This is a genomic window from Janthinobacterium leeuwenhoeki (genome assembly GCF_051380795.1).
In the GTDB taxonomy this organism is placed as follows: domain Bacteria; phylum Pseudomonadota; class Gammaproteobacteria; order Burkholderiales; family Burkholderiaceae_D; genus Janthinobacterium.
In genome coordinates, this window is record NZ_JBNYXT010000028.1 from 1 (window position 1) to 53,730 (window position 53,730).

Annotated in this window: 46 protein-coding genes, 1 other RNA gene and 1 pseudogene; 24 read left to right on the forward strand and 24 right to left on the reverse strand. The window is 63.2% G+C overall.

Annotated elements, in window-relative coordinates; translation table 11 throughout:
* Window positions 1–160: 160 nt before the first annotated feature.
* Complete coding sequence (locus ACQ4WS_RS19140; RefSeq protein ID WP_436478657.1) at window positions 161–1,030, reverse strand: phasin family protein; 870 nt, start codon at window positions 1,028–1,030, stop codon at window positions 161–163.
* A 383-nt stretch (window positions 1,031–1,413) separates the two neighbouring features.
* On the opposite strand from ACQ4WS_RS19140, the gene ACQ4WS_RS19145 reads away from it, so the two are divergent.
* From ACQ4WS_RS19145 to ACQ4WS_RS19200, 12 genes are all read left to right on the forward strand, one after another.
* Window positions 1,414–2,688 (forward strand): amidohydrolase family protein, encoded by a 1,275-nt coding sequence (locus tag ACQ4WS_RS19145; RefSeq protein ID WP_436478658.1) that lies wholly within the window; start codon window positions 1,414–1,416, stop codon window positions 2,686–2,688.
* 36 nt (window positions 2,689–2,724) lie between these two features.
* Entirely contained in the window at window positions 2,725–3,243 is a 519-nt protein-coding gene (locus ACQ4WS_RS19150; protein WP_436478659.1) for a GNAT family N-acetyltransferase, read from the forward strand.
* Window positions 3,240–3,776 (forward strand): GNAT family N-acetyltransferase, encoded by a 537-nt coding sequence (locus ACQ4WS_RS19155; protein ID WP_436478660.1) that lies wholly within the window; start codon window positions 3,240–3,242, stop codon window positions 3,774–3,776. Before ACQ4WS_RS19150 ends, ACQ4WS_RS19155 begins: the two co-directional genes overlap by 4 nt.
* A 118-nt stretch (window positions 3,777–3,894) precedes the next feature.
* Entirely contained in the window at window positions 3,895–5,157 is a 1,263-nt protein-coding gene (locus ACQ4WS_RS19160) for an ABC transporter substrate-binding protein (protein WP_436478661.1), read from the forward strand.
* Between the two features lie 120 nt (window positions 5,158–5,277).
* Window positions 5,278–6,168, forward strand: coding sequence for a carbohydrate ABC transporter permease (locus ACQ4WS_RS19165; RefSeq protein ID WP_436478662.1), 891 nt, complete (start codon window positions 5,278–5,280; stop codon window positions 6,166–6,168).
* On the forward strand, window positions 6,156–6,983 hold the full coding sequence (locus ACQ4WS_RS19170; RefSeq protein ID WP_436478663.1) for a carbohydrate ABC transporter permease: 828 nt from the start codon (window positions 6,156–6,158) through the stop codon (window positions 6,981–6,983). The genes ACQ4WS_RS19165 and ACQ4WS_RS19170 overlap by 13 nt, the downstream gene beginning before the upstream one ends.
* A gap of 13 nt (window positions 6,984–6,996) precedes the next feature.
* On the forward strand, window positions 6,997–8,037 hold the full coding sequence (locus tag ACQ4WS_RS19175; RefSeq protein ID WP_436478664.1) for an NAD(P)-dependent alcohol dehydrogenase: 1,041 nt from the start codon (window positions 6,997–6,999) through the stop codon (window positions 8,035–8,037).
* A 2-nt stretch (window positions 8,038–8,039) separates the two neighbouring features.
* Complete coding sequence (locus ACQ4WS_RS19180; RefSeq protein ID WP_436478665.1) at window positions 8,040–9,164, forward strand: ABC transporter ATP-binding protein; 1,125 nt, start codon at window positions 8,040–8,042, stop codon at window positions 9,162–9,164.
* A gap of 35 nt (window positions 9,165–9,199) precedes the next feature.
* Window positions 9,200–10,090, forward strand: a complete 891-nt coding sequence (locus ACQ4WS_RS19185; RefSeq protein WP_436478666.1) for an AraC family transcriptional regulator — start codon at window positions 9,200–9,202, stop codon at window positions 10,088–10,090.
* A 17-nt stretch (window positions 10,091–10,107) separates the two neighbouring features.
* Window positions 10,108–11,580 (forward strand): xylulokinase, encoded by a 1,473-nt coding sequence (gene xylB / locus ACQ4WS_RS19190; protein WP_436478667.1) that lies wholly within the window; start codon window positions 10,108–10,110, stop codon window positions 11,578–11,580.
* 227 nt (window positions 11,581–11,807) lie between these two features.
* Window positions 11,808–13,436 (forward strand): methyl-accepting chemotaxis protein, encoded by a 1,629-nt coding sequence (locus tag ACQ4WS_RS19195; RefSeq protein WP_436478668.1) that lies wholly within the window; start codon window positions 11,808–11,810, stop codon window positions 13,434–13,436.
* A 169-nt stretch (window positions 13,437–13,605) separates the two neighbouring features.
* Entirely contained in the window at window positions 13,606–15,408 is a 1,803-nt protein-coding gene (locus ACQ4WS_RS19200; RefSeq protein ID WP_436478669.1) for a putative bifunctional diguanylate cyclase/phosphodiesterase, read from the forward strand.
* Here ACQ4WS_RS19200 and ACQ4WS_RS19205 read toward each other — a convergent pair.
* From ACQ4WS_RS19205 to ACQ4WS_RS19250, 10 genes are all read right to left on the reverse strand, one after another.
* Window positions 15,399–17,855 carry a TonB-dependent siderophore receptor gene (locus tag ACQ4WS_RS19205; protein ID WP_436478670.1) on the reverse strand — a complete coding sequence of 819 codons (2,457 nt, stop codon included), beginning with the start codon at window positions 17,853–17,855 and terminating at the stop codon, window positions 15,399–15,401. The two genes, ACQ4WS_RS19200 and ACQ4WS_RS19205, sit on opposite strands and share 10 nt — an antisense overlap.
* A 77-nt stretch (window positions 17,856–17,932) precedes the next feature.
* Entirely contained in the window at window positions 17,933–18,886 is a 954-nt protein-coding gene (locus ACQ4WS_RS19210) for a FecR domain-containing protein (RefSeq protein WP_436478671.1), read from the reverse strand.
* Window positions 18,883–19,425 (reverse strand): sigma-70 family RNA polymerase sigma factor, encoded by a 543-nt coding sequence (locus ACQ4WS_RS19215; protein WP_436478672.1) that lies wholly within the window; start codon window positions 19,423–19,425, stop codon window positions 18,883–18,885. Before ACQ4WS_RS19215 ends, ACQ4WS_RS19210 begins: the two co-directional genes overlap by 4 nt.
* Before the next feature lie 11 nt (window positions 19,426–19,436).
* On the reverse strand, window positions 19,437–19,790 hold the full coding sequence (locus ACQ4WS_RS19220; protein ID WP_436478673.1) for a DUF3325 domain-containing protein: 354 nt from the start codon (window positions 19,788–19,790) through the stop codon (window positions 19,437–19,439).
* Window positions 19,790–21,415 (reverse strand): PepSY-associated TM helix domain-containing protein, encoded by a 1,626-nt coding sequence (locus ACQ4WS_RS19225; protein WP_436478674.1) that lies wholly within the window; start codon window positions 21,413–21,415, stop codon window positions 19,790–19,792. Before ACQ4WS_RS19225 ends, ACQ4WS_RS19220 begins: the two co-directional genes overlap by 1 nt.
* A complete protein-coding gene (locus ACQ4WS_RS19230) occupies window positions 21,412–21,747 on the reverse strand; it encodes a DUF3649 domain-containing protein (RefSeq protein WP_436478675.1) in 336 nt (111 codons plus the stop codon). Before ACQ4WS_RS19230 ends, ACQ4WS_RS19225 begins: the two co-directional genes overlap by 4 nt.
* 2 nt (window positions 21,748–21,749) lie before the next feature.
* On the reverse strand, window positions 21,750–22,496 hold the full coding sequence (locus ACQ4WS_RS19235; protein WP_436478676.1) for a DUF4198 domain-containing protein: 747 nt from the start codon (window positions 22,494–22,496) through the stop codon (window positions 21,750–21,752).
* Window positions 22,497–22,873: 377 nt separating this feature from the next.
* The gene (locus ACQ4WS_RS19240; RefSeq protein WP_436478677.1) at window positions 22,874–25,270 is read right to left on the reverse strand and encodes a TonB-dependent siderophore receptor; all 2,397 of its coding nucleotides are present in this window, start codon (window positions 25,268–25,270) and stop codon (window positions 22,874–22,876) included.
* Between the two features lie 91 nt (window positions 25,271–25,361).
* On the reverse strand, window positions 25,362–26,459 hold the full coding sequence (locus ACQ4WS_RS19245; RefSeq protein WP_436478678.1) for a FecR family protein: 1,098 nt from the start codon (window positions 26,457–26,459) through the stop codon (window positions 25,362–25,364).
* 8 nt (window positions 26,460–26,467) lie between these two features.
* On the reverse strand, window positions 26,468–26,953 hold the full coding sequence (locus ACQ4WS_RS19250) for a sigma-70 family RNA polymerase sigma factor (RefSeq protein WP_436478679.1): 486 nt from the start codon (window positions 26,951–26,953) through the stop codon (window positions 26,468–26,470).
* Window positions 26,954–27,122: 169 nt separating this feature from the next.
* Here ACQ4WS_RS19250 and ACQ4WS_RS19255 point away from each other — a divergent pair, with 169 nt between their 5' ends.
* Entirely contained in the window at window positions 27,123–28,754 is a 1,632-nt protein-coding gene (locus tag ACQ4WS_RS19255) for an alpha-D-glucose phosphate-specific phosphoglucomutase (RefSeq protein ID WP_436478680.1), read from the forward strand.
* A gap of 61 nt (window positions 28,755–28,815) precedes the next feature.
* Here ACQ4WS_RS19255 and ACQ4WS_RS19260 read toward each other — a convergent pair whose 3' ends face one another.
* The 5 genes from ACQ4WS_RS19260 to groES all read right to left on the reverse strand — a co-directional run bounded on the left by ACQ4WS_RS19260 (window position 28,816) and on the right by groES (window position 33,814).
* A complete protein-coding gene (locus ACQ4WS_RS19260) occupies window positions 28,816–30,390 on the reverse strand; it encodes a POT-type proton-dependent oligopeptide transporter (RefSeq protein ID WP_436478681.1) in 1,575 nt (524 codons plus the stop codon).
* A gap of 81 nt (window positions 30,391–30,471) precedes the next feature.
* On the reverse strand, window positions 30,472–31,047 hold the full coding sequence (locus ACQ4WS_RS19265) for a GNAT family N-acetyltransferase (RefSeq protein WP_436478682.1): 576 nt from the start codon (window positions 31,045–31,047) through the stop codon (window positions 30,472–30,474).
* A 60-nt stretch (window positions 31,048–31,107) separates the two neighbouring features.
* Window positions 31,108–31,575: a hypothetical protein gene (locus ACQ4WS_RS19270; protein WP_436478683.1), complete on the reverse strand. Its 468-nt coding sequence runs from the start codon at window positions 31,573–31,575 to the stop codon at window positions 31,108–31,110.
* A gap of 248 nt (window positions 31,576–31,823) precedes the next feature.
* The gene (gene groL / locus ACQ4WS_RS19275; protein WP_010400981.1) at window positions 31,824–33,473 is read right to left on the reverse strand and encodes a chaperonin GroEL; all 1,650 of its coding nucleotides are present in this window, start codon (window positions 33,471–33,473) and stop codon (window positions 31,824–31,826) included.
* 50 nt (window positions 33,474–33,523) lie between these two features.
* Window positions 33,524–33,814, reverse strand: a complete 291-nt coding sequence (gene groES, locus ACQ4WS_RS19280; RefSeq protein ID WP_010400979.1) for a co-chaperone GroES — start codon at window positions 33,812–33,814, stop codon at window positions 33,524–33,526.
* Between the two features lie 524 nt (window positions 33,815–34,338).
* Between groES and ACQ4WS_RS19285 the strand changes: the two genes are divergently transcribed.
* The 5 genes from ACQ4WS_RS19285 to ACQ4WS_RS19305 all read left to right on the forward strand — a co-directional run bounded on the left by ACQ4WS_RS19285 (window position 34,339) and on the right by ACQ4WS_RS19305 (window position 36,591).
* Window positions 34,339–35,085: a hypothetical protein gene (locus ACQ4WS_RS19285; protein WP_436478684.1), complete on the forward strand. Its 747-nt coding sequence runs from the start codon at window positions 34,339–34,341 to the stop codon at window positions 35,083–35,085.
* 156 nt (window positions 35,086–35,241) lie between these two features.
* On the forward strand, window positions 35,242–35,505 hold the full coding sequence (locus tag ACQ4WS_RS19290) for a DUF904 domain-containing protein (RefSeq protein ID WP_099378049.1): 264 nt from the start codon (window positions 35,242–35,244) through the stop codon (window positions 35,503–35,505).
* Window positions 35,505–35,816 (forward strand): cell division protein ZapA, encoded by a 312-nt coding sequence (locus ACQ4WS_RS19295; RefSeq protein ID WP_034747344.1) that lies wholly within the window; start codon window positions 35,505–35,507, stop codon window positions 35,814–35,816. The genes ACQ4WS_RS19290 and ACQ4WS_RS19295 overlap by 1 nt, the downstream gene beginning before the upstream one ends.
* Before the next feature lie 54 nt (window positions 35,817–35,870).
* Window positions 35,871–36,048: non-coding RNA, 6S RNA (gene ssrS / locus ACQ4WS_RS19300), on the forward strand.
* Between the two features lie 78 nt (window positions 36,049–36,126).
* Window positions 36,127–36,591: an EVE domain-containing protein gene (locus ACQ4WS_RS19305; RefSeq protein WP_436478685.1), complete on the forward strand. Its 465-nt coding sequence runs from the start codon at window positions 36,127–36,129 to the stop codon at window positions 36,589–36,591.
* Between the two features lie 9 nt (window positions 36,592–36,600).
* On the opposite strand, the gene lgt is transcribed toward ACQ4WS_RS19305, so the two are convergent.
* Together lgt and ACQ4WS_RS19315 are read right to left on the reverse strand one after the other, a co-directional pair.
* Window positions 36,601–37,431, reverse strand: coding sequence for a prolipoprotein diacylglyceryl transferase (lgt, locus tag ACQ4WS_RS19310; protein ID WP_436478686.1), 831 nt, complete (start codon window positions 37,429–37,431; stop codon window positions 36,601–36,603).
* A 79-nt stretch (window positions 37,432–37,510) separates the two neighbouring features.
* Entirely contained in the window at window positions 37,511–38,422 is a 912-nt protein-coding gene (locus tag ACQ4WS_RS19315; protein WP_436478687.1) for a LysR family transcriptional regulator, read from the reverse strand.
* Window positions 38,423–38,606: 184 nt separating this feature from the next.
* Between ACQ4WS_RS19315 and ilvD the strand changes: the two genes are divergently transcribed.
* A complete protein-coding gene (gene ilvD / locus ACQ4WS_RS19320) occupies window positions 38,607–40,472 on the forward strand; it encodes a dihydroxy-acid dehydratase (protein WP_436478688.1) in 1,866 nt (621 codons plus the stop codon).
* A 220-nt stretch (window positions 40,473–40,692) separates the two neighbouring features.
* Complete coding sequence (locus tag ACQ4WS_RS19325; protein WP_436478689.1) at window positions 40,693–41,004, forward strand: c-type cytochrome; 312 nt, start codon at window positions 40,693–40,695, stop codon at window positions 41,002–41,004.
* A gap of 21 nt (window positions 41,005–41,025) precedes the next feature.
* Here ACQ4WS_RS19325 and ACQ4WS_RS19330 read toward each other — a convergent pair whose 3' ends face one another.
* From ACQ4WS_RS19330 to folD, 6 genes are all read right to left on the reverse strand, one after another.
* Window positions 41,026–41,214, reverse strand: coding sequence for a hypothetical protein (locus tag ACQ4WS_RS19330; protein ID WP_436478690.1), 189 nt, complete (start codon window positions 41,212–41,214; stop codon window positions 41,026–41,028).
* 75 nt (window positions 41,215–41,289) lie between these two features.
* Window positions 41,290–42,432, reverse strand: coding sequence for a branched-chain amino acid ABC transporter substrate-binding protein (locus ACQ4WS_RS19335; protein WP_436478691.1), 1,143 nt, complete (start codon window positions 42,430–42,432; stop codon window positions 41,290–41,292).
* Between the two features lie 276 nt (window positions 42,433–42,708).
* Entirely contained in the window at window positions 42,709–43,083 is a 375-nt protein-coding gene (locus tag ACQ4WS_RS19340; protein ID WP_436478692.1) for a DUF2486 family protein, read from the reverse strand.
* Complete coding sequence (locus ACQ4WS_RS19345) at window positions 43,080–43,517, reverse strand: DNA polymerase III subunit chi (protein ID WP_436478693.1); 438 nt, start codon at window positions 43,515–43,517, stop codon at window positions 43,080–43,082. The genes ACQ4WS_RS19340 and ACQ4WS_RS19345 overlap by 4 nt, the downstream gene beginning before the upstream one ends.
* A 5-nt stretch (window positions 43,518–43,522) precedes the next feature.
* Window positions 43,523–45,592: a M3 family metallopeptidase gene (locus tag ACQ4WS_RS19350; protein ID WP_436478694.1), complete on the reverse strand. Its 2,070-nt coding sequence runs from the start codon at window positions 45,590–45,592 to the stop codon at window positions 43,523–43,525.
* A gap of 163 nt (window positions 45,593–45,755) precedes the next feature.
* On the reverse strand, window positions 45,756–46,601 hold the full coding sequence (folD, locus tag ACQ4WS_RS19355) for a bifunctional methylenetetrahydrofolate dehydrogenase/methenyltetrahydrofolate cyclohydrolase FolD (RefSeq protein WP_436478695.1): 846 nt from the start codon (window positions 46,599–46,601) through the stop codon (window positions 45,756–45,758).
* Window positions 46,602–47,166: 565 nt separating this feature from the next.
* Here folD and aceE point away from each other — a divergent pair.
* The 4 genes and pseudogenes from aceE to ACQ4WS_RS19375 all read left to right on the forward strand — a co-directional run.
* Complete coding sequence (aceE, locus tag ACQ4WS_RS19360; protein WP_436478696.1) at window positions 47,167–49,863, forward strand: pyruvate dehydrogenase (acetyl-transferring), homodimeric type; 2,697 nt, start codon at window positions 47,167–47,169, stop codon at window positions 49,861–49,863.
* A gap of 94 nt (window positions 49,864–49,957) precedes the next feature.
* On the forward strand, window positions 49,958–51,622 hold the full coding sequence (gene aceF / locus ACQ4WS_RS19365) for a dihydrolipoyllysine-residue acetyltransferase (protein ID WP_436478697.1): 1,665 nt from the start codon (window positions 49,958–49,960) through the stop codon (window positions 51,620–51,622).
* 10 nt (window positions 51,623–51,632) lie between these two features.
* Window positions 51,633–53,414 carry a dihydrolipoyl dehydrogenase gene (gene lpdA / locus ACQ4WS_RS19370; protein ID WP_436478698.1) on the forward strand — a complete coding sequence of 594 codons (1,782 nt, stop codon included), beginning with the start codon at window positions 51,633–51,635 and terminating at the stop codon, window positions 53,412–53,414.
* A 133-nt stretch (window positions 53,415–53,547) separates the two neighbouring features.
* Window positions 53,548–53,700 (forward strand): annotated as a pseudogene (locus ACQ4WS_RS19375) (oxidoreductase dimerization domain-containing protein); the annotation flags it as partial.
* Window positions 53,701–53,730 lie beyond the last annotated feature (30 nt).

The window sequence follows — 53,730 nt, forward strand, 5'->3', positions numbered from 1 at the left end:
GTGGTTGGCAAGAAAGTGGAGAGTATCGTCGAGCATAGCCAGGCAGGTTAACAGCAGACACTGACGTTTACAAGCCCCAAATAAAAATGCCGTTCAGTCTTAACTGAACGGCATTAGGCCGTAGCCCGTTGTTTTGCTGCGTCAGTGCGGTGCGCGAGACTTACTTGCGGCCGCTGCCTTTGCCGCCGCCCAGCATGTCGAGCTGTTTCGATGGCGCGCCCTTGGGCGCTGTCTTGGCTGTCGGTTTGGCGACGGGTGCTGGCGCGTGCTTCACGGCAACCTTGGCCACGGTCTTGCCGGCGGCGCTGGCCGGCTTGGCGACTTGTTTGCTCGAAGGAAATGGTTTCTCGGCCGGCTTGGCCGGTGCTGGCGCGGCCGCTTTCACTGGCGCGGCGGCGGCTGCCGGTGCGGGTTTGGCCGCTTTCACGACGGGCTTGTCGGTGGCCTTCTCGGCAACCTTCTCGGCAATCTTGGCCGGTGCTGCCACTGGCTTGGCTACGGGGGCGGCAACGGGAGCGGGCACTGCCTTGGCGACAGGCTTGGCCACTTCGGCAGGTTTGGCTGCAACGGGCGCAGGTGCCGCTGCTGACGCAGGTGCAGGTGCAGGTGCAGGTGCAGGCGCTGGGGCAGAAACGGGAGCGACGACTGCCAGCGCCGGCTTGCTTGCCGGCGGGGCGGGAACGGCTGCAGGCGCGGCCGCATCGAGGCGGGCCTTGGCCGAGGCCAGCAATTCAGCCTGGGTGCTCGAGGCGATACCGAACAGTTGGCGGCTATACGCCAGCAGGCTGGCGATATTCGGTTGCGCCTGGCTGGTGCTGTAGCTGAAGAAGTCGCGCGGGTCCTGCGTTTCCAGCAAATGCTGCGCCGTTTCCGCCGTGTGGGAGAGGGCGGCCTTGCCTGCGTTCAGGTTCAGGGCGATGATTTTCTCGGCACTTTCGAAGACTTTGCTGGTCACGGTGCTGAAGATTTGCAACTGGCTTTCCAGTTGCGATTTGGCGGCGCTGGAAATTTGTTCTGGAAGCGGAAACATATTTACTCCTTTGTACGGATTAAAATGCTGGCAAAACGCTCTGCAAAATCCCGAAAACCAGAGTTGGCCGCGTTTTGTAAAGTGGGTAGCGTGCTGAGTAACTGATCAGAGCCTGATTATGATGCAACGCAATATGAATATTCTAGCGGTGATTCAAGTTAGTTGAAAGCTATTTTATTCAGCCCCTGCACCGTGTGCTCGCCCTATTCATGCGCCTGGCAGCATTTGCGGGAAGTTTGCGCATGCGCAAGGTGTTGCCAGCGAATCTATGGCTATGCTTTTGCCAGTGGCTGCATTCGTGCACCGCAGCATCCCGCAGAGATGTATTAAATAGCAATTAATTTGAAGCGTCACGCACCGAAGTTTACCGAAGGAGTTTCCGCATGGACCTAGTTATCCGCAATGCCAGCCTGCCCGATGGGCGTCGCGCCATCGATATCGCCATCGAGGGCGGCCGCATCGCCGCCGTCGGCCCTGCCTTGCCCGTGACGGGCGCGCAAGAGATCGACGCCGGCGGCGACCTGGTCACGCCACCGTTTGTCGATGCGCACTTCCACATGGACGCCACGCTCAGCTATGGCTTGCCGCGCGTGAACGCCTCCGGCACGCTGCTCGAAGGCATCGCCTTGTGGGGCGAGCTGAAACCGCAACTGACGCAGGACGCCCTGGTGGAGCGCGCCCTGCAGTATTGCGACTGGGCCGTGGCGCGCGGCTTGCTGGCCATCCGCTCGCACGTGGATATCTGCGACCCGCGCCTGCTGGCCGTCGAAGCGCTGCTCGACGTCAAGCGGCAAGTAGCGCCGTATCTCGATTTGCAACTGGTGGCCTTCCCGCAGGACGGCATCCTGCGCAGTCCCGGCGCCTTCGACAATCTGAAGCGCGCGATTGCCATGGGCGTCGATGTGGTCGGCGGCATCCCCCATTTCGAGCGTACCATGGCCGACGGCGCGGAATCCGTGCGCCTGCTGTGCGAATTTGCCTGCGAACGTGGCCTGATGGTCGACATGCATTGCGACGAGTCGGACGACCCGCTGTCGCGCCATATCGAAACCCTGGCCTTCCACAGCCAGCGCCTTGGCATGCAGGGCAGGGTGACGGGCTCGCACCTGACGTCCATGCATTCGATGGACAATTATTATGTGAGCAAACTCTTGCCCCTGATCCGCGAGGCGGGCGTGGCGGCCATTGCCAACCCCCTCATCAACATCACCCTGCAGGCGCGCCACGATACGTATCCGAAGCGGCGCGGCATGACGCGCGTGCCCGAGATGCTGGCTGCCGGCATCCCCGTCGCCTTTGGTCACGACTGCGTGATGGACCCGTGGTACAGCCTCGGTTCGGGCGACATGCTGGAAGTGGCGCACATGGGCTTGCACGTGGCGCAGATGACGGGCCAGCAAGCCATGCACGACTGCTTCCTGGCGGTGACAGAAACGCCGGCGCGCATCCTGGGTCTGGATGGCTACGGCATTGCACCCGGCTGCCATGCGGACTTGCTGATCCTCGATTGCGGCTCCACGGTGGAAGCGCTGCGCTTGCGCGCGGCGCGGCGCCTGGTGCTGCGGCGCGGGAAAGTCGTCAGCGAGTCGCCGCGCACCGGCGCCCGCTTGCATCTGCCGGGCCGGCCCGAGACGGTCAATTTCCGCCTGGGGCGCTGATACAATCTGCCATCACTTGTTATCGGGAGCACCGCCTTGAAAGAAATTGATATCCGCCCGGCCAATGAAGCCGATTTCGACGCCATGTGGGCCATCTTCCAGGTCCTGGTGGCCGCTGGCGACACCTATACCTTCCCCGCCGATACCACGCGCGAAGCGTGCCACGCCTACTGGTTCGGGCCTGGCGTGCAAAGCTTTGTCGCCGTGATGGGCAGCGAGCGCCTGCTGGGCATGTACAAGCTGGTGGCGAACCAGCCGGGACATGGCTCGCATGTGGCCAATGCCTCGTTCATGGTCGATCCGGCCGCGCAGGGCGTGGGCGTAGGGCGCCTGCTGGGCGTGCACTGCATGGAAGAAGCGCGCCGCGCGGGCTATCTGGCGATGCAGTTCAACTTTGTCGTCAGCACCAACCTGGCCGCCGTCACCCTGTGGAAAAAGCTGGGTTTCAGCGTCGTCGCCACCCTGCCGCTGGCCTACCGCCACGCGCAGCTCGGCTATGTCGACGCCTACGTGATGTACCAGTTACTGAGCGATCCGATGCAGTGGCCGGCATGAGCGGCGCCGTCACTGTGATCGAGACGCCCCGTCTGCGTCTGCGCACCGCTACGCTGGACGATGCGGCCTTCTACATGGAACTGGTCAACGACCCGTCGTGGATCACCAATATCGGCCAGCGCAATATCCACACGCTGGAGGCTGCCCGCGCGGCACTGGAAACGGGACCGATGGCGCAGCAGCGTGAGCTGGGCTATTCCTTTTATATCATTGAACTGCGCAGCGAGGGCGTGGCCATCGGCATGTGCGGGTTGATCAAGCGCGCCACCATGCCCGGGCCTGACATCGGTTACGCCCTGCTTCCCGCACATTGCGGCCAGGGCCTGGCCTGGGAGGCGTCCGCCAGCGTGCTGCGTCACGCCCACGACGTGCTGCGCGTGCCCACCCTGTATGGCCTGACGTCACCCGGCAACCAGCCCTCGATCAATCTGCTCAACAAGCTTGGCTTGCGCTTCGAGCGCTTTTCGCGCCAGCCGCTGGGCGGCAAGGACTCGAATATCTATCGGCGTGATTTTTTGTGTACTGACGCGTGAAAAATAGTATTTGAAAACTGGCCGCTTTTGCAGTGGTGGCAGGCCGTCTTTGTTTTTATAGTGGATTCACCGGTGGAAGACCACCGGACTATAAAAATGGAGACGTGTTATGAAAATCATGACTGCTATTGCATGGGGCGCCCTCATGTCCGCCGCTTTTGCCGACGCTTCGGCGCAAAGCTGCTCGGTGCCCGTCCTCAAGGTGCTGGCGCAAAAAAGCCTGGGCCTGACGGTGATGGAAAAGACCCTCGCTGAGTATGAAAAGAAAAACGGCACCAAGGTACAAATCAGCTATTTCGGCGAAAACGACCGCCGCTCCAAGGCCAGGCTGGACGCTTCCACCAAGGCTGGCTCCTACCAGATCTATTACATCGACGAAGCCAACGTGGCCGAATTTGCCACGGCCGGCTGGGTCGTCCCCCTGCTCAAATACCTGCCCAAGGACGCCGATTACGATGACTTCCTGCCGGGCCGCCGCGCCGTCGCCGCGTACAAGGGCGTGGCATATTTCGCGCCCCTGATCGGCGGCAGCGACTTCCTGTTCTACCGCCGCGACTTGCTGGAAAAGGCCGGCATCGCCGTGCCGAAGACGCTCGACGAACTGGTCGCCGCCGTGAAAAAACTGAATAACCCGCCGCATGTCTACGGCTGGGCGGCGCGCGGCCAGCGCGGCTCGGGCATGAATGTGTGGCGCTGGGCGCCGTTCATGCTGGCCGCCGGCGGCAAGTGGGAAAACAATGGCGTGCCGACCTTCAATTCGCCGCAGGCAGTGAAAGCGACGACCCTGTACCGCGACCTGTTCAAGTATTCGCCGCCGGGCGGCGCCACTTACGACTGGAGCAACGCGCTCGAAGCGTTCAGGTCGGGCAAGGTGGCTTTCATGATCGAATCGACGCCATTCGCCGACTGGATGGAAGACCCGAAAAAATCCTCGGTGGTCGACAAAGTGGGCTATGTGCGCCCGCCCGTGCCGCTGGCATCTGCCGCCTACGGCCATGGCCTGGCCATTTCCGCCACGGGCGCCAGGGATGAATGCACGCGCCAGGCGGCCGGCAAGTTCATCGCCTGGGCCACGGGCAAGGAGCAGGAACAGGCGCGCCTGAAGGACAAGGTCTTCAGCGACTACAACCGCAGCAGCACCATCGCCAGCGACTACTTCCGCAAGCACGTCAAGCCGCAGATCCAGGCGGGCCTGACGGACACCACGCCCGTCTCGCGCGTCACCATCTGGCCCAGCCCCGAGTGGCCGGACATTGGCGACAACCTGGGCGTAGTGCTGGAAGAGGTGTTTACGGGCACGCGCGGCGACGTGCAAAGCGCGCTCGATGAGGCCAACGAGTACGCCACGGAAGTGATGCAACGGGCCAGCAAGCGTAAATAAGCCCATATCGCCAACGACTCCACCAGCTAAAACCAGGGGTCAGACCCGACGGGTCTGACCCCGGCTCTTGCTTTTGGGGTAACGCCAGCGCTTGTCCGTTCTCGTTTGAAAGCCATCACCATGCCGCATACCATTCGCAAGAAACGCCATACCTGGCTGCCGGCCGTCTTTCTGACGCTGCCGCTGCTGGTCCTGCTGGTACTGGGCCTGGTGCCCAGCATCGCCGCCATCAACCTGGCCCTGCAAAACCGCGTGCTGCGCTACAGCGACAGCGACTACGTCGGCTTTGCCAATTTTCTCCGCCTGTTCGGCGACCGCCGCTTCCTCAATGCCGTGCAGGTGTCGGCCATCTGGGAAGTCGTCACCGTGGCCGGCTCGCTGATCGTCGGCGTGCTGCTGGCCGTGTTCCTGTTCGAGAGAATCAAGGGACGCACGCGTGACGTCATCGCGCTGCTGCTGATCGTGCCGGTGCTGCTGCCGCGCGTGTCGGCCGCCTTCATCTGGAAGTTCATGTATTCGCCGCTGATGGACATTTTGAACTGGCTGCTGGAATGCGTGGGCCTGGGCGGCACGGCCCTGCTGTCCGATCCCGCCACGGCACTGTATGCGGTGGCGCTGGTCGATATCTGGCAATGGGGCCTGTTCTTCGGCGCCGTCATCCTGAAGCTGCTGGAAACGCTGCCCACCGAACCGCTGGAAGCGGCGCGCCTCGATTACGCCAGCACGCTCCAGGTGTATGCCTACATCGCGCTGCCGATGCTGAAGGTGCCCATCATGAGCCTCTTGTTTATCAAGATGGTCGAGTCGCTGCGCTCGTTCGATCTGATCTACGTGATGACCAAGGGCGGTCCCGGCATCTCCACCGAAACCCTGGACATGTACGCATATGCACAAGGGATCGGCCTGATGGGCAAGGTGTCATACGCGTCCAGCATGGCCGTGCTGATGATGCTGGCCACCACCGTAATATTCACCCTCCTCTGGAAGCGGGTCGCCAAATGGGAAAACTGACGCTCTCTCGCGGCGCAAGTGCCGTCACCACCACCGCCATCACCACGGTGATCGTCCTGGTGGCGCTGTTTCCCATCCTGTGGGCCGTGCTCAATTCCTTCAAGGAGCTGATGGATATCGTCACGCCCGTGCCGCGCTTTTTCTTCAGCCCGACCCTGGCCAACTACCAGCAGGTGCTGGCCAGCCCCGAAGTGCTGACGGGGCTGGGCAACAGCGTGGCCATCGTCGGCGTGGCCGTCTTGTTGGGCGCCGTGCTGGGCGTGCCGGCCGCATATGCGATCGCCCGCTATCCGATCCCGGCCAAGAAGGATATCCAGTTCTTCCTGCTGTCCCTGCGCTTTTTGCCGCCGGTGGCCGTGGCCATCCCGCTGATCTCGATCTGGATCGACCTGGGCCTGTACGACTCGCGCCTGTCGATGGTGGTGACGTATCTGCTGGTGACGCTGTCGACCATCATCTGGCTGTCGATTCCCGCGTTTGCCCGCATCCCGAAGGAGATCGAGGAAGCGGCGGCGCTGGACGGCTACGGCCCTTATCAGGTGTTCTGGCACGTGGCCCTGCCGGTGGCCTCTAAAACCCTGATGGGCGGCATCGTCTTCAGCTTCGTGCTGGTCTGGAATGAACTGATGATCGCGCTGGCGCTCACTTCCTCGAAAAGCATGACCCTGCCCGTGGTGGCGTCGGCGTTTACTTCGATGGGCCAGGAAGTGCCTTGGGGCGTGGTGAACGCCTCCACCGTGCTGCTGGCGCTGCCGCCGCTGCTGTTCGTCAGCATCCTGGGACGGCTGCTCAACTCCATGCTCAAACACAAATAAAAAGGAAATCATCATGCAAGCACTCGTTTTGGAACAGGCTGAAAAAATCACCTTGCGCGACATTGACATGCCGCTCATCGTCGGCCCGCGCGACGTCAAGATCAAGGTGCACACGGTGGGCATTTGCGGCAGCGATGTGCATTACTTCAAGCACGGCAAGATCGGTCCCTTCGCCGTCGAAGCGCCGATGGTGCTCGGGCACGAAGCGTCTGGCGTGGTGGCCGAAGTGGGCACGGAAGTGACGCACCTGAAGGTGGGCGACCGGGTCTGCATGGAGCCGGGCGTGCCGCAGTTCGATTCGCCGGCTACCATGCGCGGCCTGTACAACCTCGATCCGGCCGTGCGCTTTTGGGCCACGCCGCCCATCCACGGTTGCCTCACGCCGTATGTCGTGCATCCGGCCTCGTTCACCTTCAAGCTGCCCGACAACGTCAGCTTCGGCGAAGGCGCCATCGTCGAACCGCTGGCCATCGGCCTCCAGGCGGCCAAGAAAGCGGCCATCAAGCCGGGCGACGTGGCCATCGTGATCGGCGCCGGCACCATCGGCGCCATGAATGCGCTGGCGGCGCTGGCGGGCGGCTGCTCGCGCGTGATCCTGGCCGACCTGGTGCCGGAAAAGCTGGCCCTGTTCGCCGATAACCCCGCCGTGACCACGGTCAACGTGCGCCAGGCCAGCCTGGTCGAGACGGTGCGCGAACTGACGGGCGGCTGGGGCGCCGACATTGTTTTTGAAGCCAGCGGCAGCATGCGCGCCTACGACAACATCATCGATCTGCTCTGCCCGAACGGCTGCCTGGTGCTGGTCGGCATGCCGCCCGAGCACGTGCCCTTGGATATTGTCGCCATCCAGGCCAAGGAGGTGCGCATCGAGTCCGTGTTCCGCTACGCGAACATCTTCCCGCGCGCGATCGCCTTGCTGGCCTCGGGCAAGATCGACGTCAAACCCTTCATTTCGCGCACCTTCGCTTTTGCCGACGGCGTGCAGGCCTTCGAGGAAGCGGCCCAGGGCCATCCGCGCGACGTCAAGATACAAATTGAACTGGCAGGAGACTAACCATGGCAAACATCGCCTGCAGGCAGCTGCACAAGACCTATGACGAGAAGACGGCCGTGCTGCAGCCGTTCGACCTGGAAATCGATGACGGCGAATTCATCGTCCTGCTGGGGCCATCGGGCTGCGGCAAGTCGACCCTGCTGCGCATGATCGCGGGCCTGGAAGACATCAGTGGCGGCGAGCTGCTGATCGGCGGCGCCGTCGTCAACGACTTGCCGCCGCGCGCGCGCAACGTGGCGATGGTGTTCCAGAACTACGCGCTGTATCCGCACATGACGGTGTACGACAATATCGCCTTCGGCCTGCGCCGCCTGAAGGTTCCGAACGACGAGATCGAGCGCCGCGTGCGCGAGGTGGCGGCCATCCTCAGCCTGGACAGCCTGCTCGAGCGCAAGCCGCGCGCCATGTCGGGCGGCCAGCAGCAGCGCACGGCGATTGCGCGCGCCATGATCAAGACGCCGCAGGTGTTCCTGTTCGATGAGCCGCTGTCGAATCTGGACGCCAAGCTGCGCGCGCAGCTGCGCGCCGACATCAAGCGCTTGCACCGCCGCTTGCGCACCACCACCCTGTACGTGACGCACGACCAGCTTGAGGCGATGACTCTGGCCGACCGGGTGGTGCTGATGAAGGGCGGGCATATCGAGCAGATCGGCACGCCGGCGGAACTGTACAACTATCCGCGCACCCTGTTCGCGGCAGGGTTCATTGGCACGCCAGCCATGAATTTCATCGATGGCGTCGTTGAAAAAGAGGGCGGACAAACGGTGCTCGCGTGCGCCGGCTACCGCTGGCCATTGATATCGCTCCGCTTCGCGGCGCTGCAGGCGGGCACGCGCGTGGTCTTCGGCTTGCGCCCGAATCACTTGCGCGCGGCGCTGCCGCAGGAGCAGGCAGGCACGCATGGCATGGCGTGCGTGATCGACCTGGTTGAGCTGCTGGGCGCCGAAGCGCTGATCAGCTTTCAGTGCGGCGCCTTGACCTTGTCGGCCCTGCTGCCGGCGAACGCGGCCAACAGTGCGGCGCAGGTGGGCCAGACCCTGGCGCTGGCCTTCGATGAAGAGCACATGCATCTGTTCGACGCCGACAGCGGGCTGGCCGTGGCGCTCAGTGGTCAGGTAAGTGGTTAGAATAGCTAGTACCGAGACCGCGCAAGGGAACTGCCGTGACGCCTGACCTGGAACTGATCCATAAACCCATCCACGAATCGTTTCGCGCATGGGCGCACGGCTTTCCGCACACCGTGGCGAAATGGCATTTTCATCCCGAGTACGAACTGCACTTTATCATCACATCGAATGGCAAATTTTTTATCGGCGACCATATCGGCAGTTATGGGGCGGGCAATCTGATTTTGACAGGGCCGAACCTGCCGCACAACTGGGTCAGCGAACTGCCGGAAGGCGTGGTACTGCCCGAGCGCGACCTGGTGCTGCAGTTTTCCAGCGACTTCATCGAACGCTGCGCGCTGTTGTTCCCGGAAATGGCGCCTTTGAAAGCCTTGCTGGGCGAGGCAGGCCGGGGCTTGCAATTTCCCGATGCGCTGGGCCTGCGCCTGGTGCCGCTGATGAAGGAATTGACGACGGCGCAGGGCCTGCGCCGGGTCGAGCTGTTTACGCGCCTGTTCGCCGAGCTGTGCGACTGCCGCGAGCGGCGTCCGCTGGCCAGCGTCACCTATCTGGCGCAGGCGGGCCGCTACATGTCATCGACCATCAACCTGGTACTGGCCTATATCAAGCAGAACATCACGCTCGATTTTTGCGAGCAGGACGTGGCCGACGTGGCGGAGATGAATACGCTCAAATTCACGCGTTTCTTTCGCAAGCATACGGGCACCTCGTTCATTCAATACGTCAACCAGGAGCGCATCGCGCTGGCCTGCGAGCTGCTGATGAACACGGACATGAAGGTCACCGATATCTGCTACCGCACGGGCTTCAACAACCTCTCCAATTTCAACCGCCAGTTTTTGGCCCACAAGCAGATGTCGCCGTCGAAATTCCGCTCTTGCCTGCTGATGAACATGCCCGAGCCGTCCGGCGACGGCCATTCTTAACTCTCTTTTGGAATCAAATGACTTATCTCGGTATCGATATCGGCACTTCCGAAGTCAAGGCCATCCTCACCGATGACGCCCAAACCATCCTGGCCAGCGCTGGCGTGACCCTGCGCGTGTCCAGTCCCCATTCCGGCTGGTCGGAACAGAATCCCGAAGACTGGTGGCACGCCACCCTGGATGTCATCGCGGCCATCCGCACTGCGCAGCCGATGGCGTTTTCCGGCCTGCGCGGCATCGCCCTGTCGGGCCAGATGCATGGCGCGACCCTGCTCGACAAGCAGCAGCACGTGCTGCGCGCAGCCATCCTGTGGAACGACACGCGCGCCTTTGCCGAATGCGTGGAACTTGAGGCGCTGGTGCCGGAGTCGCGCGCCATCACGGGCAACCAGGCCATGCCGGGTTTTACGGCGCCCAAGCTGCTATGGCTGCAAAAGTACGAGCCGTCGCTGTTCCGCGCCACGGCCAAGGTCTTGCTGCCGAAGGATTACGTGGCGCTGCGCCTGACGGGCGAGTATGTGTCCGACATGTCCGACGCTTCCGGCACCCTGTGGCTGGATGTGGCCAAACGCGACTGGTCCGAACGCATGCTGGCGGCGACCGGTTTGACGCGCGAGCACATGCCGCGCCTGGTCGAGGGCAGCGCCGCCGCCGCGCAGGTGCGCCCGTCCCTGTGCCAGGAGTGGGGCATCGCGCATCCGGTTTTGCTGGCCGGCGGTGCGGGCGACAATGCGGCGGCTGCCGTGGGCCTGGGCGTAGTGGAGCCTGGCGCCGGCTTGCTGTCGCTGGGGACCTCGGGCGTGCTGTTCGCCGGCAGCGATGGCTTTGCGCCCAATCCGGGCCAGGGCGTGCATGCGTTCTGCCATTGCCTGCCCGAGCGCTGGCACCAGATGAGCGTGATCCTCAGCGCCGCGTCCAGCCTCAGTTGGGTGGCGCGGCTGACGCAGTCGAGCGACATCGGAGCATTGGTGAAACTGGCGGAAAACGTCGAGGCGCGCACGGCACCGGTCTTCCTGCCCTACCTGAGCGGCGAACGCACGCCGCATAACGACGCCTCCGCGCGCGGCGTGTTTTTTGGCTTGTCGACGGAGCACGGGCGCGCCGAGCTGGCCTACAGCGTGATGGAAGGCGTGGCCTTTGCCATGGCCGACGGCAATGCGGCCCTGCGCAGCGCTGGCACACATCTGGCAGAAGCGTCGTTCGTCGGCGGCGGTTCGCGCAGCCGCTTCTGGGCCCAGCTGTGTGCGAATGCCTCCGGCTTGAACGTGCTGCGCCACGACCACGGCGCGGCCGGCGGCACCATGGGCGCGGCGCGCCTGGCGCAGATGGCGGTGACGGGCTTGCCGCCCGCGCAGGTGTGCACCCGCCCGCCCGTGCAGGAAACGGTGGCGCCGCAAGCGTCCGCCGTGCTGGACGAGCGCCTGGCGCGCTACCGGCGTTTATATCCGCTGCTGCGCGAAGAGTTTGCGGCAGCTGCCGTGGCGCGCTAGCGTAACCGGCAAGATTGCCGGCACGGCCATGCTGCACGCCCTGCAATATGGCCAGACAGTCAACCTTCCAATGTAATTTGTTGTTTCTATGCTGAAAGTGTTTCTCTAGCGAAAGTGCTGCTTGGTTTTTCACGGGGCACGCGGCATGATTTCCCCATTTGGTGAGAATTGGATAGTTTTTGGCGGCGCCGTTGTTGCCATCCTGTTCTTGCCGCCGGGAGAAACACATGCAACTCGCGAATCTGAAAATCTCCGTCCGCCTGGGTCTGTTGGGCGCCTTCTTCTTTCTTGCGCTGGTGTTCGTTGGTGCGCGTGGCTGGAGCGCGCTTGACGCGGCCAGCGCGCGTGGCAACGAGGCCATGCAACGCGCGGTGGCCCTGACGGAAGCGGTTGACGCGGCGCGCAGCGCGCAGGTGGAATTCAAGATCCAGGTGCAGGAATGGAAAAACATCCTGCTGCGCGGCGGCGATGCTGCCGCCTTCCAGCGCTACCGCGAAGCGTTTGTCGCCAGTGGTGCGCAGACGCGCAAGGAATTGAAAAGCCTGCAGGCGATGATGGCGGCGCTGAAGCTCGATACGGCGCCCGTGCAGCATGCGCTGCAGGCGCACGATGCGCTGGGCGTGAGCTACCTGGCGGCGCTGCAAAAATTTGATGGCGCGCGCGCCGACAGCGCCCAGACCGTCGATGCGCTGGTCAAGGGCATGGACCGCGAACCGACGCGCCAGATCGACGCCATCGTTGCGGCCATCGGCAAGCAGTCGCACGCCCTGATGGTGCAGATGAAGGAGCAGGACGCCGCCGCGCACCGCAGCGCCAGCATCGCCATGCTGGCCACCGTGCTGGTGACCCTGGTCGTGGGGTCAATCACCGTGTGGTGGCTGATCCGCAGCATCACGGTGCCGCTGGGCGCGGCCGTCGGCATCGCCCAGCAGGTGGCGGCGGGCGACTTGCGCGCCGTGGTGGCCGATGGCAGCCGCGATGAAATCGGCGATCTGCTGCGCGCTCTAAAAGCGATGAGCGGCAACCTTGCCGCCATCGTGGGACGGGTGCGCGCCGGCACGGACGCCATCGCCACGGCGTCCGGCGAAATCGCCAGCGGCAACATGGATCTGTCCTCGCGCACGGAAGAGCAGGCCAGCTCGCTGGAAGAAACCGCCGCCTCGATGATCGAACTGACGTCCACCGTGCGGCAGAATAACGACAACGCCGACCAGGCGCGCCAGCTGGCTGGCGGCGCATCCGACGTGGCGCAGCGCGGTGGCGAGGCCGTGGCGCAGGTAGTGCAGACCATGAGCCATATCAATGCCTCGTCGAAGCGCATCGTCGACATCATCGCCGTCATCGACGGCATCGCCTTCCAGACGAATATCCTGGCCCTGAATGCGGCGGTGGAAGCGGCCAGGGCCGGTGAGCAGGGACGCGGTTTCGCCGTCGTGGCCACCGAGGTGCGCAGCCTGGCGCACCGCTCGGCAGAGGCTGCGCGCGAGATCAAGCAGCTGATCGGCGAATCCGTGCGCACGGTGGAAGAGGGCAGTGTGCTGGCCAGCCAGGCGGGGCGCACGATGGATGATGTGGTGAGCAGCGTGCAGCGCGTCAACGCCATCATCGGCGAGATCGCCGTGGCCAGCGTGGAGCAGCGCGACGGCATCGAGCAGATCAGCATCGCCATCAGCCAGATGGATGGCGTGACGCAGCAGAACGCGGCCCTGGTGGAGCAGGCCGCCGCCGCCGCGGATGCGCTGCAGCAGCAGGCGGCCAGCCTGGCCGACGCCGTCAGCATCTTCAAGCTGCACGGCACGCCCGGCGTGGACGCCCCGGTGGGCGCCGTCCCGTCCCGGAGGCTGTCGCTGGCCTGAAGCAGGCGTGCCTCCGTGCCGCTTGATGCCAGTCAAGCGGCGCCTCATCAGGCAAATATCGCGCCAAAATTCTTATATTATTTCCTTTCAGCATGTATTTGCGCCCGGCCGCATGGCGCGCGTTGCAAAGGAAAACCATGTTTCCCACTTTCCGCTTGCCGGGTGACGCATGACGGCGCTGTTGCTGGCGCTGTGCCTGACCCTGGCCGTGCTGCTGGCCTGCCAGTGGCAGGCGGCGCGCATGTGGCGCATGCGCCATGCGACCGGCGCGGTGCTGCAGGCGGCACAGGCGCAGCGCATGGCCGATGCGCTGGCGCTGCTGCACGCGCTGCCGGCGGCCGTCATCGGTACCGATCACGATGGCGTGGTGCGCTACCTGAATCCTCGCGCCAATGCCATGGGTGGGCTGCTGGGCGCCGCTGGCCTGGGCCAGCCCGTGACGCAACTGCTGCCGCTGTTCCATGACGGCACGCCCGTCGATGCGGCGCGCCAGGTGCGCGACTGCGTGGCGCAGCAGGAAGTGCTGGAAGTGGTGCGCGGCGCCGTGCTGCTGCGCCACCTCGATGGCAAGCGTATCGACGTGCAGTACAGCTGCGCGCCGCTGGCGCAGGGTGGCGCGGTGCTGCTGCTGCACGATGTGTCGGCGCGCCGGCGCGCCGAGCAGCAGCTGGAATTCATCGCCCATCACGACGGCTTGACGGGGCTGCCGAACCGCCTGCATTTCCAGATCCGCTTCGAGCACGGCATCGCCTACGCGCGCCGCCACCAGGCTTTGCTGGCCGTGCTGTTCGTCGATATCGACCGCTTCAAATCCATCAACGACAGCCTGGGGCACGACGTGGGCGACCAGGTGCTGACGGAGTTTGCGCGCCGGGTGCAGCAGTGCGTGCGCAAGGTCGATACGGTGGCGCGCCAGGGCGGCGACGAATTCATCATCTTGCTGACGGAATTGCGCACGGCGCACGATGCCGAGCGGGTGGCCGAGAAAATCGTCGGCGCCATCGCCGCACCCTTCGTCATCGGCGAATACAGCCTGTCGGTGGCGGCCAGCGTGGGCGTGGCCCTGTACCCGGACGACGACAGCGACGTCAATGCGCTGATCGAAAAGGCCGACCTGGCCATGTATGCGGCCAAGCGCCACGCGCCTGGCACCTGCCTGCGCTACGCGCCGCGCATGCAGACGCAGTCGTATTCGCGCACCATCCTTGAGACGGCCCTGCGCCACGCGCTCGAACGCAATGAGTTCGCCCTGTTCTACCAGCCGCGCATGGACTTAAAGACGCGCACGATCACGGGCGTGAAGGCGCTGCTGCGCTGGAAGCACCCGGAACTGGGCCTGATGATGCCGCTCGATTTTTTGCCGGTGCTGGAAGAAAGCGCCTTGATCCTGCCGGTGGGGGCCTGGGTGATGGCCACGGCGGTGGAACAGGCGCGCAGCTGGATAGCGCAGGGGCAGATGCTGACGGTTTCCGTCAGCCTGTCGGCGCGCCAGTTTTACCAGCGCGATATCGCGCGCAATTTCGCCGCCGCGCTGGAGGCGGCCGGTGTGCCGGGGCATTGCATCGAGCTGGAAATCGCCGCCGGCATCCTGATTGAGCGCAACCAGAACTGCGAACTGATACTGCGCCAGTTCCGCCAGCTGGGCATGGCGATCGCCATCAGCGATTTCGGCACGGGCGACGCGTCGCTCAATTACCTGAAACGCTTTCCCACGGATGCCGTGAAGATCGAAAAGTGCTTCATCGACGACCTTGGCAAACCGGGCGGCGACGGCGCCATGGTGCGCGCCATCGTGGCGATGGCGCGCACGCTAGGACTGCGCAGCATCGCCGGCGGCGTGGAAAGCGGCGAGCAGCTGGAGCTGCTGGCCGAGATGGGCTGCGACGAAGCGTTTGGCTATTTTCTCGGCCGCGCCATGGCGCCCGAAGGTATCGAAGCGCTGCTCAAAAGCAGTGAAGTCATTCAGAACTGATAGCGCAGCGACAGCAAGGCGTTGCGCGGATCGCCGTAGTAACCACCCATGCCCGTCGAGTAGTAGCGCTTGTCCAAGATATTGTTGACGTTCAGGGTCGCCACCAGCTGCGCACTGACCTGGTACTGCGCCATCAGGCCCGCCACGGCATACGCCTTCTGCGTGAAGCGTTCGCCATTCGGGCCGCGGTCATCCATGTAGATATCGCTCTGCCAGTTCACGCCGCCGCCCAGCACCAGGCCAGGCACGCCTTGCGCCAGGCGCCAGGTGGTCCACAGCCTGGCCATGTTCTGCGGCTGGTTGGTCTGGATGCGTGCGCCGGCGGCATTGCGGATGCGGCTATGGGCATAACTGGCCGTCAGCTGCCAGTCGGGACGCAGCTGGCCCGACACCTCCGCCTCGAAGCCACGCGTGGTGGCGCCCTTCACCGTGTGATAGGCGTAGGAACCGCCGCCCGTGCCGATGATCCAGACGTTGCCCGGATCGGCTTCGGCCAGGTTTTCCTGCTTCAGCTGGAAGAGGGCGGCGCTGGTGGTGAGCTTGCCGCCGAAGAATTCGCCCTTGGCGCCCACTTCGTAGTTCTTGCCTTGCAGCGGCGCCAGGAAGCGGCTGTTGACGTCGCGCTGGCTTTGCGGCGTGAAGATGCTGGTGTAGCTGGCGTAGGCCGACCAGTGCCGGCCCAGGTCATAAACGAGGCCCGCATACGGCGTGATCTTGCCGTTTTCGCGCATCGCGTCGTACAGGTCCGTGTCGTTGACATAATCGCTGCGGATGTCGCGCTTCCAGTACGACAGGCGGGCACCAAAAATCACCGACAGGGCGTCCGTCGGGCGCAGGCGCAGCGTCGAATACAGGCCGCTTTCCTGTTCCTTGTCGTACGAGCTGCCCAGGCGCGTGCCGCTGTAGTCGGGCACTGGCATGGCGCCATTCCAGGCGTGGATATCGGGCACCGTATGGTCATAGCCATCGAGGCGCCAGCCCGGATAGATGGGGCTATTCGTCTTCAGTTCCGAAGCGCTCACGCCCAGCACCAGTTCATGCTTGCGGCCGAAGGCCTGGAACGGGCCGCTGATGTACGCGTCGAGCGAGGTCTGTTGCGGCTTGCTGTGCCAGTTGGCCAGCCACAGCCGCATGCCGCCGCCCGTCACGCGGTCCGGGTAACCATTGCCGGAAAAGCCCTGCAAGGCATCGTACTGGTTGCTGCTGCGGCTGACGGCCACCTTGGCGATCCAGTCGTTGTCGAAATAATGGTCGAGCGTGGCGAACAGCATGCTCTGTTCGCGCTCATACGTGCTCCACGCGGCAGTGCCGTTCATCGAGCGGTGGAAGCGGGTCTGCGAGCCGTCGGCATAGAACATGGGGAAGTCGCGCCCTGCGCCCTTGAGCTTTTCCTGTTGATAGTTGATGCCGGCGCTGAGCACCGTCGAGGGCGACAGGTCCGCCTCGACGATGGCGTACAGCACGTCCTTTTTCTGGCGGTAGCGGTCGATGAACGAGCGCTGGTCTTCATGCGCGGCGACGATGCGCGCGCGCACCTTGCCGTCCGCCGTCAACGGCGTCGAGACATCGCCTTCGATGCGGTAGCGGTCCCATGATCCCAGCTGCGCGCCGGCCGTGGCGGCAAAGCTGCGGCCCGGGCGCTTGCGCACCAGGTTGACGGCGGCCGACGGGCTGCCCGTGCCGCTGATCAGGCCCGTCGCGCCGCGGATGATTTCGACGCGGTCGTAGATGGCCATGTCGTAGGTGCGCGCTTCCAGGTTCTTGCTGGTCGGGATGCCGTCGAACATGTATGACGTCACTTCGAAGCCGCGTGAAAACACCTGGTCGTATTCGCGCGTGCTCGAGGAATGGTCGACCGTGATGCCGGGCGCCTGCAGCAGCACATCTTGCAAGGTGCGCAAGCCCTGGTCGTCGATCTGCTGGCGCGTGATGACGCTGACGGCTTGCGGCGTTTCGCGCAGCGACAGGTTCAGGCGCGTGGCGCTGGTCAGGCCCGCGTAGCTCCGCTTGCCTTCCGTGGTGCCGTCGCGCAGTGCGCTGGAGTTGACGGCCACTTCGTCCAGGGTGGCGGCGATCGGCGCGGCGGGCGAGGCGGCGCCCACCTTGCGCAGCACGTAGCTGCGTTCCCCGCTGGGCAGCGCATCGAGGCCCGTGCCGGCCAGCAGGCGGGCCAGTGCCTGCGGTACCGTGTAGCTGCCGCTCAAGCCTGGCGTGCGCACGCCTTGCAGCAGTTCGGCCGCCGCGCCCACGCTCACTTTGGCCTCGATGGCAAAGTTGGCGATGGCGGCGGACAGCTCGCCCGGCGGCACGCTGAAACTGATTTGCGTGCTAGCTTGGGCGGAGGTGGCATCGGCCGCCATGGCCGGCGCCTGCGCCAGCGACAGCGACAGCAGGATCATGGCGCTGCCGATGGCGCGCGCGAGGGGAGTCAAACGAGGTGGGTGCATGGTCTGGCCTTTCCGGTGAGTGTCGTTGTGATACTCACAGGACAGGCCAGGGTGAAAAAAGGGCCAACTTTTCACGATTATTTTTTGCGGGCCGCGAGAGTGACCCAATACGGGGTGCGGTACAGCACGTCGACGGGCAGCATGCGCGCCAGGCTTTCCAGCACGGCGTCCGTGTCGTCAAGCTGGAAGGCGCCCGACAGGCGCAAGCCCGCCACCTGCGGTTCCACGCGCAGCAGGCCGGGGCGGTAGCGTGACAATTCGGCAGCGAAGGCATCGAGGCGCATGTCCTGCGCCGCCAGCATGCCGTGCGCCCACGCATCGGCTTGCAGTGGCGCTGGCATGGGCAGGCCGGCGTGGCTGGCGTCGAAGCGGCTTTGCTGGCCCTTTGCAACCGTGCGGACGGTGGCTGAAGGCGCGCGCGGCGTGATTTCCACCGCGTGTTCGAGCACCGTCACGCGACTACTGTCGTCGTCGACGCGCACGGTGAAGCGCGTGCCCAGCGCGCGGATGCGGCCATGGCAAGTGGCGACGATGAAAGGGCGGCTGCCCGCATGATCGGGGCGCGTCTGCACCAGCACTTCGCCGCGGCGCAGGGTCAGCCGGCGTTCGCCGGCGCCATATGCCACATCGACGGCGCTGTCCGTGTTGAGCACCAGGGTGCCGCCATCGGGCAGGGACACTACACGCCGTTCACCCACGCCGCTGCGGTAATCGGCCAGCATCTCGTGGCGCACCAGCAGCCACGCGGCGGGCGCCGCCATCAGCGCCAGCAATACCTGCACGGCCACGCGGCGCTGCGGCCGGCGCAGCACGGGCACGGCCAGATCCGGCGGCAGCAGATTCGCCGTCTGGCTCACCTGTTGCACCCTGTGCCAGGCGCGCGCGTGTTCCGGGTCGAGTGCGCGCCACTCGGCCGACGCCGCCAGCTCATCCGGCGTGGCCTGGCCCGACTGCTCCAGCAAATACCATTCGACGGCCTGGCGCGCCACCTTGCGCGACAGCAGAGGAGATGCTGGAGCGGCCGCGCTCATGCCGGCAGGTCCGGCGCCAGCAGCACGCATTCGGTCAGGGCCTCGGCCACGTAACGCTTCACGGAGCGCTCGCCGATGCCCAGCTGCGCGGCGATGTCCGCATACGCATGGCCTTCGATCTGCGCCATGATGAAGACGGCGCGCACCTTCGGCTTCAGGCCGTCGAGCATGGCATCGACCGCTTGCAGCGCTTGCAGGATTTCCGCGCGCTGCTCGGTCGATGGCACATGCTGTTCGGGCAGGGCGGCGAGCGCGTCCAACCACGCGCGTTCCAGCGACTGGCGGCGCAAATGGTTGATCAGCAGGTGTTTGGCGACGGTCGCCAGGTAGGCTTTCGGTGCGCGCAGGGCCGGCGTTTGCGGTTGCATAGGCGCGCTGGCCAGCAGGCGCGCGAAAGTATCCTGCATCAGGTCGGCTGCCTCGGCAGCATTGCCCAGGCGCCGCTGCAGCCAGTGCGCCAGCCAGCCGTGATGCGCGCGGTAGTGGATTTCCAGCTGCGTGGGCAGCAGGGGTGAGGGCGCGAACGGACTGCCTGGCATGGCCACGATATCTACAGAATCGCCAGCGCGATGGCAGCCAGCACGGCCGCGCCGCCGATGACGCGCGCCAGGCGCATGGCCTGGTGCGGCGCGTAGGGCAGCAGCCAGATCAGCAGCAAGCCGCAGCCCGTCAGGCTGCCGACCCAATAGACGAGGCCATAGCCGCCGCCGGCGATGTGCATGGCCCAGGCCAGGCCGGCCGCCAGCGCCAGCCAGCCGGCCCACTGCAGGCGGCGGCGCAGCGGTGCAGGCGGTTCGGCGCCGCGTCCGTGCAGGTCGGCGTAGTGGCGGTCCATCGCCAGGCACAGCGAGGACAGGCCCGCATAGCACAGGGCAAATACAAGGAAGTTTGACAGCAGCTCCATCACGCGGTCTCCATCGTCGTTGCCGGCTTGGCGGCGGGGACTGCCTTGGCCGCCTTCACGGGCAGCGGTTTCAATTTGAACGCCGCATACGCGAGGCCCAGACCCAGCACCAGCACCACCAGGTCGAAGGCGGCCACTGCCACGGGGCCGCGCCCCAGGAACAGGGTCACGCCCAGGTGCGAGCCGGTGGTGAAGAGGTTCAGCACGGGCAGCGATGCCAGCAGGAAGGCGCCGGCGGCCAGCTGCATGCGCCACATGGCGCGCGAGGGACGCAGCTGGGCGATGATGGCGGCCAGGGCCCAGGCGCCGAAGAAGCAGGCGATTTCCTCTTTCGGCCGGTCTTCCATCGTCACCGACAGCAGGCGGTTGGCCCAGAAGTAGGCGCCGAAGGCGATCGGGATGCCGGCGATGGCGCCGATGTTGAGCGCCTCGACCAGGCGCAGGCCAAAGCTGGCGCGCTGGCCGGCGGCCAGTGCCTTGGCCTGCTTCTGGCGCGTCTTGACGGCCCACAGCAGGGCGCCCGTGGCGACCATGGCGCAGCCGGCCAGGCCGGAGAGGAAGAACAGGGCGCGCAGCAGCGGTCCGCCGAAATGCGCGATGTGCAGGCCGACCATCACGCCGTGCGTGGCGGCCGCGCCGGGCAGCGCGGCGCCATCGGTGGACAGCAGTTTGCCGGACACGCCATCGAATTCCATCGACGGCTGCTTCGACGACAGGTCGCGTCCGCCGGCACGCGTCAGCGAAATGGTGGCGTTGGCGTCGCCCGGGTGGTTGACGGAGATGCGTTCGACCTTGCCGCCACCCCAGTGCTGTTCCGCCTGGCGCACGAGGGGCGCGAGTGGCGCCAGCGGCGCGGCCACGCCGGCCGGCTTGCTGTCGCCCGAGCGGCCGGGAAACGCTTCGGCAAAGAAGGCATCCTGGTCGCCCTTGTAGGCGGCCGTGGCGCCGGACGGCATGTACAGGAACATCAGGGTGACCAGTCCCGTGTAGGTGATCATGATGTGGTAGGGCAGGGCCAGCACGGCCGTCACGTTATGCGCGTCGAGCCACGAGCGCTGACCCTTTTTAGGCCGGAAGGTAAACAGGTCCTTGAAGATACGCTTGTGCGTGACGATGCCGCTGATGATGGAGACGAACATGAACATGGCGCAGAAACCCACGATCCAGCGGCCCCAGATGGCCGACATGTAGTGCAGGTCGAAGTGCAGGCGGTAGAGGAATTCGCCGCCCCGCGTCTCGCGCGGCTTCGACAGCACCTCGCCCGTGGCCGGGTCGGCTTTTTCGCTATGAAAATTGCCGCGCCGTCCGCGCTTCTTTTCGCCGGGCTTCGACGGTTTGCTCCAGCCCAGTTGCGTGGCGGGACTGCGCTCGCCGGGCAGGCTGATGAACCAGCGCGTGGCGCCCGTGGCCCGCTCTTCCATCGCTTTTTGCGCGACCTTGGCCGCTTCCTCGGTACTCACCTGACTGGCGGCGGCGCCGTGCAATTCGGGCTGCATCCACAGGGTGATTTCATTGCGGTAGTAGCTGGCCGTGCCGGCGCAAAACACCAGCAATAAAATCCAGCAGACCAGCAGGCCGGACCAGGTGTGCAGCCATGCCATCGACTGGCGGAAACCTTCTTTCATGCGAGACTCCAGGATAGTGCGTCCATCGACTGCAGGATGGCGGCGATGACGGCGGCCGGGATCAACAGCCCGAGCCAGGCGCGCAGGGCGCTGCGCGTGGCGAAGACCCACATCACGGCGCAGGTATAGATGGCAAACGACAGCAGGGTGGCTGTCATGACGGCTTCGGAACGGGCCATGGGCAGGCTCACCGACAGCAGCATGGTGACCAGCGCGGCCAGTACGTAGCCGCCAACGATGGCCGCCACGCTGCGCGACGCCACGCCGAGGCGGTACACGGTGCCGGCGGAGAGCCGCAGGCGCGGCATTTTAATGATGGCTGGCGCTTGCATGGTCAGTCGTGATCCTTGCTCGGTGGCAGGGCCGGGCCGGCCGGTAGCGGCGTCACGCCTTGCGGCTGCACCAGGCTCAGGGTGGTCACGAACATGGCCTTGTCATAGGTTTGCGCGCCGCGCTGGCCGGCCGTCTTGTCCGTGTGCTGCACTTCCAGTACATAGCTGCCCTTCCATGGCAGCGGGAAGCTGACCAAGCCTTGCGCATCGCTCCACGCTTCCTTGCCCCAGCCCGATTGCACCACGGCGTTGACCTTGGCTTGCGCCAGCGGCTTGCCCTGGTAGCTGACCTGGAACTGGCCTGGTTTGCCGGTCGGTACCAGGTCGAGCGTCAGTGCGGGCGCTTGCGCCTTGCCGTCGGCGATCAGGCGCGCGGCGGGAACCCACACGGTGCGCGTGCTCTTGCCATCCTTTTTTTCTTCCCACGATGGGTAGTTGTCTTCCTCGACGATGATGCTTTCGCCGGCGCCCACCTTGCCATTCAGGATGAACGCGCCGGCCGTCTTGTTCGCCTGCAGCGGCTGCGTGCCTTTGGCCGAGATCCACGTCACATTTTTGATGCTGAACTTGTCCAGCAAGCCGGGCGACGCTTCGCGCAGGTTGTCGCCGAATTCGCCGAAGTACACGCTGGCTGCCTTGCCATCCTGCTGCAGCCAGAGCTGGTGCGCGCTGGCCGTGCCAGAAGCGAGGGCTGCGCCCAGCAGGGCGGTGGCGAGGGCGCCGAGGCGCGCGATGGAAGTGATGTGCATGGTGTATGCCTTAGTTTGTGGTGAGAAACGTGGTTATCGCAGCGGTGCAAAGTACTGGAAAGTGGCGGCGGCAGCGCCGGCCAGCGAACGTGCTCGCGACATGAAACTACCTTTTTTCGTGATTGATATGCGAAGGCTTGCTTGGCGGGGATGCCTGGCTGGCGCAGCGTGTCATCCAGTTGCGCATCAGCCATGCCGTCCTGGCCGGTCGATGGCAGGGGGCACGCGGGATGCAGACTCCGAACGGGATCCAAATGTGAATGAGAACTATTCTTATTATAGTGTGGGGTTGCGAGACATGCAAGAGTGAGGTGTGGTAAACGAGCACGGCCGCCCCATTGCTGGCGGCGGCCGTGCGTGCGCAGGAACGCGGGCGTTTACAGCTGGCCGCGCAGGGTCAGCATGGCGTTGCGTGGCTCGCCATAGAAGTTGGAGCCATAGGCGGCCCACACGCGCGTGTAGTATTTCTTGTCGAACAGGTTGTTCACCGTCAGCGACAGCTCCAGTTTCGGACTGAGGCGGTAGCCTGCCTGCAAGCCCACCGTGGTGACGGGGCCCTGCTCGAATTTCACGGGCCCGTTCAGGCGGTACATGCTGCTGACGCTGCGCAAGCCGCCGCCCACGCTGACTTTATCGAGCGCGCCGGCCAGCCGGTAATTGGTCCACAGATTGACATTGTGGCGCGGCGCGATGAAGGAGTACAACTGCGCCTTCTGGTCGTCGCTGCCTTCCAGGGTGCGCGTGCTGGTGTAGGAATAGCCGCTCGTGATGTTCCAGCCCGGCAGGGGGCTGCCGCTCAGCTCTGCTTCCATGCCCTGGCTGCGCATCTTGCCGGCGCCGATGGAAAACAGCGGGTTGGCCGGGTCGGGCATGACGCGGTTCTCGTCCTCCATGCGGAACAGGGCCGCATGCGCGTTGACGTTCTTGTCGAACAGCTCCGCCTTCAGGCCCAGCTCGAATTGCTGGCCCGTGCGCGGCTTCAGGGTCTGGCCGGCAGCGTCCGTGGTGCTTTGGGGCGTGAAGATGCGCGTGTAGCTGGCGTAGGCCGACAACTGCTTGTCGAGCTCGTAGACCAGGCCCGCGTACGGCGTGAACTTGGCCTTGATGGTGTTGCTGACATCGATGAACTGATTGAAATACGCGTTGCGGTTGACGGTATGGTTGTCCCAGTGCGTCAGGCGCCCGCCCAGGTTGACGGCCAGGCGTTCCGTCGCCTGCAGGCGGGTGCGCGCGTACAGGCCGAACTGCTTGCTGCGGTTGTCATTGCCGTTGGAGAAGGTGTAGCTGGGCTGCGCGATATTGTTGTCAGGATGGAAGATATTGATGGGGGCGCCATCGCCGCCGCCATACTGGAAATTCTTGTGTACCTGGCGGTAGTCGGCGCCCACGATCAGGTCGTGACTGCGGCCAAACGCCTGGAACGGCGTGGTCAGCCAGGCGTCGAGGCCCTGCGTCTTCCAGTGGCTGCGGTAGTTCCAGCTGATCAGGCAGCTCTCGCCCGTGACGGGGTCGGCCGAGCAGTCGGACCAGCCGAAATTGCGCGACGGTTCGTCCTGTTCACGGTACAGGGCGGTCACCTTGAACTGGCCGCCATTGTCCAGTTTGTGGTCGAGCTCGGCAAAATACTCGGTGACCTTCTCCGTGATGTGGTTCCAGGCCGGGTCGAGGTAGGTGGAGCGGGGCACGTCGAGCAGGCGCCCGTCTTCATACGCGGGCAGGCCGAAGGCGGGACGGCCCTTGTATTGCTGGTGGGTGACGCCGCCTGTCAGCATGGTGCCCGGCGCCAGGTCGACGGCAACGGTGCCGTACAGCAAGGGCTTTTCCGCATACACATGGTCGACGAAGGAGCGCCGGTGTTCATAGGCGGCCACCAGGCGGCCGCGCACCTTGCCGTCCGCGCTCAGGGGGCCCGTGACATCCGCTTCTGCATAGTAGCGGTCCCAGGAACCGGCGCTGAGCACGCCGCTGGCGGCGAAGGTGTCGCGCGCGCGCTTGCGCACCAGGTTGATGGTGCCGCCCGGGTCGCCCGCGCCCTGGAACAGGCCGGCCGGCCCGCGCAGCACTTCCACACGGTCATAGATGGCCAGGCCGAAGCCGGCCGACAGGTCGTTGCCCGTGCTGGCCGGTGTCATCACGCCATCGACCTGCACCGCATCGAGCGCATAGCCGCGCGAATAAAAGTTGCCGTGGTTGCCGCCCGTGCTGCTGGCCTCGACGGTGATGCCCGTCACGCCGCGCATGGCGTCGTCCAGGCTCAGCAAATTCTGGTCGTTCAACTGCAGGCGCGTCAGCACGGAGACGGATTGGGGAATTTCGCGCAGGCTTTGCCGGCCCTTGCCGATGCTCACCGCCTGCGCCGCATATGACTTGGTCAGCTCGCTGTCTAGCGTCGCCTCCTGGCGCGCGCTGACGGTGATTTCCGCCAGGGTCGCCACTTTGCCCGTGGCGGCGGTCGCGGGGCGGATGATGACGCTGCTGCCGTCGATGGCAGCTACCAGGCCGCTGCCGGCCAGCAGGCGCTCCAGGCTGTCGGCCACGCTGAGGGTGCCGCTGACGGCGGGCGCCGTCTTGCCGGCCACGAGTTCCGGCGCGAACAGCAGTTGCAGATTGGCTTGCCGCGCCAGCTCATTCAGGGCTTGTCCGAGCGGCTGGGCGGCGATGGACAGTGTGACGGGTGACAAGGTTTGCGCTTGCGCCAGGGGGATGCTGCCCAGGGCCAGCATGGCGGCCAGGGCGAAGGGGGCGGGTGTCAGATTGAGGCGGGGGGACCACATGTTGCATTTCTCCAGGTTAATTTGTTGTCGATTAACTTGGTAGACGCGGCAATGAGTAAAACCCTCACCTGCGAATGCGAACTATTTGCATTTATTTTTCAGGCAGCCGCATCGCAGGGGCTTGCACGGGTATTTTTGCCGCCATGCGGATCTCGCTGGCGCCGCCGCTGCGCACGAGCTGCACGGGCAGCAGCTGCGGCAGGGCGGCGGCAAAGCGGCCGAGCTGGGTCAGGCTGAAGCTGCCGCCGATACGCAAGCTGGCCACGGCAGGATCGCGCGCGACCAGGCCTGTGTCGCCGTAGCGCTCGAACTCGGCCAGCGCCGCGCCCAGCTGCACATTGTCGAAGGTGACCCGGCCCGTGCGCCATGGCGCCACGCTGTCTGGGGCCAGGCTGGCGACGCCGGACAGGCGGCCGCCGGCATCGCTGCTGACGCCCTGGCCGGCCCGCAGGTCGACCAAGTCTTGTCCTGTGCCCGCCACGCGCACGTGACCATGTTGCACGGCCACGCGCAGCTGGCCGTCGTGTTCGAGCGTGTTACGCACGGAAAATTGCGTGCCCACCACCGTTACCGTCAAAGGGCCGCTGACCACATCGAAAGGCTGGCCCTGCTTCGATTGCACCTGGAACAGCGCTTCACCGTGCGCCAGACGCACTTCGCGGCGCTGGCGGTACAGGGTGACGTGCAGCTGCGTGGCCGTATCGAGCTCTACCTTGCTGCCGTCGGGCAGGGCGACGGCCAGGCGCTGGCCGCGCATGGTGGCATACGACTGGCTGAACACGGCTTGCTGTTGCCACCACTGGTAGCCGCCCGCGCCCACGCTCAGCAGCAGCATGGCGGCGGCCGCATACGGCAGCGCGCGCAGGGAGCGCAGAAGCGGGCGGCGGGGGCGGGAGGCTGGCGCAGCCTTGGGCAGTGCCCAGCGGGCGGCGACCTGCGCGGGAATCTGGCGCGCTGCGCGGTGCGTCTGCTGCAGCTGCGCATACGCTTGCGCGTGCAGCGCGTCGGCCGCCAGCCAGGCGGCAAACTCGGACTGTTGCTGCGCATCAAGGTTGCCGCGCCGGCTGAACCAGGTGGCGGCCGCCAGGGCTACGCCATCTTGCGTGGCGGCAAAGTCGGCGTACTCGCGCAAGTCTGCCTCGTCCTGCGCGGACGGGCCGAAATCGTAGCGAGGCGGGTGGACGTTCATGGACGGCATTATGCGCATTCCCGCAGAGAACGCAACTGCGCCTGGCAACTGAGCATGCCCCGCGCGATATGTTTTTCCACCATGCTCACGGAAATACCCATGCGCGCGGCGATCTGCGCGTGCGGCAATTCCTCGAAGACGTGCAGCACGAAGGCGTCGCGACAGCGGGGCGGCAGGGCGTCGATGGCGGCCACGCAGGCTTGCCAGTCCTGGCTGCTTTCCAGCGCCTGTTCCGGCTGCAAATGGCGCGGCGCGGCCGGATGCGCGGCCTCCGGCAGGACGTCGAGTTCCTCGTGCTGGCGCAAGGCGGCGCGGCGGTGCTGGTCGATCAGCAGATTGCGCGCCGTGCGGTACAGCAGCGCGCGCGGTTCGCGCACGGCCCCTTCGCCCAGCACGCGCGCATAGCTTTCCTGCACCAGGTCGGCAGCGGCCTCGCGGTTGCGCACGCTGCGCCAGCAAAAGTTCAACAGTTCTTGGTAATAGCGTGCAACCACGGCGTCCGATGTATGAGTCCGCAGCCAGGAATGCCGCATATGAGAATGATTCTCATTATATGCCATGCTGGGCATGCGGCGTTAAGCGGCTTGGCTCACCGTGGCAGACGTACAACGCTTTGCCGCTGGCCGGCCATGCGTTACCATCGGAAGTTAACAGGGAGGCAAGATGGCTATTCAAATTATCAATACGGCGCCGATGGCCGGCCAGCGGCCTGGCACCTCGGGCTTGCGCAAGAAGGTGGGCGTGTTCAGCCAGCCGCAGTATCTGGAAAACTTCGTGCAGAGCGTTTTTGACACGCTCGGCGACTGCCGCGGCCAGACTTTGGTGCTGGGCGGCGACGGCCGTTTTTACAACCGCGCGGCCATCCAGACCGTGTTGCGCATGGCGGCCGCGCATGGTTATGCGCGCGTGCTGCTGGGGCAGGGCGGCATCCTGTCGACGCCGGCTGTCAGCTGCGTCATCCGCAAGCATGGCGCCAGCGGCGGCATCATCCTGTCGGCCAGCCATAATCCGGGCGGCCCCGATGGCGATTTCGGCATCAAATACAACATCGCCAATGGCGGCCCGGCGCCGGAAAAGGTCACCGAAGCCATCTACGCCTGCACGCAAACGATTAGCGAATACCGCATCAGCGATGCGGCCGACATCGACCTCGACAAACTGGGGTCGGTGCGCATCGAGCAGATGACGGTCGAAGTGATCGACTCCGTTGCCGACTACGGGGAACTGATGCAGCAGCTGTTCGACTTCGACGCCATCCACGCCCTGTTCGCGGGCGGCTTGCGCCTCTGCTTCGACGGCATGCACGCCGTTTCCGGCCCGTATGCGACGGCCATCCTGGAAGGCATGCTGGGCGCGCCGAAAGGCAGCGTCATCAACGGCGTGCCCCTGGAAGACTTCGGCGGCGGCCACCCGGACCCGAACCCCGTCAACGCGCAGGAATTGATTTCCATCATGGCATCCGACGATGCCCCCGACTTCGGCGCCGCCTCCGATGGCGACGGCGACCGCAACATGATCGTCGGCCGCCGCTTCGACGTCACGCCCTCGGACAGCCTGGCGATTTTAGCCGCGAATGCCAGCGTGGCGCCCGGCTACCGCGCCGGCTTGTCCGGCATCGCCCGCTCCATGCCCACGTCGGGGGCGGCCGACCGGGTCGCTAGCGCGCTGGGCATCCCGTGCTACGAGACGCCGACGGGCTGGAAGTTCTTCGGCACTCTGCTCGACGCCGGCATGGTTACCTTGTGCGGCGAGGAAAGCTACGGCACGGGATCAAACCACGTGCGCGAAAAGGATGGTCTGTGGGCCGTCTTGTTCTGGCTCAACCTGGTGGCAGAGAAAAAACAATCGGTGGAAGAGATCGTGCGCGCGCACTGGGCCACGTATGGCCGCCATTACTATTCGCGCCACGATTACGAAGACATCGACAGCGCCAGCGCGCAGCAACTGATGGAAGCCGTGCGCAGCCAGCTGCCCGCCTTGCCGGGTCAGGTACTCAATGGCTACACGGTGGCGCTGGCCGACGATTTCAGCTACACGGACCCCGTCGATGGCTCCGTGGCGACGCAGCAGGGCATCCGCATCATCATGACGGATGGCGCGCGCATCGTGCTGCGCCTGTCCGGCACGGGCACCGAAGGTGCTACCCTGCGCCTGTACCTGGAGCGCTACGAAGCCGATCCCGCGCAGCATGGTATCGCGACGCAGGAAGCGCTGGCGGGGCTGATCGCCGTGGCGGAAACAGTGGCGCAGATCCGCACGCGCACGGGGCGCGATGCGCCGACGGTGACGACGTAAAAAAGAAGGGCGCGTAGGTCGGATTAGCGTGGCATCGCCACGCCTAATCCGACGACATTGATTACGCCTTGCCCGGCACCACGGCCTGGCGGTAGTTGTCCACCATCTTGTAGCGCCTTGCATACAGGCCGAAGGCCAGCATGGCGACGGCGGCAAAGGCGGCGAAGAAGAACATCTGGAAGGCCGTCACGCTGATGCCGCTTTCGGCGATCTTGCCGATCACGCCTTCGTTCATGACGCTGCGGTTGACGATCAGCACCCACAGGTTGCCCACCGTGGTCGACAAATTCCAGAAGCTCATGATGGCGCCCTTCATCGAGACGGGAGCCTGGCTGTACGCAAACTCCAGTCCTGTCGCCGAGACCAGCACTTCGCCGAACGTCAGCAAGGCGTATGGCAGGATCTGCCACATGATGGAGACGGCGTTGCCGCTGTCGAGGGCCAGCTGCAAGAGGCCAATGACGATCCACGCCAGCGAGGAAAAGCCGATGCCGGCCGTCATGCGGCGCAGGGCCGTCGCTTCCAGGCCGAAGCGGTTCAGCATCGGGTACAGCACCAGGTTGTTGAACGGGATTAAGAGCATCACCAGCATCGGGTTCAGCGCCTGCATCTGCGCCGGCAGGAACCAGCTTGGTTTTTCCATGGTGTTCGCTTGCACGATCCACGTCGAGGCCTTCTGGTCGAACAGCGAAAAGAAGGGCGTGACGAGGGCGAAGATGACGAGGATGCGCAGCACGGCGCGCACGCCTTCGACGGCTTCGTCCGGGTGGATGCCGCGTGCGCGTTCCAGTTGCATGGCCGTGCCGATGCTGCCGAAGGCCAGCAGCAATACCAGCGCGGTACACGCCGAAATCACGAAGCCCCATTCGGGAATGCTGTAGAACGCATACAGGGCGCCGATCACGCCGACGTAAGCCACATACAGGCCGGGACGCGATCCGCCGTCGACGCGCGCCAGTAGGGCCGTGCGGGCTACGCGGGTGAACGAGTCGGGATTCGGCGGCGCCGGCGGCACGTGCACGTATTTCTTGGCGCCCATCCAGAAGACGATGGTGGCGGCCAGCATCATGATGCCGGGGATGCCGAAGGCGATCGATGGACCATAGTCGCGCAGGAACATCGGCATCAGCAGCGAGGCGAAGAAGGAGCCGAAGTTGATGATCCAGTAGAACAGGTCGAAGACCAGTTTGGCCTTGTGCTTGTTGGTCTGGTCAAACTGGTCGCCGACAAACGAGGCCACCAGTGGCTTGATGCCGCCGGAACCGAAGGCGATCAGGAACAGGCCGAAATAGAAGCCGTTGACGCTGTTTTCAAACAGGGCCAGGCAGGCATGGCCGGCGCAATACACGAGGCTGAGCCAGAAGATGGTGTTGTACTTGCCAAAGAAGCGGTCGGCCAGCCAGCCGCCCAGCAGCGGGAAGAAATACACGCCAATGACGAAGGTATGGAAGACGTGCTTGGCTTCGCCCGTGCGCTGGTCGATCGGGATCATCAGCAGCAAGGTGCTGATGAGGAATGGCGTCAGGATGTTGCGCATGCCGTAAAAGCTGAAGCGTTCGCAGCCTTCGTTGGCGATGATGTACGGTATTTGCCGCGGCATTTTGCCCGTGGCGGTTTGTGTCTCGGCCGATGACATTGGCTCTCCCCAAGTTTTTTTTGTAAGCCGCGATGCTAAGGCCTGCCGCGTTTGCTTGCAACAGAAAAAACGGCCTGTCCGCTATTTTGCAGGGATTTGTAAGGTATTGATTTTCATAATGACATTACTTGCGGCACTGGCACTGGCACTGGCACTGGCACGCGCCGGGTGGGGCAGCAAGAGTTGCATTTGCAGCATGCCATCCGATGCGGGACAGTTTTCCAGGGTAAAACCGCAAGCCAGGTAGAGTGTCAATGCCGCGTGGTTGTCCTGTGCCACGGCAAGGCGCACGCGGCCCAGCTCGGGAATGGCGCAGGCATGGTCGATGGCGGCCTGCACCAGTTGCCGTCCCGCGCCGCGCCCGCGCGCCTGCGGCGTCACATACACGCCCCACAGGTTGGCCTTGTCGTGCACGACGGAGATCGGTTCGCGGCGCAGGCCGGCAATGGCGATCAATTGTTCCTTGTCAAAAGCGCCAAATATTATTTGCTTGGAAGTGGCGTGCAAGCGCTGGGCGATCTGTGCCAGCGGCAAGCCGCTTTCTGCCGCATGCGTGGTGCAGAAGGCGGCGGGCAGTTCGGCGATGCCGGCCAGGCGCAGCGCGCGATAGGCGCTGGCGTCGTCTGGCGTGAGGGGGCGGACACTGGTGGCGGGCATGTGGGCGAGTATCGGGCTTCGATGCCAGAAAGTAAAGCTTGCGCTACAACGCCAGCGTAGTTACTGCGTGGCGATGCGCTGCATGGGCGCATTGTCCTTGCGCCATTGTTCCAGGCTGATCAGGTCGCCGCTGACGATGTCGTCGACGAGGATGCGCTTGCCATCGGGCGTGACGACAAAGCTTTCCCAGCGGTGCGCCGCATCGGGCGTGCTTTCGAAAAAGCTCAGCTGGTAGCAAACGACGCCATCGACCAGGCGCGTCTCGGGCGACGTTTCCATCACGGCGCCGTGCGAGCGGCCGCCGGTAGCCTTTTCGATATGCGCTGACCAGGCCTTGATTTCCGGCAACGCCATCAGCGCATCGACGGCGCGCGCGTTCTGCTCTTGCGCCGCCTGGCTGCTCGCGGCATTGCCCCCGTGCGGCGCGGATTGCTGGTGCAGGTAGAAAGCGACTAGCCCGGCGGCCAGCAAGCCGGCCAGGATGCCGGCGATGATGGTGGTTTTGGAAGAAGAGGCGCGTGGCGGCATGGCGGTAGTGGCGTCAGAAGGTGGAGGATGGCGGCCATGCTAAAGCAAAACGCGCAGGCGGGCAATCGCCGGGCTCGCCAAACGGGTTTGCGGAACAGGTTTGCCAAATCCATAGACGAAAAAAAGCCACCTTCCGTAGAAGGTGGCTTTCGGGGCTGCCGGGCAGGCGCAAACAGCTTTTGGTCTGCCTGTCCTGTGCCGGCGTGTGCGGCCAGTCGCGCCGTCGCCTGCGCGACTGGCCGCCGGGGTTACATCATGCCGTCCATGCCGCCCATGCCGCCCATACCACCCATGCCGCCGCCCATGCCGCCGCCTGCTTTGTCGTCAGCGATTTCGCAGACCATGCAGTCGGTTGTCAGCATCAGCGAAGCGATCGAAGCGGCGTTTTGCAGCGCCGAACGGGTCACTTTGGCTGGGTCCAGGACGCCCATTTCAACCATGTCGCCATACGTGCCGTTGGCAGCGTTGTAGCCGTAGTTGCCCGTACCAGCCAGTACGGCTGCCACGACGACCGAAGCTTCTTCGCCAGCGTTTTGCACGATCATGCGCAGTGGCTCTTCCATTGCGCGCAGGACGATCTTGATACCGGCATCTTGATCAGGATTGTCGCCCTTGACCGTGATGTTGGCGCGTGCGCGCAGCAGGGCTACGCCGCCGCCTGGCACGATGCCTTCTTCCACGGCAGCGCGGGTCGCGTGCAGTGCATCTTCCACGCGGGCTTTTTTCTCTTTCATTTCGACTTCGGTGGCTGCGCCAACCTTGATCACGGCAACGCCGCCAGCCAGTTTGGCTACGCGCTCTTGCAGTTTTTCACGGTCGTAGTCCGAGGTCGCTTCTTCGATCTGTACACGCACTTGTTTTACGCGTGCTTCGATCGAGGCAGCTTCGCCGGCGCCATCGATGACGATGGTGTTTTCCTTGCCCACTTCGATGCGTTTCGCTTGGCCCAGTTCGGCCAGGGTCACTTTTTCCAGGGTCAGGCCGACTTCTTCAGCGATCACTTGGCCGCCGGTCAGGACAGCGATGTCTTCCAGCATGGCTTTGCGGCGGTCGCCGAAGCCAGGTGCTTTCACTGCGCAAGTCTTCAGGATGCCGCGGATGTTGTTCACAACCAGGGTCGCCAGCGCTTCGCCTTCGATGTCTTCCGCGATGATCAGCAGTGGACGGCCAGCTTTAGCGACTTGTTCCAGTACCGGCAGCAGGTCACGGATGTTCGAGATTTTCTTGTCGCACAGCAGGACGAATGGGCTGTCCAGTACGGCAACTTGTTTCTCTGGGTTGTTGATGAAGTATGGTGACAGGTAGCCGCGGTCGAACTGCATGCCTTCAACGATGTCCAGCTCGTCGTTCAGCGACTTGCCGTCTTCCACCGTGATCACGCCTTCTTTGCCGACTTTTTCCATCGCTTCAGCGATACGCTCGCCGATCGAGTAGTCCGAGTTCGCCGAGATCGCGCCAACTTGGGCGATTTCCTTGGTCGTGGTGCAAGGACGGGCGATTTTCGCCAGTTCTTCGACGGTGGCAGCAACTGCTTTGTCGATACCGCGCTTCAGGTCCATCGGGTTCATGCCGGCGGCAACGAACTTCATGCCTTCGCGCACGATGGCTTGTGCCAGCACGGTCGCGGTGGTGGTGCCGTCACCGGCGTTGTCGCTGGTGCGGGAAGCAACTTCCTTGACCATTTGCGCGCCCATGTTCATGAGCTTGTCTTTGAGTTCGACTTCTTTCGCTACCGATACACCATCCTTGGTGACGGTAGGGGCGCCGAACGAGCGCTCCAGGACCACGTTGCGGCCTTTCGGGCCCAGCGTTACTTTGACTGCGTTGGCGAGGATATTGACGCCTTCGACCATCTTGGCGCGCGCTGCGTCGCCGAATACTACTTCTTTAGCTGCCATGTTCAATTCTCCTGAGTTTCGGGATGTATCTGTCTACAACGTGGAAACAATTACTTGACGACGATCGCCATGATGTCTTCTTCGCGCATGACCAGCAGCTCATCGCCGTCAACTTTGACGGTTTGGCCGGCGTACTTGCCGAACAGGACGCGGTCGCCTACTTTGACATCCAGAGGACGGACTTTGCCGTCGTCGAGAATCTTGCCATTGCCTACGGCAAGGACTTCGCCTTGATCCGGTTTTTCAGCAGCTGCATCAGGAATGATGAGGCCGGACGCAGTTTTGGTTTCCTGGTCGAGGCGTTTGACGATGACGCGATCGTTCAATGGGCGCAGATTCATACAAAACTCCTTAAAGTTCAATGGATAAGTGTTGCTAAGTGAATACATGCCTGGCACAGCGCCAGACGTGCTTTCAGTGACCGCCGTTGAAAGCAGCCCGCAACGGTCAAGCAAACCCCATGTCATCCTGTCCTTGCCTGTCTCCGGCAGTGGTGCATCGCGGCGTCGCCCGCCGCGTAGCGTTCCCTGCAGTGGTCTGGCAAGCACCATCAGTCCTGAGGATTGCTACGAAAGAGTTTGTTAGCACTCTCTACTAACGAGTGCTAATTATAGGGACGGTAGGGGGCTTATTCAAGGGCTTATTCACCGGAAAGATATGCTTGGACGTTCTGCGCAGCCTGCATTTACACAGGGTTTGCGCTGGCGCAAGCCAACTTGCCGGGCGTCAGCAACAGGCGCGACTCTAGCATGCTCGGCAGACGAGGGGTGTTCCCGTACGCGCAGGAAACAGAGTTTTACTATGAAATTTGATAAGATGATTGCAATTGCATATCAATATCAGCATTTAAGCCAGAAAGAACAGCATGCCACTCCCGATTTCCCATCCCGTCCTGCGCCTGCTGGGCGCCACCCTCATCGGTCTCGTTTGCCTGGGCAATGCCGCCGCGCAAACGCCCACCATTGTCGACGAGATCACCGTGGCGGCCCTGACGCCTCTGGAAAAGAAAATGCTGCTTAACGACCTGTTCAACGACCTGAACAAGGATGACGACGACCAGGAAGCGCATGTATGGGACAACGGCGGTGACAGTGGCGTGCTGGTGAAAGTGACGTATAACTTCAGCAATTCCGGCATGACGGAACACAGCCTGAAGGCCCACGTCTGCCGCGACCTGAAATTCGTCGTTACGGCGGGTGGCAAGTCGCAGGACCTGAGCCGGCGCACCTGTTCGCAGAACAGCGGCAACTGGGATGTGCAGGGCAAAGACCCGGCGCCCGCCGTGTATCCGCCTTTCCTGTCCGACGTCACTATCGCCAAGCTGAATGCGAAGGAAAAACAAGCCTTGCTGACGGCCGCCGTGCGCACCTTGAAAGACGAAGAGGATGGCAAGACGCGCCAGTGGAGCAACAAGGGCCTGGGCAATGCGGCGCCGCTGGCAGTGCGCCTGACACCCTCGCGGACGGACGCCAAACCTGGCAGCTACAGCCGTACTTGCCGCGACTTGACGATGGTGCTTGACGGCAAGGGCGGACAACAGACGCTGACGCGCCGCTCTTGCGAAAACCGCTATGGCGGACTCGATATCGAAGCCGATTACGTCGACGAGTAAAACGCTGCCATCGGTGCGCTGAAAGATGCCCGCACTTGGCGAAAAGCGCCGGAAAAAGTGTGTATTGTCCGCCAACTGCCCTGCATTGATGTAAATATGTGTGACAGCGGCGTGATTCGATTGACGCCCATGGAGCGTCCGCCCTATAGTGGCGGGATGATTTCCGAATTCAACGAATTATCCGACAAAATAGGCCTGCTGGCCGAAATGACCCATGCGCTGCGTCGTGAAAACGCGCAACTGCGCAAGGACAATGCCGCCCTGGCCGCCGATAACGCGCAGTATGTGCAACGCATGCGCGAGGCGCAGGAGCGCGTGGAAGCATTGCTGGAAAAAATTCCCGAACTGGTGCAAGCGGGCCTGGAGCAAGCCGCTTCGGAAGCGGGCGCCTATATTGCCGAGAACGAGAAGGAAGCGTAATGCCGCGTGTCGATGTCAATATCATGGGCCAGTCCTACAGCATGGTGTGCCGCGATGGCGAAGAGCGCGCGCTGCGCGAAGCGGCGATCTATCTCGATAGCAAAATGAAAGCCATCCGCGACGCGGGTAAGGTCAAGGGCAACGACCGCATCGCCGTACTGGCCGCCCTGGGCGTGGCTGCGGAATTCCTTTCCGTGAAGTCGCCGCAAGGTCCGCTATCGGAGTTGACGATACTGGAAGTGAAGCAGAAAATCTCGGCCATGCACACGGTATTGGATAGCGCCCTGACGCCCCAGGAAAACCTCTTTTAAGCGGACACAGTACGATTTGTCTTTGCGATGCGCGATCAAAGGAGTAAACTTGGGTCTACCCTGCGGTGTTCGCGATTGCCATATATTCCTTGAACCATTTATGCGCATCGGTTGCGAATTTTGTTTGATGGGAGTGAGCGTCGCTCGTTCGACGAACCCGAAATTGAACTAACGTGACCACCTTGAACCGTTTGGTTCGGGATGCCGGCATAGCGGCACAGGCGGGGCCCAATTTGTATTACCACTGAAAACGGTTGCCGCATCATGCGCAACCGTTTTTTTACGCCTGTCGCTTTGATACGGAGTCTAGATGAAACAATACTGGCTGATGAAATCCGAACCCGATGAGGTGAGCATCGACGACCTGATGGCCGCGCCGCAGCACACCTTGCCGTGGTTCGGCGTGCGCAACTACCAGGCACGCAACTTCATGCGCGATGGCATGCAGGTAGGTGATGGCGTGCTGTTTTATCATTCCAGCTGCCCGCAGCCGGGCGTGGCGGGCGTGGCCGAAGTGGCCAGCGGCGCGTATCCCGATCACAGCCAGTTTGAAGAGGGGGGCAAATATTTCGATGCCAAGGCCACGCCTGAACAGCCGCGCTGGATCAGCGTCGACGTGCGCGGCGTGAAGAAGACGGCGCTGCTGCCCCTGTCCGAAATGCGCCAGATGCCGGAGCTGGAAGACATGCTGCTGTTGAAGAAGGGCAGCCGTTTGTCCATCACGCCCGTGACGCCGGCGCAATGGAAAGTGATTACAAGCAACTTGAAGGCATAGGGCGGCCGGTCAGGCGTCCGCCACGCGGGCCTTGGTGGGCGGCGTGCCCATCACCTGGCTTTTGTGTGCCCACACCAGCAGCGCGATGGCGCCGACGATCATCGGCAAGGACAGCATCTGGCCCGAGGTGATCGGCACGCCCAGCCAGACGACTTCCCAGTCCGGCGTGCGGAAGTATTCCGTGAAGAAGCGCGCGCAGCCGTACAACAGGGTGAACATGGCGCCGACGGCCATGCGCGGGCGCTGCTTGCGCGCATACAGCCACAGGATGATGAACACCAAAATGCCGTCGACCAGCATCTGGTAGAGGGGCGACGGGTGCACGGGATAAGGGATGCCAGGCCACTGCATGGCCCACGGCAGGCTTTCCGGGGCGATGCGGCCCGGCAGTTCGGCATTGATGAAGTTGCCCAGGCGGCCGGCCGCATAACCGAGCGGCACCAGCGGCGCGATGAAGTCGAGCACGTCGAACAGGTTGCGGCCCGCCTTGCGGCTCCACAGGTACATGGCCAGGATGACGCCGAGGAAACCGCCATGGAAGGACATGCCGCCATGCCAGACCATGAAGATCTCGAGCGGATTGTGCATGAAGTATTCGGGGCGGTAAAACAGCACTTCGCCCAGGCGTCCGCCGATCACCACCCCCAGCATGCCGTAGAACAGCATGTCATCGAGGTCTTCCTTCTTCCAGCCCAGCACGGCGATATGCGGCTGCTTGATGCGCACGCGGCCCAGGATAATGAACAGGGCAAAGGCCAGCACATACATCAGGCCGTACCAGTGCACGGCGAGCGGGCCGATTTGTATGGCGATCGGGTCGGGCATCGGGTGGTTCAGCATGGGGTTTCTTTCTTTGTTTAAAGCCAAGGTTGCGTAGTATGGGGGCGCTTGCGGTTTTTTGCCTTAGCGGCCACTTAATTTAATCGGCGCTAGCGCTGATCTGCTTGCGCAGCAGCGCCAGGAAACCCTGCAACACGGCGGACGGATTGTCGCGGCGCCAGGCCAGGCCTGTTTCCACCAGCGGCGTGGCGTCCTGCAGCGGCCTGTATTCTACGCCCGGGCGCATCAGATTCGATACCGATTGTGGCACAAGCGCGATACCCATGCCAGCTGAGACGAGGCTGACGATGGTTTGCATCTGGATCGCTTCCTGGCCGATCTGCGGTGTGATACCGGCCGCGCGGAACACGCCGAGGATCGCGTCGTGCAGGGCGGGCGAGATCGCGCGCGGGAAGATGATCAAAGGCAGGGGCGGCAGGTCGCGCAGGCGCACGGGTCCAGGCACCGTCAAGATGTCGAGTCCGGACGGCGCCGCCAGCACCAGCGGTTCGGCCAGCACGGGCAGGTAATCGAGTTCCCCTTTCGCCTTCTCTGGCAGGGGTGGTATCAACAGGCCCGCATCCGTGCGCCCGGCCAGCAGTTCGTCCAGTTGCAGGTCGGAGGTGGCTTCCTGCAGCGCGATCTGCACTTGCGGATAGGCTGTCTGGTACGCGCGCAGCAGGGGTGGTAGCACGCTGTAGTCGGCCGAGGAGACAAACGCCAGGCTCAATCGCCCCGCCGCGCCCTGCGCGGCCCGCCGCACCAGCGCGGGCAGATCGAACGCCTGCGCCAGCAGCCGGCGCGCCTCGGGCAGCAGGGCAGTGCCGGCCGGCGTCAGCTGTACCTCGCGCCGGGTGCGCACGAACAGGGGCGCGCCCAGCAGTTCTTCCAGGGCCATGATGGTTTGCGACAGGGGTGGCTGCGTCATGTGCAGGCGCGCGGCGGCGCGGCCGAAGTGCAATTCTTCGGCGACGGTGACGAAATAGCGCAACTGGCGCAGCTCAAGGTTCATGCGGGACGTTTCATATGTATTTCCATGTGGAATAAGTGCTGTGATATGTAAAACGACTCACACGCACGTGCATCATATATTTGACAGTGGGGCGCGCGCAAGGCAATCTGACGTACCCTCACTGTATGCAGGGTTTTACTGCCAACCCGCACAGTCAGGCACCAACACTTTTGGAAGGTCCATCATGCCGCAATACCGCTCCCGCACCACCACCCACGGCCGCAACATGGCTGGCGCCCGCGCCCTGTGGCGCGCCACCGGCATGAAGGATGGCGATTTCGACAAGCCGATCATCGCTGTCGTCAACTCATTTACGCAGTTCGTGCCCGGTCACGTGCACCTGAAAGACCTGGGACAGATGGTGGCGCGCGAAATCGAGGCGGCCGGCGGCGTGGCCAAGGAATTCAACACCATCGCCGTCGATGACGGCATCGCCATGGGCCACGGCGGCATGCTGTATTCGCTGCCGTCGCGCGACCTGATCGCCGACTCCGTCGAATACATGGTCAATGCCCACTGCGCCGACGCCATGGTCTGCATTTCAAACTGCGACAAGATCACGCCGGGCATGCTGATGGCCGCCATGCGCATCAACATCCCCGTCGTGTTTATTTCCGGCGGGCCGATGGAAGCGGGCAAGGTCGTCAAGGTTGTCAACGGCACGCAGAAGATCATCAAGCTGGACCTGGTCGACGCCATGATCAAGGCGGGCGACAGCAGCGTCTCCGACGCCGATGTGGCGGAAATCGAACGTTCGGCCTGCCCGACCTGCGGTTCGTGCTCCGGCATGTTTACGGCCAACTCGATGAATTGTTTGACCGAGGCGCTGGGCCTGGCTCTGCCCGGCAACGGCACGATTCTGGCCACGCACTCGGACCGCCAGCAGCTGTTCCTGCGCGCGGGCCGCCTGATCGTCGAACTGGCCAAGCGCCACTACGAGCAGGACGATTACTCGGTGCTGCCCCGTTCCATCGCTTCCAAGGCGGCCTTCGAGAACGCCATGGCGCTCGACGTGTCCATGGGCGGTTCGACCAACACCGTGCTGCACTTGCTGGCCGCCGCCCACGAGGCGGAAGTGGAATTCACGATGGCCGACATCGACCGCATTTCGCGCAAGGTACCGTGCCTGTGCAAGGTGGCGCCGATGACGGACAAATACCATATCGAAGACGTGCACCGCGCGGGCGGCATCGTGGGCATCCTGGGCGAACTGGCGCGTGCCGGCCTGCTCAACACCACTTTACCGACCATCCACGCGACTACCCTGGCCGATGCCATTGCGCAAAACGACATCATGTGCACGGACGATCCGGCCGTGCATGAATTGTTCCGCGCCGCCCCCGGCGGCGTGCCGACGCAGACCGCGTTCTCGCAGTCGGAGCGCTTCGCTGCCGTCGACAAGGACCGCAGCACCGGCTGCATCCGCGACAAGGCCCACGCGTATTCGCAGGATGGCGGCCTGGCCGTCTTGTACGGCAACCTGGCCGAGAAAGGCTGCATCGTCAAGACGGCCGGCGTGGATGAAAGCATTTTGAAATTCTCGGGCAAGGCGCGCGTGTTCGAAAGCCAGGACGCGGCCGTGGCAGCGATTCTGGAAGACAGCGTGCATGAAGGCGACGTCGTCATCATCCGCTACGAAGGCCCGAAAGGCGGCCCGGGCATGCAGGAAATGCTGTATCCGACCTCGTACATCAAATCCAAGGGCCTGGGCAAGGCGTGCGCGTTGTTCACGGACGGGCGCTTCTCGGGCGGTTCCTCGGGCCTGGTGATCGGCCACGCCTCGCCGGAAGCGGCCGAAGGCGGCGCCATTGGCCTGGTGGAAGAGGGCGATTTCATCGATATCGACATCCCCCAGCGCACGATCAATCTGCGCGTCACGGATGCCCAGCTGGCCGCGCGCCGCGCCGCCATGGAAGCGAAGGGCGATGCGGCCTGGCTGCCCGTCAACCGCGAGCGCTACGTGTCGCAGGCCTTGCAGGCGTATGCGGCCCTGACGACATCGGCCGACCGTGGCGCCGTGCGCGACCTGTCGCAACTGAAGAAGCGCTGATTTGTTGCGCAGTTAAGACAGCCGGCCCCGATCTACTGCGCGGGGCCGGCTGTCGTTACATCGCCTTACAAACAACATGGTCATGCGCGCGCAGATGGGGCAGAATATGACTGCCTCCTGAATACATTGCGTTACTACATTGAAACGCTTGATCTGGGCTCGTGGTGCATCTGCGGAAACACAGTAAAATGCCGCAGGAAGTAACTTTGGAGAAAAGACAATGAAACGTTTTATGTTGGTGAGTGTATTGGCCGTATCGGCTCTGGCATCGCAAGCAGCGTTGGCCAATCCGGACCTGGCGAAAGCAAAAAACTGCATGGCTTGCCACGCGGTGAGCACGAAACTGGTGGGCCCTGCGTTCAAGGACGTGGCTGCCAAGTATGCCGGTCAGAAAGACGCTGAAAACAAGCTCGTGGCGAAAGTCATGAAGGGCGGTTCGGGTACTTGGGGCGCGATCCCGATGCCAGCGAACCCGCAAGTGAGCGATGCGGAAGCCCATACCCTGGTCAAATGGGTACTGGCACAGAAATAATCTGTGCCGTAGTACCTGCAATCAGCGCGCCGGCAATCCCGGCGCATTTTTTTTGCCCGCTTTCTTGTGCAGATTTCCCATGCCCTCCAGTGTCGCCCGCACGGCCGCGTCGAGCGGCGTATGCGGCTCCCGGCCCAGCACGGCCAGCAGGGCTTGCTGCCCACGCAAGTAGCGCTGGCGCTGCGGCCCCATGCGGAAACCATGGAGCATGCGGCAGCGTGCGCTGCCGCGCCACCTTCGACGCGCTGGCCGAAGGATTATGCGATTACGTTGCCAGCCAACCGCTTACTTGATGACTTCCATCTTGGTTTTCTTGCCTTCCCGATACGTAAAGAGCGTCAGCGCGCCATCCTTGATGTCGCCGTTGGCGTCGAACGAGATCGGACCCGTCACGCCCTGGTATTGCACCTTGGCCAGGAACGGCAGGTAGACGGATGGTTTCGACGATTTGGCGTCGGCCATGGCGGTGGCCATGGTCATCACGGCATCGTAGACATATGGCGCGTACAGCTGCACTTCCATATTGTATTTCTGCTTGTAGCGGGCGCGGAAATCGTCCATGCCTTTTTGCAGTGGGCCCGTCACGCCGCCCGCTTCCGCGCAGGTGACCATGTCTTCGCCCACGGCGTCGCCCGCCAGCTTGCCCAGCGGTTCCGTGCACAGGCCGTCGCCACCCATGAACTTGGCCTTGATGCCCAGTGCCTTCATCTGGCGCAGCATGGGACCGCCCACGGAATCCATGCCGCCGAAGAAGATCAGGTCGGGATTTTTCGATTTGATGCTGGTCAGAATGGCATTGAAGTCGGTGGCGTTGGCATTCGTAAATTCCTTGCCGACGATTTGCACGCCTGGCGCCGCCTTCTTGGCGCCCTTGACGAACTGTTCCGCCACGCCCTGGCCGTAAGCCGTGCGGTCATCGATGACGGCGATTTTCTTCGCTTGCAGCTTACCCACGGCATATGCGCCCAAAGTCCCTCCCAGCTTGTTGTCATTGGCGACGACGCGGAAGGCCGTCTTGAATTTTTGCTGGGTGTACGTCGGGTTGGTGGCCGCCGGGGAAATCTGCGGAATGCCGGCATTGAAGTAAATGCGCGAAGCGGGAATCGTCGTGCCCGAGTTCAGGTGGCCGACCACGCCGTTGACCTTGGCGTCGACCAGCTTTTGCGCCACGGCCGTGCCCTGCTTCGGATCGGCTGCGTCATCTTCGGGTACCAGCACGAATTTGACGGCTTTGCCGTCGATCTTGAAGCCTTTGGCGTTCAAATCCTCGATGGCCATCTTGGCCGCGTTCTCGTTATCCTTGCCCAGGTGGGAGCTGGCGCCAGAGACCGGGGCGACATGGCCTATCTTGATGATTTCCTGCGCGCCCGCATGGCCGGCAAAAGCGAGGGCGAGGGCGAGAGGAAGGACTTTGGTCTTGAGCAGCATAAACATTCTCCAATGGATAAAGATACGGCGGCGTCTCGTGAAAACCGCTACGACAGGCGGTACGTGTGAAGAAAGGTACAACAAAAAACAGGCGGCGCAAAGCCGCTTTTGGGGCTTTTTGCATTTTGTCGCAACAATCACCAAAGTGAGGCGCGATGCAACGATTTCGCAGGCGCGAGCGCACCAAAGAATGGCGTTGGAGGAAAGAATAGGGTAGGTCGGGTAGGTCGGGTTAGCGCGCAGCGCGTAACCCGACATTGTGCAGCATGTTCAGGGTTACAGCGTCTGTACGGGCGGATGCAAATGTCCCAGCTCATGGCTCACTGCGTGCGCCACGATCTGTTCCAGCGACTGCTGCAAGTCTTCGCGCAAGGCGCCGCGCATGCCGATCAGGGCGTTTTGCAGGGCCGTCTGCAAGACGTGGGCGATGCGCTCTTCCAGTAGATGGTCGATCTTGCCCTGCACCTGATGCAGGATGCGCTGCGTCAGCCGCTGTTCGATGGCGTCCCAGTCGGGTTGAGGCATGCTGGGCGGTAACACCGGGGACTCTGCTAGCGCCAGCGGCGCCGGTGCGGCAGCTGGCGCCTCCTCCGGCCCCAGCAGCACCTCCGTCAGCAGGGGAATGCCCTGGTCGAATGGCTGCTGGCTCATTGTTTGTCCACTGAGTTACCCGCCACAAAGTGCGTCGGTTGCACGTCTTGCTGGCGGTAGTGCAGGAAGCGCTGGCGGCCCGCCTGCGCATCTTGCTCATCCATGGAGACGATCTCGAAGACGCGCTGGAACTGCGCGTAGTTGGCGGGTGGCAATTGCGACAGGTTGACGAGGATGTCGTGGTGCGGAAGTTCGGCCCTTTCGTCATCGGTCAGGATGATGGGCGTTTGCGCCGCCAGCGGGTCGCCGGCCAGCACGTGCGGCAGGAAATCCGTGGCGGAAATGGTCCACATGGCGCTGTTCAAGGCGTCGAGCTGGGTGCTGTCGGCCGCCAGCACGACGACCTTGTTGCCAGCCATATACGCCTTGCGCGCCAGGCGACAGGCGTAGGCCAGCTTGTCCGGCACATTGCTGTGAAAATCGACGCGGCTCATGGCGATCAAGCGGCCATGCCACTGTGGCGCAGCAGGGCGTCGATCGACGGTTCGCGACCACGGAAGGCCGTAAACGACTCCAGCGCGGGGCGCGAGCCGCCGACGGACAAGATTTCCTGCAGGTAACGCTTACCCGCTGCCGTGGTGGCGGCAGGCCCCAGCGCGCGGGCTTCCTCGAAGGCCGCATAGGCGTCGGCGGACAGCACCTCGGCCCACTTGTAGCTGTAGTAGCCAGCCGCGTAGCCGCCGGAAAAGATATGTCCAAAGGAATTCTGGAAGCGGTTGAAGGCGGGCGGGATGAGCAGCGCGAACTTGGCGCGCACGCCATCGATCAGCTGCTGCACGCTCTGGCCCGTGCCGGCATCGTAGTCATAGTGCAAATGCATGTCGAGCAAGGAAAATTCCACCTGGCGCAGGGTTTGCAAGCCGGACTGGAAATTCTTGGCAGCCAGCATCTTGTCGTACAGCGCGCGCGGCAGCGGCTCGCCCGCGACGGTATGCGCCGTCATGTGTTCGAGCACTTCCCATTCCCAGCAGAAGTTTTCCATGAATTGCGACGGCAATTCCACGGCATCCCATTCGACGCCGGCAATGCCCGACACGCCCAGTTCGTCGACGACGGTCAGCATATGGTGCAAGCCGTGGCCAAATTCGTGGAACAGGGTGATCACTTCATCGTGCGTGAACAGCGCAGGCTGGACCTGGCCATCGACCACGGCCGGCTGCGTGAAATTGCAGGTCAGATAAGCGATCGGCGTTTGTACTTGGCTACCGTCGGCACGGCGGCCACGCGCGTCGTCCATCCAGGCGCCGCCGCTTTTCCCCGCGCGCGCATACAGGTCCAGGTAGAACTGGCCCACCAACTGGCCGTCGCGCTCGATGCGGTAAAAGCGCACGTCAGGGTGCCAGACGGGTGCCGTATCCAGTTTGATTTCGACCGTGAACAGGTTCTGGATCTGACGGAACAGGCCGTCGATCACCTTGTGTTCAGGGAAATACTGTTTGACTTCCTGGGCCGAGAACGCGTAGCGGCGTTCCTGCAGTTTTTCGGAAGCGTAAGGCACGTCCCACGCTTGCAGCTCGTCTATGCCCAGTTCTTCGCGCGCGAATTGTTTCAGCTCGGCCAGGTCCTTCTCGGCGAACGGGCGTGCGCGTTTCGCCAGGTCTTGCAGGAAAGCGATGACTTGCGCGGGCGAGGTGGCCATCTTGGAGACCAGCGACACTTCGGCGAAATTGGCGTAGCCGAGCAGTTTTGCCTCTTCGTTGCGCAGCCGCAACAGGGTAACGATGTTTTGCGTGTTGTCCCAGTCCTCTTTTTTGCTGAAGACGTCACCCTGGTCCGATGCCTTGGTGGCATTGGCGCGGTAGATGGTTTCGCGCAGCGCGCGATTGTCGGCAAATTGCAGGATCGGGTAGTAAGACGGGAAGTGCAGCGAGAATTCGTACCCTTGCTTGCCGGCTTTTTCGGCGGCGGCGCGCGCGGCGGCCTTCACGTCGTCGGGCAGGCCGGCCAGGTCAAGCTCGTTCTCGACCAGCAACTTGTAGTCATTGGTGGCGTCGAGCACGTTTTCGGAAAAACGCGTACCGACGGCCGCATGTTCTTCCTGGATGGCGCCAAAGCGCTCTTTCTTGTCCTCGGGCAACTCGGCGCCTCCCAGGCGGAAGTCGCGCACGGCATTGTCGACGATGCGCCGGCGCGCCGGTGACAGGCTGGCAAAATCGGCGCGGGCCTGCAACTGCTTGTATTTGCCGAAGAGAATTTCGTTCTGGCCCAGCTCGGTCAAGAATTCCGTCACCTTGGGCAGGTTGGCATTGTAGGCGGCGCGCAGTTCCGGCGTATCGACCACGCTATTGAGGTGGTTGACGATGCTCCAGGCGCGGCCCAGGGTTTCGGCGATCTGGTCCTGGGGCGCGACGAAGTTTTCCCAGCTCACTTCTTCCATGGGCGCTTCCAGCCGCACCACCGTGGCGCGCGCCTGGGCCAGCAGGGTATCGATGGCAGGCGTGACATGCTCGTGCGTGATCGCGTCGAAGCGTGGCAGTCCGGAAAAATCAAGCAGGGGATTGGTATTCATCGTCGGTTCGTCCATTCTGTCTTTATATCTTCAGGCGGCAACGCCGCCTGCATACTAGAGCGCCTGAAAAACGTCCTTGGCAAGGCGCGGTGCCGAAGACAGTACGAATAGTACGGCGAGGCACTGCAACGCCGCCAGGGGCATTTTCTCAGGTGCTCCTCTTTTAAATGCGTTCCGCGGCTTCTACGGTATTCATTAGTAGCATGGTAATCGTCATCGGCCCCACACCACCGGGCACGGGCGTGATGTGGGAGGCGACGTCCTTCACTCCGGCAAAATCCACATCGCCGCACAGCTTGCCTTCATCGTCGCGGTTCATGCCCACGTCGATGACGATGGCGCCCGGCTTGACCATGTCGGCCGTCAGGGTGTTGCGGCGGCCGACGGCGGCCACGACCACGTCCGCCTGGCGCGTGTACAGGCCCAGGTCTGGGGTCGCACTATGGCAGATGGTGACGGTAGCGTTCGCTTGCAAGAGCAGCAGGGCCATCGGCTTGCCGACGGTGTTGCTGCGGCCGATGACGACGGCGTGCTTGCCGCGCAAGTCCACGCCCGTGCTTTCGATCAGTTTCATGCAACCGTAGGGTGTGCAAGGGCGGAAGCCGGGCAAGCCCGTCATCAGTTCGCCGGCGCTCAGGACGGAATAGCCATCCACGTCTTTCGTCGTGGCGATCGCTTCGATGACCTTGTGCGGGTTGATGTGCTTGGGCAAGGGCATTTGCACGAGGATGCCGTGGATGGCCGGGTCGGCATTCAGGCTGGCGATGCGTGCCAGCAAGTCCGCTTCGGACAGGTCCGCTTCATATTTTTCCAGCACCGAGTGAAAACCCACGTCGCCGCACGCCTTGACCTTGTTGCGGACATACACCTGGCTGGCCGGGTCTTCGCCGACGAGAATCACGGCCAGACCGGGCTGGGTGCCCTTGGCCGTGAGGGCGGCGGCGCGCGTGGCGATCTCGCTGCGCAGTTTTTGGGAGAGGGCGATTCCGTCGATCAGTTGTGCTGGCATGGTAGGGAGGCTGTTGGGAGGGAAAAGACAGATTATAAAGCCGGCCAGCGCAAAGGGGCGGTTTTGGCGCCAAGCCTTTAAGTTAAGCAGTGCCATGCGTTTAAAAGCGCAAGGATTAACAACAGCGGGCCGGAAACGCGGGCCTGAGAAAATGCCGATGGCGGCGTTGCAGCTCCTTGCCGTACTGGCGTACTGTCTGCGTCGCCGCGCCTTGCCCTCGACGTTTTTCAGGCCCGCTTGGCCCGGTATGCCTGTGTGGACGACTGGGGCGTTAATGCGTTTTGCTGGTGTGCTGGTGGCCTAGGGAGCGCAAGGGCCTGCGGTTTTTTTGGCGCCGTTTTTGGCACTTTGATCACCCTAATTTCCGAGCAGAATTTGCGGCAGTGCAGCATAAATTTCATAGGGCGATTTCACGATGCGAAATGCTATATCGTAATTTGAAAAATAGTAAATACGCTGTTAGAATCCCCACACTAAACCGACTTAATAGTAAATAATCAGCGAAATACCGTCCGACAGCGATCCGGAAAATCGGGGTGGGGCGTTCACAAAGGAGACTCAACAGATGTCAGCTCAACTGAACCAGGTAACGACACAGATCGGCACCGACCCGGATATGCAGGAAACCAAGGAGTGGCTGGACGCGCTCGAAGCCGTTCTGGAAAATGAAGGTCCGGAACGCGCGCATTACCTGATGGAGCGCATGGTTGACCTGGCCCGCCGCCGTGGCGCCCAGATCCCGTTCTCCAGCACCACCGCCTACGTCAATACCATCCCCACCAAGCAAGAAGCACACTGTCCCGGCAACCTGGAATACGAAGAGCGCCTGCGCTCGTGGATGCGCTGGAACGCCATGGCCATGGTGGTCAAGGCCAACCGCGCCGACGGCGATCTGGGCGGCCACTTGTCCTCGTTCGCTTCGCTGGCGAACATGCTGGGCATCGGTTTCAACCATTTCTGGCACGCGCCAACGGCCGACCACGGCGGTGACCTGCTGTACATCCAGGGCCACTCCTCGCCCGGCGTCTACGCGCGCGCCTTCCTGGAAGGCCGTTTGACGGAAGAGCAAATGCTGAACTTCCGCAAGGAAGTCGATGGCAAGGGCCTGTCCTCGTACCCGCATCCAAAGTTGATGCCTGACTTCTGGCAGTTCCCGACCGTGTCGATGGGCCTGGGCCCGCACATGGCGATTTACCAGGCACGCTTCCTGAAGTACCTGCACGCACGCGGCATCGCGAAGACCGACAACCGCAAGATCTGGGCCTTCTGTGGCGATGGCGAGATGGACGAGCCAGAGTCCTTGGGCGCGATCGGCCTGGCCGCACGCGACATGCTCGACAACCTGGTCATCGTGGTCAACTGCAACCTGCAGCGCCTGGACGGCCCTGTGCGCGGTAACACCAAGATCATCCAGGAGCTGGAAGGCGAATTCCGCGGCGCCGGCTGGAACGTCGTCAAGGTCATCTGGGGCCCGGGCTGGGACGCCCTGCTGGCACAGGACAAGGAAGGCATCCTGCAGCGCGTCATGATGGAAACCGTCGACGGCGAATACCAGAACTACAAGGCGAAAGATGGCGCCTACGTGCGCAAGCACTTCTTCGGCAAGCATCCGAAGCTGCTGGAAATGGTTGCCAACATGACGGACGACGACATCTGGCGCCTGACCCGTGGCGGCCACGATCCGCACAAGATCTACGCGGCCTTCAAGATCGCCCAGGAACACAAGGGCCAGCCTACCGTCCTGCTGGTGAAAACCATCAAGGGCTACGGCATGGGCAAGTCCGGCGAAGCGCGCAACACGGCGCACCAGACGAAAAAACTGGACGACGAAGCCATCCGCGAAATGCGCGACCGCTTCTCGCTGCCTATCCCTGACGACAAGCTGGCCGACATCCCGTTCTTCAAGCCAGCCGACGACGCGCCGGAAATGGTCTACCTGCACGAGCGCCGCAAGGCCCTGGGTGGCTACCTGCCGCAGCGCCGCCAGAAGTCGGAAGAAACCCTGCCGGTGCCTGGCCTGGAAGCGTTCAAGAACGTGCTGGAAGCGACGCCTGAAGGCCGCGAAATCTCGACCACGCAAGCGTTTGTGCGCGTCATTTCGACCCTGCTGAAAGACCCGAACCTGGGCCAGCGCGTCGTGCCTATCCTGGTCGATGAATCGCGTACCTTCGGCATGGAAGGCCTGTTCCGCCAAATCGGCATTTACAACCCGAAAGGCCAGTTGTACGAGCCGGTCGACAAAGACCAGGTCATGTACTACCGCGAAGACAAGGCTGGCCAGATCCTGCAAGAGGGCATCAACGAAGCGGGCGGCATGAGCTCGTGGATCGCCGCGGCGACGTCGTATTCGACCAACGACCGCATCATGATCCCGTTCTACACCTTCTACTCGATGTTTGGCTTCCAGCGCATCGGCGACCAGGTATGGGCTTCTGCCGACATGCGCGCCCGTGGTTTCCTGATGGGCGGCACGGCTGGCCGTACGACCCTGAACGGCGAAGGCTTGCAGCACGAAGATGGCCACAGCCATATCTTCGCCGCGACCATCCCGACCTGCATGCCGTACGATCCGACCTTCAGCCATGAAGTCGCCGTCATCATCCAGGATGGCCTGCGCCGCATGATCGCCAACCAGGAAGATGTGTTCTATTACATCACGATCATGAACGAGAACTACGCCCAGCCAGGCATCAAGCCAGGCCAGGAAGAAGGCATCCTGAAAGGCATGTACAAACTGCAGGAAGGCCAGGCTGACGCCAAGCTGCGCGTACAACTGATCGGTTGCGGCACCATCCTGCGCGAATCGATCTTCGCCGCCGAGCTGTTGCAAAACGACTGGGGCGTGGCTGCGGACGTGTGGTCGGCGCCGTCGCTGACGCTGGTGGCCCGCGATGGCCAGGATGCGGAACGCTGGAACATGGTCAACCCGTCGAAACAGCAGCGCGTGCCGTACGTGACGTCGCTGATGCAGGACACGGATGGTCCGATCGTCGCCACGACCGATTACATGCGCGCGTTTGCAGAACAGATCCGCGCCTTCATGCCGAAGGGCCGCACTTATAAAGTGCTCGGCACCGATGGCTTTGGCCGTTCGGACAGCCGCGCCAAGCTGCGCGAGTTCTTCGAAGTGAACCGTTATTATGTCACCGTGGCCGCGCTCAAATCGCTGGCTGACGAAGGCAAGATCGACGTGTCGGTGGTGGAGCAGGCGATTGCCAAGTACGGCATCGACGCGAACAAACCGAATCCGGTGACCCAGTAATCGTTGTGCGGACCCGATGATGCCAGGGCGGTGCGAAAGTGCCGCCCTGGCGTGTGTGCGGGTCCATCTGACAAATAAAATAACGGAGCAAGCTATGAGCATTGTGGAAGTCAAAGTCCCGGATATCGGCGATTTCAAGGAAGTCGAGATCATTGAACTGATGGTCAAGCCGGGCGACACGGTCAAGGTCGACCAGTCCCTGATCACGGTCGAATCGGACAAGGCCAGCATGGAAATTCCATCGAGCCACGCCGGTGTCGTCAAGGAATTGAAAGTCAACGTGGGCGACAAGATCGCCGAAGGTTCGCTGGTCCTGCTGCTGGAAGTGGCGGACGACGCCTCGGCGCCTGCGCCTGCCGCCGCTGCCGCCCCGGCTGCGGCACCTGCCGCTGAAGCCGCCCCCGCTGCGGCCGCGCCAGCGCCTGCCGCCCCTGCCGGCGTGCCGGCCCTGGTCGAAGTGACCGTGCCCGATATCGGCGACTTCAAGGAAGTCGAAGTCATCGAACTGATGGTCAAGGTCGGCGACGCGATCAAGGTTGACCAGTCGCTGCTGACGGTCGAATCGGACAAGGCCAGCATGGAAATTCCATCGAGCCACGCCGGTATCGTCAAGGAATTGAAAGTCAAGGTTGGCGACAAGGTTGCCAAGGGTAGTCTGGTACTGGTCGTTGAAACGACCGGTGGCGCTGCCGCTCCTGCTGCTGCCCCTGCCGCCGCGCCAGCGCAAGCGGCCGCCGCACCTGCCGCCGCCGTCGCTTCGGCGCCGGTCGCCGCTGCTGCAACTGCCCCTGCCGCTGCTGCCGCGCCTGCCGTGAATGGCAAGCTGGCGCACGCTTCTCCATCGATCCGCAAGTTCGCGCGCGAACTGGGCGTGGACCTGACCCGCGTGGGCGGTTCCGGTCCGAAAGGCCGCATCACCCAGGAAGACGTGCAGAACTTCGTCAAGGGCGTGATGTCGGGCGCTGTCGCCGCACCGAACGCCCCTGTTGCTGCCAAAGGCGGTTCGGGCGTGGGCCTGGACCTGCTGCCATGGCCGTCGCTGGACTTCAGCAAATTCGGCACGACCGAATTGCTGCCGCTGTCGCGCATCAAGAAAATCTCGGGCCCGAATTTGCACCGCAACTGGGTCATGATCCCGCACGTCACGCAGTTCGACGAAGCTGACGTGACGGACCTGGAAGCGTTCCGCGTCGACACCAACGCGGCCAATGCGAAGAACAAGGATGCGGCCAAGCTGACCATGCTGGCATTCGTCATCAAGGCGTCCGTTGCCGCGCTGAAGAAATTCCCCGCGTTTAACGCTTCGCTCGACGCCAAGGGTGAAAACCTGATCCTCAAGCAGTACTACAACATCGGCTTCGCGGCCGACACGCCGAATGGCCTGGTGGTACCTGTGATCAAGGGCGCGGACCAGAAGTCGGTCTCGCAGATCGCCCGCGAAATGACGGAATTGTCGCTGCAGGCGCGCGAAGGCAAGCTGAAACCGGCCGACATGCAGGGCGCAAGCTTCACGATTTCGTCCCTGGGCGGCATCGGCGGCACGCACTTCACGCCTATCGTGAATGCGCCGGAAGTGGCGATCCTGGGCCTGTCGAAAGCCTCGATCAAGCCGGTATGGGATGGCAAGGCCTTCCAGCCACGTTTGATGATGGGTACCTCGCTGTCCTACGACCACCGCGTGGTCGATGGCGCGATGGGCGCGCGATTCTCCGTGTACCTCGGCGAAGTCCTGGCCGACATGCGCAAAATTCTGCTGTAAGGAGCGATTGATGAGCACAGTAGAGGTAAAAGTACCGAATATCGGCGACTTCAAGGAAGTCGAAGTCATCGAACTGATGGTCAAGGTGGGCGATACCATCAAGGTGGATCAGTCCCTGATTACGGTCGAATCGGACAAGGCCAGCATGGAGATTCCGTCGACCCACGCGGGCGTCGTCAAGGAAATCAAGGTCAAGGTTGGCGACAAGATCGCCGAAGGCAGCGCGCTGCTGGTGGTGGAAGCGGCTGAAGGTGCGGCGGCGGCTGCGCCAGCACCTGCGGCGGCCGCTCCGGCAGCCGCTGCAGCTCCGGCTGCAGCACCAGCGGCACCTGTCGCCGCCATCCCGGCCGGCAATTACAGCGGCCAGGTCGACATCGACGTCGACATGATGGTGCTGGGCGGCGGCCCTGGCGGCTATTCGGCAGCGTTCCGCGCGGCTGACCTGGGCATGTCGACGGTCATCGTCGAGCGCTACGCCACCCTGGGCGGCGTGTGCCTGAACGTGGGCTGCATCCCGTCGAAGGCGCTGCTGCACGTCGCTTCCGTCATCGATGAAACGGCGCACATGTCCAACACGGGCGTGACGTTTGCCAAGCCGACCATTGATATCGACCAGGTACGCAAGTACAAGGAAGGCGTCATCTCGAACATGACGGGCGGTTTGGCCGGCATGGCCAAGGCGCGCAAGACGCAAGTGGTGACGGGCGTGGGCCAGTTCCTCAGCGCGAACCATATCGAAGTGACGGCAGGCGACGGCTCCAAAAAAGTCGTGCAGTTCAAGCAAGCCATCATCGCCGCCGGTTCGTCCGTGGTGAAACTGCCCTTCGTGCCGGAAGACCCGCGCATCGTCGATTCGACGGGTGCGCTGGAATTGCGCCAGATCCCGAAACGCATGCTGGTCATCGGCGGCGGCATCATCGGCCTGGAAATGGCGACTGTGTACTCCACGTTTGGCGCGCGTATCGACGTGGTCGAAATGATGGATGGCCTGATGCAGGGCGCGGACCGCGACGCCGTCAAGGTGTGGCAGAAGTTCAACGAGAAACGCTTCGACAACATCATGACCAAGACCAAGACGGTGGCCGTCGAGGCGCTGCCGGAAGGCATCAAGGTCACGTTCGAAGCGGCCGAAGCGGGTGCCACGGCGCCGGCGCCGCAAATCTACGACCTGGTGCTCGTCGCCGTGGGTCGTAGCCCGAACGGCAAGAAGCTGGCTGCTGACAAGGCCGGCGTGCAGGTCACGGACCGTGGTTTCATCAACGTCGACAGCCAGATGCGCACCAACGTGCCGAACATCTTCGCCATCGGCGATTTGGTCGGCCAGCCGATGCTGGCGCACAAGGCCGTGCATGAAGCCCACGTGGCTGCCGAAGCGGCTTCTGGCCAGAAGTCGCACTTCGACGTCAAGGTGATTCCATCGGTCGCCTACACGGATCCGGAAGTGGCATGGGCCGGCATCACGGAAGACGAAGCGAAAGCCAAGGGCATCAAGGTCGAGAAGGGCCACTTCCCTTGGGCAGCTTCCGGCCGCGCCGTGGCCAATGGCCGCGCCGAAGGCTTTACCAAGTTGCTGTTCGACGCTGAAACGCATCGTATCATCGGCGGCACCATCGTCGGTACGCATGCGGGCGACATGATCGGTGAAATCGCGCTGGCCATCGAAATGGGCTGCGACGGCACCGACATCGGCAAGACCATCCATCCTCACCCGACCCTGGGCGAATCGATCGGGATGGCTGCCGAAGTGTACGAAGGCGTGTGCACGGACTTGCCGCCACCGCGCAAGCGCTGATGATGTAAGCGCTCGTTGTCGTACTCAAAAACCCGCAAGCGATTGCGGGTTTTTTACTATCCAACTACGATTAAACATCTCATCGGCGGCACCACCATCGGCCCGCACGCGGGCGACAGGTGAACGATGAAGCGGTGAAATCGCGCTGGCCATCGAAATGGGCTGCGACGGCACCGACATCGGCAAGACCATCCATCCGCACCCGACCCTGGGCGAATCGATCGGGATGGCTGCCGAAGTGTACGAAGGCGTGTGCACGGACTTGCCGCCACCGCGCAAGCGCTGATGATGTAAGCGCTCGTTGTCGTACTCAAAA

Coding starts and splice junctions, on each gene's coding strand:
- aceF (WP_436478697.1), top strand. CDS start 49,958: ATGAGCATTGTGGAAGTCAAAGTCCCGGATATCGGCGATTTCAAGGAA.
- ACQ4WS_RS19140 (WP_436478657.1), bottom strand. CDS start 1,030: ATGTTTCCGCTTCCAGAACAAATTTCCAGCGCCGCCAAATCGCAACTG.
- folD (WP_436478695.1), bottom strand. CDS start 46,601: ATGCCAGCACAACTGATCGACGGAATCGCCCTCTCCCAAAAACTGCGC.
- ACQ4WS_RS19175 (WP_436478664.1), top strand. CDS start 6,997: ATGCAAGCACTCGTTTTGGAACAGGCTGAAAAAATCACCTTGCGCGAC.
- lgt (WP_436478686.1), bottom strand. CDS start 37,431: ATGCTGAACCACCCGATGCCCGACCCGATCGCCATACAAATCGGCCCG.
- ACQ4WS_RS19235 (WP_436478676.1), bottom strand. CDS start 22,496: ATGCACATCACTTCCATCGCGCGCCTCGGCGCCCTCGCCACCGCCCTG.
- aceE (WP_436478696.1), top strand. CDS start 47,167: ATGTCAGCTCAACTGAACCAGGTAACGACACAGATCGGCACCGACCCG.
- ACQ4WS_RS19335 (WP_436478691.1), bottom strand. CDS start 42,432: ATGCTGCTCAAGACCAAAGTCCTTCCTCTCGCCCTCGCCCTCGCTTTT.
- ACQ4WS_RS19215 (WP_436478672.1), bottom strand. CDS start 19,425: ATGCCAGGCAGTCCGTTCGCGCCCTCACCCCTGCTGCCCACGCAGCTG.
- ACQ4WS_RS19220 (WP_436478673.1), bottom strand. CDS start 19,790: ATGGAGCTGCTGTCAAACTTCCTTGTATTTGCCCTGTGCTATGCGGGC.
- ACQ4WS_RS19200 (WP_436478669.1), top strand. CDS start 13,606: ATGACGGCGCTGTTGCTGGCGCTGTGCCTGACCCTGGCCGTGCTGCTG.
- lpdA (WP_436478698.1), top strand. CDS start 51,633: ATGAGCACAGTAGAGGTAAAAGTACCGAATATCGGCGACTTCAAGGAA.
- ACQ4WS_RS19350 (WP_436478694.1), bottom strand. CDS start 45,592: ATGAATACCAATCCCCTGCTTGATTTTTCCGGACTGCCACGCTTCGAC.
- ACQ4WS_RS19165 (WP_436478662.1), top strand. CDS start 5,278: ATGCCGCATACCATTCGCAAGAAACGCCATACCTGGCTGCCGGCCGTC.
- ACQ4WS_RS19305 (WP_436478685.1), top strand. CDS start 36,127: ATGAAACAATACTGGCTGATGAAATCCGAACCCGATGAGGTGAGCATC.
- ACQ4WS_RS19170 (WP_436478663.1), top strand. CDS start 6,156: ATGGGAAAACTGACGCTCTCTCGCGGCGCAAGTGCCGTCACCACCACC.
- ACQ4WS_RS19260 (WP_436478681.1), bottom strand. CDS start 30,390: ATGTCATCGGCCGAGACACAAACCGCCACGGGCAAAATGCCGCGGCAA.
- groL (WP_010400981.1), bottom strand. CDS start 33,473: ATGGCAGCTAAAGAAGTAGTATTCGGCGACGCAGCGCGCGCCAAGATG.
- ACQ4WS_RS19315 (WP_436478687.1), bottom strand. CDS start 38,422: ATGAACCTTGAGCTGCGCCAGTTGCGCTATTTCGTCACCGTCGCCGAA.
- ilvD (WP_436478688.1), top strand. CDS start 38,607: ATGCCGCAATACCGCTCCCGCACCACCACCCACGGCCGCAACATGGCT.
- ACQ4WS_RS19155 (WP_436478660.1), top strand. CDS start 3,240: ATGAGCGGCGCCGTCACTGTGATCGAGACGCCCCGTCTGCGTCTGCGC.
- ACQ4WS_RS19210 (WP_436478671.1), bottom strand. CDS start 18,886: ATGAGCGCGGCCGCTCCAGCATCTCCTCTGCTGTCGCGCAAGGTGGCG.
- groES (WP_010400979.1), bottom strand. CDS start 33,814: ATGAATCTGCGCCCATTGAACGATCGCGTCATCGTCAAACGCCTCGAC.
- ACQ4WS_RS19265 (WP_436478682.1), bottom strand. CDS start 31,047: ATGCCCGCCACCAGTGTCCGCCCCCTCACGCCAGACGACGCCAGCGCC.
- ACQ4WS_RS19255 (WP_436478680.1), top strand. CDS start 27,123: ATGGCTATTCAAATTATCAATACGGCGCCGATGGCCGGCCAGCGGCCT.
- ACQ4WS_RS19325 (WP_436478689.1), top strand. CDS start 40,693: ATGAAACGTTTTATGTTGGTGAGTGTATTGGCCGTATCGGCTCTGGCA.
- ACQ4WS_RS19340 (WP_436478692.1), bottom strand. CDS start 43,083: ATGAGCCAGCAGCCATTCGACCAGGGCATTCCCCTGCTGACGGAGGTG.
- ACQ4WS_RS19195 (WP_436478668.1), top strand. CDS start 11,808: ATGCAACTCGCGAATCTGAAAATCTCCGTCCGCCTGGGTCTGTTGGGC.
- ACQ4WS_RS19160 (WP_436478661.1), top strand. CDS start 3,895: ATGACTGCTATTGCATGGGGCGCCCTCATGTCCGCCGCTTTTGCCGAC.
- ACQ4WS_RS19285 (WP_436478684.1), top strand. CDS start 34,339: ATGCCACTCCCGATTTCCCATCCCGTCCTGCGCCTGCTGGGCGCCACC.
- ACQ4WS_RS19330 (WP_436478690.1), bottom strand. CDS start 41,214: ATGCTCCATGGTTTCCGCATGGGGCCGCAGCGCCAGCGCTACTTGCGT.
- ACQ4WS_RS19205 (WP_436478670.1), bottom strand. CDS start 17,855: ATGCACCCACCTCGTTTGACTCCCCTCGCGCGCGCCATCGGCAGCGCC.
- ACQ4WS_RS19225 (WP_436478674.1), bottom strand. CDS start 21,415: ATGAAAGAAGGTTTCCGCCAGTCGATGGCATGGCTGCACACCTGGTCC.
- ACQ4WS_RS19230 (WP_436478675.1), bottom strand. CDS start 21,747: ATGCAAGCGCCAGCCATCATTAAAATGCCGCGCCTGCGGCTCTCCGCC.
- ACQ4WS_RS19145 (WP_436478658.1), top strand. CDS start 1,414: ATGGACCTAGTTATCCGCAATGCCAGCCTGCCCGATGGGCGTCGCGCC.
- ACQ4WS_RS19290 (WP_099378049.1), top strand. CDS start 35,242: ATGATTTCCGAATTCAACGAATTATCCGACAAAATAGGCCTGCTGGCC.
- ACQ4WS_RS19245 (WP_436478678.1), bottom strand. CDS start 26,459: ATGAACGTCCACCCGCCTCGCTACGATTTCGGCCCGTCCGCGCAGGAC.
- ACQ4WS_RS19295 (WP_034747344.1), top strand. CDS start 35,505: ATGCCGCGTGTCGATGTCAATATCATGGGCCAGTCCTACAGCATGGTG.
- ACQ4WS_RS19240 (WP_436478677.1), bottom strand. CDS start 25,270: ATGTGGTCCCCCCGCCTCAATCTGACACCCGCCCCCTTCGCCCTGGCC.
- ACQ4WS_RS19270 (WP_436478683.1), bottom strand. CDS start 31,575: ATGCCGCCACGCGCCTCTTCTTCCAAAACCACCATCATCGCCGGCATC.
- ACQ4WS_RS19345 (WP_436478693.1), bottom strand. CDS start 43,517: ATGAGCCGCGTCGATTTTCACAGCAATGTGCCGGACAAGCTGGCCTAC.
- ACQ4WS_RS19180 (WP_436478665.1), top strand. CDS start 8,040: ATGGCAAACATCGCCTGCAGGCAGCTGCACAAGACCTATGACGAGAAG.
- xylB (WP_436478667.1), top strand. CDS start 10,108: ATGACTTATCTCGGTATCGATATCGGCACTTCCGAAGTCAAGGCCATC.